The organism is Pseudomonas sp. LPB0260 (assembly GCF_013388395.1).
On sequence record NZ_CP058247.1, the window covers coordinates 6,322,731 to 6,371,334 of the forward strand.

General features: G+C 64.4%; 50 protein-coding genes, 1 tRNA gene and 1 pseudogene (1 of these 52 running past the window's edge). 19 read left to right on the plus strand and 33 right to left on the minus strand.

Annotated features, from left to right (window positions below; translation table 11 throughout):
• The 5 genes from LPB260_RS28595 to LPB260_RS28615 form a co-directional block, all read left to right on the plus strand.
• On the plus strand, positions 1–541 hold the 3' portion of the coding sequence (locus LPB260_RS28595; RefSeq protein ID WP_208709499.1) for an SDR family oxidoreductase. Its footprint begins 221 nt before the window's first position; only the last 541 of its 762 coding nucleotides appear in the window; its start codon lies beyond the left edge, outside the window; its stop codon occupies positions 539–541.
• A 280-nt stretch (positions 542–821) separates the two neighbouring features.
• Complete coding sequence (locus LPB260_RS28600) at positions 822–1,163, plus strand: ribonuclease E inhibitor RraB (RefSeq protein WP_208709501.1); 342 nt, start codon at positions 822–824, stop codon at positions 1,161–1,163.
• A gap of 355 nt (positions 1,164–1,518) precedes the next feature.
• Positions 1,519–2,928, plus strand: coding sequence for a circularly permuted type 2 ATP-grasp protein (locus LPB260_RS28605; protein ID WP_208709503.1), 1,410 nt, complete (start codon positions 1,519–1,521; stop codon positions 2,926–2,928).
• A gap of 2 nt (positions 2,929–2,930) precedes the next feature.
• The gene (locus LPB260_RS28610) at positions 2,931–3,881 is read left to right on the plus strand and encodes an alpha-E domain-containing protein (RefSeq protein ID WP_208709505.1); all 951 of its coding nucleotides are present in this window, start codon (positions 2,931–2,933) and stop codon (positions 3,879–3,881) included.
• Positions 3,878–4,675, plus strand: coding sequence for a transglutaminase family protein (locus tag LPB260_RS28615; RefSeq protein ID WP_208709507.1), 798 nt, complete (start codon positions 3,878–3,880; stop codon positions 4,673–4,675). The genes LPB260_RS28610 and LPB260_RS28615 overlap by 4 nt, the downstream gene beginning before the upstream one ends.
• Positions 4,676–4,769: 94 nt before the next feature.
• On the opposite strand, the gene LPB260_RS28620 is transcribed toward LPB260_RS28615, so the two are convergent.
• Complete coding sequence (locus tag LPB260_RS28620) at positions 4,770–5,570, minus strand: cytochrome c (RefSeq protein WP_208709509.1); 801 nt, start codon at positions 5,568–5,570, stop codon at positions 4,770–4,772.
• Positions 5,571–6,322: 752 nt separating this feature from the next.
• Here LPB260_RS28620 and LPB260_RS28625 point away from each other — a divergent pair.
• The 4 genes from LPB260_RS28625 (at position 6,323) to LPB260_RS28640 (ending at position 11,533) form a co-directional block, all read left to right on the plus strand.
• Positions 6,323–7,528, plus strand: coding sequence for an acetyl-CoA C-acetyltransferase (locus LPB260_RS28625; RefSeq protein WP_208709511.1), 1,206 nt, complete (start codon positions 6,323–6,325; stop codon positions 7,526–7,528).
• Between the two features lie 162 nt (positions 7,529–7,690).
• Positions 7,691–9,835, plus strand: coding sequence for a 3-hydroxyacyl-CoA dehydrogenase NAD-binding domain-containing protein (locus LPB260_RS28630; protein WP_208709513.1), 2,145 nt, complete (start codon positions 7,691–7,693; stop codon positions 9,833–9,835).
• Between the two features lie 200 nt (positions 9,836–10,035).
• Entirely contained in the window at positions 10,036–10,659 is a 624-nt protein-coding gene (locus LPB260_RS28635; RefSeq protein WP_208709515.1) for a hypothetical protein, read from the plus strand.
• Positions 10,660–10,804: 145 nt separating this feature from the next.
• Positions 10,805–11,533, plus strand: coding sequence for an amidotransferase (locus LPB260_RS28640; protein WP_208709517.1), 729 nt, complete (start codon positions 10,805–10,807; stop codon positions 11,531–11,533).
• A gap of 142 nt (positions 11,534–11,675) precedes the next feature.
• Here the strand turns inward: LPB260_RS28640 and LPB260_RS28645 are convergent, their stop codons facing one another.
• From LPB260_RS28645 to LPB260_RS28655, 4 genes and pseudogenes are all read right to left on the minus strand, one after another.
• Entirely contained in the window at positions 11,676–12,398 is a 723-nt protein-coding gene (locus LPB260_RS28645; protein WP_208709519.1) for a 1-acylglycerol-3-phosphate O-acyltransferase, read from the minus strand.
• 164 nt (positions 12,399–12,562) lie between these two features.
• Positions 12,563–13,390 carry a methyl-accepting chemotaxis protein gene (locus LPB260_RS29535; RefSeq protein ID WP_371926172.1) on the minus strand — a complete coding sequence of 276 codons (828 nt, stop codon included), beginning with the start codon at positions 13,388–13,390 and terminating at the stop codon, positions 12,563–12,565.
• Between the two features lie 30 nt (positions 13,391–13,420).
• A pseudogene (locus tag LPB260_RS29540) lies at positions 13,421–14,443 on the minus strand (cache domain-containing protein); the annotation flags it as partial.
• 424 nt (positions 14,444–14,867) lie between these two features.
• Positions 14,868–15,557, minus strand: a complete 690-nt coding sequence (locus LPB260_RS28655) for a crotonase/enoyl-CoA hydratase family protein (RefSeq protein WP_208709523.1) — start codon at positions 15,555–15,557, stop codon at positions 14,868–14,870.
• Positions 15,558–15,924: 367 nt separating this feature from the next.
• On the opposite strand from LPB260_RS28655, the gene LPB260_RS28660 reads away from it, so the two are divergent.
• Positions 15,925–16,014 (plus strand) — tRNA-Ser (locus LPB260_RS28660).
• An 81-nt stretch (positions 16,015–16,095) separates the two neighbouring features.
• Here the strand turns inward: LPB260_RS28660 and LPB260_RS28665 are convergent.
• Positions 16,096–16,542, minus strand: coding sequence for a DUF3592 domain-containing protein (locus tag LPB260_RS28665; RefSeq protein ID WP_208709525.1), 447 nt, complete (start codon positions 16,540–16,542; stop codon positions 16,096–16,098).
• Between the two features lie 355 nt (positions 16,543–16,897).
• On the opposite strand from LPB260_RS28665, the gene earP reads away from it, so the two are divergent.
• Both earP and efp read left to right on the plus strand, forming a co-directional pair.
• A complete protein-coding gene (gene earP / locus LPB260_RS28670) occupies positions 16,898–18,037 on the plus strand; it encodes an elongation factor P maturation arginine rhamnosyltransferase EarP (RefSeq protein ID WP_208709527.1) in 1,140 nt (379 codons plus the stop codon).
• 33 nt (positions 18,038–18,070) lie between these two features.
• Positions 18,071–18,646, plus strand: a complete 576-nt coding sequence (gene efp / locus LPB260_RS28675) for an elongation factor P (protein ID WP_208709529.1) — start codon at positions 18,071–18,073, stop codon at positions 18,644–18,646.
• A gap of 119 nt (positions 18,647–18,765) precedes the next feature.
• Here the strand turns inward: efp and LPB260_RS28680 are convergent, their stop codons facing one another.
• Complete coding sequence (locus LPB260_RS28680; RefSeq protein ID WP_208709531.1) at positions 18,766–19,620, minus strand: LysR family transcriptional regulator; 855 nt, start codon at positions 19,618–19,620, stop codon at positions 18,766–18,768.
• 96 nt (positions 19,621–19,716) lie between these two features.
• On the opposite strand from LPB260_RS28680, the gene LPB260_RS28685 reads away from it, so the two are divergent.
• The 3 genes from LPB260_RS28685 to queF all read left to right on the plus strand — a co-directional run bounded on the left by LPB260_RS28685 (position 19,717) and on the right by queF (position 21,783).
• Positions 19,717–19,980: a DUF1127 domain-containing protein gene (locus LPB260_RS28685; RefSeq protein ID WP_208709533.1), complete on the plus strand. Its 264-nt coding sequence runs from the start codon at positions 19,717–19,719 to the stop codon at positions 19,978–19,980.
• Positions 19,981–20,149: 169 nt separating this feature from the next.
• On the plus strand, positions 20,150–20,848 hold the full coding sequence (pyrF, locus tag LPB260_RS28690) for an orotidine-5'-phosphate decarboxylase (RefSeq protein ID WP_208709535.1): 699 nt from the start codon (positions 20,150–20,152) through the stop codon (positions 20,846–20,848).
• Between the two features lie 104 nt (positions 20,849–20,952).
• Positions 20,953–21,783: an NADPH-dependent 7-cyano-7-deazaguanine reductase QueF gene (gene queF, locus LPB260_RS28695; RefSeq protein ID WP_208709537.1), complete on the plus strand. Its 831-nt coding sequence runs from the start codon at positions 20,953–20,955 to the stop codon at positions 21,781–21,783.
• A 48-nt stretch (positions 21,784–21,831) separates the two neighbouring features.
• Here queF and LPB260_RS28700 read toward each other — a convergent pair whose 3' ends face one another.
• Both LPB260_RS28700 and LPB260_RS28705 read right to left on the minus strand, forming a co-directional pair.
• Complete coding sequence (locus LPB260_RS28700; protein ID WP_208709539.1) at positions 21,832–22,098, minus strand: DUF4404 family protein; 267 nt, start codon at positions 22,096–22,098, stop codon at positions 21,832–21,834.
• A gap of 156 nt (positions 22,099–22,254) precedes the next feature.
• Entirely contained in the window at positions 22,255–22,971 is a 717-nt protein-coding gene (locus LPB260_RS28705; RefSeq protein WP_208709541.1) for an HAD family phosphatase, read from the minus strand.
• Positions 22,972–23,199: 228 nt separating this feature from the next.
• On the opposite strand from LPB260_RS28705, the gene LPB260_RS28710 reads away from it, so the two are divergent.
• Positions 23,200–23,901: a VacJ family lipoprotein gene (locus LPB260_RS28710; protein ID WP_208709543.1), complete on the plus strand. Its 702-nt coding sequence runs from the start codon at positions 23,200–23,202 to the stop codon at positions 23,899–23,901.
• Between the two features lie 79 nt (positions 23,902–23,980).
• Here LPB260_RS28710 and LPB260_RS28715 read toward each other — a convergent pair whose 3' ends face one another.
• Positions 23,981–24,280, minus strand: coding sequence for a PilZ domain-containing protein (locus tag LPB260_RS28715; protein WP_208709546.1), 300 nt, complete (start codon positions 24,278–24,280; stop codon positions 23,981–23,983).
• Between the two features lie 212 nt (positions 24,281–24,492).
• Here LPB260_RS28715 and rssB point away from each other — a divergent pair, with 212 nt between their 5' ends.
• The gene (rssB, locus tag LPB260_RS28720; protein WP_208709547.1) at positions 24,493–25,677 is read left to right on the plus strand and encodes a two-component system response regulator RssB; all 1,185 of its coding nucleotides are present in this window, start codon (positions 24,493–24,495) and stop codon (positions 25,675–25,677) included.
• An 8-nt stretch (positions 25,678–25,685) separates the two neighbouring features.
• The gene (rssC, locus tag LPB260_RS28725) at positions 25,686–26,168 is read left to right on the plus strand and encodes an anti-sigma factor antagonist RssC (protein ID WP_208710219.1); all 483 of its coding nucleotides are present in this window, start codon (positions 25,686–25,688) and stop codon (positions 26,166–26,168) included.
• A 60-nt stretch (positions 26,169–26,228) separates the two neighbouring features.
• Here the strand turns inward: rssC and tal are convergent, their stop codons facing one another.
• Both tal and dusA read right to left on the minus strand, forming a co-directional pair.
• Positions 26,229–27,155: a transaldolase gene (gene tal, locus LPB260_RS28730; protein WP_208709549.1), complete on the minus strand. Its 927-nt coding sequence runs from the start codon at positions 27,153–27,155 to the stop codon at positions 26,229–26,231.
• Between the two features lie 64 nt (positions 27,156–27,219).
• Positions 27,220–28,230, minus strand: coding sequence for a tRNA dihydrouridine(20/20a) synthase DusA (gene dusA, locus LPB260_RS28735; protein WP_208709551.1), 1,011 nt, complete (start codon positions 28,228–28,230; stop codon positions 27,220–27,222).
• A gap of 109 nt (positions 28,231–28,339) precedes the next feature.
• Here dusA and LPB260_RS28740 point away from each other — a divergent pair, with 109 nt between their 5' ends.
• The gene (locus tag LPB260_RS28740) at positions 28,340–29,521 is read left to right on the plus strand and encodes a tyrosine-type recombinase/integrase (RefSeq protein WP_208709553.1); all 1,182 of its coding nucleotides are present in this window, start codon (positions 28,340–28,342) and stop codon (positions 29,519–29,521) included.
• Here LPB260_RS28740 and LPB260_RS28745 read toward each other — a convergent pair.
• From LPB260_RS28745 to LPB260_RS28845, 21 genes are all read right to left on the minus strand, one after another.
• Positions 29,491–29,766, minus strand: a complete 276-nt coding sequence (locus LPB260_RS28745) for a pyocin activator PrtN family protein (protein WP_074915953.1) — start codon at positions 29,764–29,766, stop codon at positions 29,491–29,493. The genes LPB260_RS28740 and LPB260_RS28745 overlap by 31 nt on opposite strands.
• A 157-nt stretch (positions 29,767–29,923) precedes the next feature.
• The gene (locus tag LPB260_RS28750; protein ID WP_208709555.1) at positions 29,924–30,283 is read right to left on the minus strand and encodes a histone-like nucleoid-structuring protein, MvaT/MvaU family; all 360 of its coding nucleotides are present in this window, start codon (positions 30,281–30,283) and stop codon (positions 29,924–29,926) included.
• A 150-nt stretch (positions 30,284–30,433) separates the two neighbouring features.
• Positions 30,434–30,703: a helix-turn-helix domain-containing protein gene (locus tag LPB260_RS28755; RefSeq protein WP_208709557.1), complete on the minus strand. Its 270-nt coding sequence runs from the start codon at positions 30,701–30,703 to the stop codon at positions 30,434–30,436.
• Entirely contained in the window at positions 30,704–32,029 is a 1,326-nt protein-coding gene (locus LPB260_RS28760; protein ID WP_208709559.1) for a type II toxin-antitoxin system HipA family toxin, read from the minus strand.
• A gap of 182 nt (positions 32,030–32,211) precedes the next feature.
• Complete coding sequence (locus LPB260_RS28765; protein WP_208709561.1) at positions 32,212–32,439, minus strand: DUF2274 domain-containing protein; 228 nt, start codon at positions 32,437–32,439, stop codon at positions 32,212–32,214.
• Positions 32,436–33,710, minus strand: a complete 1,275-nt coding sequence (locus LPB260_RS28770; protein ID WP_208709563.1) for a TrbI/VirB10 family protein — start codon at positions 33,708–33,710, stop codon at positions 32,436–32,438. The genes LPB260_RS28765 and LPB260_RS28770 overlap by 4 nt, the downstream gene beginning before the upstream one ends.
• Before the next feature lie 2 nt (positions 33,711–33,712).
• Positions 33,713–34,699 (minus strand): P-type conjugative transfer protein TrbG, encoded by a 987-nt coding sequence (trbG, locus tag LPB260_RS28775; RefSeq protein WP_208709565.1) that lies wholly within the window; start codon positions 34,697–34,699, stop codon positions 33,713–33,715.
• Positions 34,696–35,403, minus strand: coding sequence for a conjugal transfer protein TrbF (trbF, locus tag LPB260_RS28780; protein WP_208709567.1), 708 nt, complete (start codon positions 35,401–35,403; stop codon positions 34,696–34,698). The genes trbG and trbF overlap by 4 nt, the downstream gene beginning before the upstream one ends.
• Positions 35,404–35,415: 12 nt before the next feature.
• A complete protein-coding gene (gene trbL / locus LPB260_RS28785; RefSeq protein ID WP_208709569.1) occupies positions 35,416–36,594 on the minus strand; it encodes a P-type conjugative transfer protein TrbL in 1,179 nt (392 codons plus the stop codon).
• Positions 36,591–36,782, minus strand: a complete 192-nt coding sequence (locus LPB260_RS28790) for a hypothetical protein (protein WP_208709571.1) — start codon at positions 36,780–36,782, stop codon at positions 36,591–36,593. Before LPB260_RS28790 ends, trbL begins: the two co-directional genes overlap by 4 nt.
• 13 nt (positions 36,783–36,795) lie before the next feature.
• On the minus strand, positions 36,796–37,530 hold the full coding sequence (trbJ, locus tag LPB260_RS28795; protein WP_208709573.1) for a P-type conjugative transfer protein TrbJ: 735 nt from the start codon (positions 37,528–37,530) through the stop codon (positions 36,796–36,798).
• On the minus strand, positions 37,527–39,956 hold the full coding sequence (gene trbE / locus LPB260_RS28800; RefSeq protein ID WP_208709575.1) for a conjugal transfer protein TrbE: 2,430 nt from the start codon (positions 39,954–39,956) through the stop codon (positions 37,527–37,529). Before trbE ends, trbJ begins: the two co-directional genes overlap by 4 nt.
• Before the next feature lie 11 nt (positions 39,957–39,967).
• Positions 39,968–40,240, minus strand: a complete 273-nt coding sequence (locus LPB260_RS28805; RefSeq protein ID WP_208709577.1) for a VirB3 family type IV secretion system protein — start codon at positions 40,238–40,240, stop codon at positions 39,968–39,970.
• On the minus strand, positions 40,237–40,578 hold the full coding sequence (locus LPB260_RS28810; protein WP_208709579.1) for a TrbC/VirB2 family protein: 342 nt from the start codon (positions 40,576–40,578) through the stop codon (positions 40,237–40,239). Before LPB260_RS28810 ends, LPB260_RS28805 begins: the two co-directional genes overlap by 4 nt.
• Positions 40,575–41,591: a P-type conjugative transfer ATPase TrbB gene (trbB, locus tag LPB260_RS28815; protein WP_208709581.1), complete on the minus strand. Its 1,017-nt coding sequence runs from the start codon at positions 41,589–41,591 to the stop codon at positions 40,575–40,577. Before trbB ends, LPB260_RS28810 begins: the two co-directional genes overlap by 4 nt.
• Complete coding sequence (locus LPB260_RS28820; protein WP_208709583.1) at positions 41,588–42,022, minus strand: CopG family transcriptional regulator; 435 nt, start codon at positions 42,020–42,022, stop codon at positions 41,588–41,590. Before LPB260_RS28820 ends, trbB begins: the two co-directional genes overlap by 4 nt.
• On the minus strand, positions 42,019–44,010 hold the full coding sequence (locus LPB260_RS28825; protein ID WP_208709585.1) for a conjugal transfer protein TraG: 1,992 nt from the start codon (positions 44,008–44,010) through the stop codon (positions 42,019–42,021). Before LPB260_RS28825 ends, LPB260_RS28820 begins: the two co-directional genes overlap by 4 nt.
• A 420-nt stretch (positions 44,011–44,430) precedes the next feature.
• Positions 44,431–45,669 carry an NADH:flavin oxidoreductase/NADH oxidase family protein gene (locus tag LPB260_RS28830; protein ID WP_218281521.1) on the minus strand — a complete coding sequence of 413 codons (1,239 nt, stop codon included), beginning with the start codon at positions 45,667–45,669 and terminating at the stop codon, positions 44,431–44,433.
• A gap of 82 nt (positions 45,670–45,751) precedes the next feature.
• A complete protein-coding gene (locus LPB260_RS28835; RefSeq protein ID WP_208709587.1) occupies positions 45,752–46,060 on the minus strand; it encodes a helix-turn-helix transcriptional regulator in 309 nt (102 codons plus the stop codon).
• A 324-nt stretch (positions 46,061–46,384) separates the two neighbouring features.
• Positions 46,385–47,671: a dicarboxylate/amino acid:cation symporter gene (locus LPB260_RS28840; protein ID WP_208709589.1), complete on the minus strand. Its 1,287-nt coding sequence runs from the start codon at positions 47,669–47,671 to the stop codon at positions 46,385–46,387.
• Between the two features lie 148 nt (positions 47,672–47,819).
• On the minus strand, positions 47,820–48,604 hold a 785-nt coding region (locus LPB260_RS28845; protein WP_208709979.1), incomplete at its 5' end, for an aminotransferase class I/II-fold pyridoxal phosphate-dependent enzyme.

Here is a 48,604-nt window from a genome sequence, read left to right on the forward strand (position 1 = left end):
ACAGTTGCGTCTGCTGTTCAACTGCGCGGGGCTGATGAGCTGCGGCTACTTCGAGGAAATCCCCCAGGCCGAGCAGATGCGGATGCTCCAGGTCAATGTGCTCGGCGTACTCAACATGAGCCATGCGGCATTCCCCTACCTCAAGGACACCAGCAATGCCCAGGTGATCAACATGGGTTCGGCCTCCGCGGTCTACGGCGTGCCGCACCTGGCCAGCTACTCGGCGTCGAAGTTCGCCGTGCGCGGCCTGACCGAGGCGCTGGAGCTGGAGTGGCTCAGGCATGGCATCCGGGTTGGCGACCTGATGCCGCCCTTCGTCGCCACGCCGATGCTCGCCAATCAGCACTTCGACGCGCCGGTGATGCGTCGCCTGGGCGTCCGGCTGCAGGCCCGGGACGTCGCCGAGGCGGTCTGGCAGCAGGCCCAGGGGGCTGCGGTGCATCGCCCGGTCGGTCTGCGTTTCCGGCTGCTGTACTGGGCCGCGCAGCTCGCGCCCGCCTGGCTCAATCGGCTGATCATGAGCCGGCTGAGCCGCGAGTAGCCTGGACAGCCGCTGGCCGTCGGTCGCCGTCGAAACGTTTCGTGATGGGTTGTCGCAGCAAAGTTGCCCGGCTCGCGCTAACCTGCAATAGACGGCTCTGAATCATTCGATCTGAATGGCGCAACGTCGACCAGCCCTGGCTTCAGGTCTGGCTTATGACACATCAAGCAGCACTTGCTTGATTCTCGGGCGGCACCTTCGGGTGTCGCGACACCGCCGCAGTAAAGACGGTTGCAATGGGAAAGCGGTTAATCCATCCATCGCCTGAGGAGATCACTTCATGAGCACAGCCTTGCACGATGATGTCAGCAGCGGAGTATTACGGCGGATGAAGGAGGGCGGTTTCGACTTTGCCAGCTTCCATCCAATCGAGTTCTACGCCATTTTCCCGGACGAGGAGCGGGCCCGCATGGCGACCAGGAACTTTCGTGGAGAGTCCTTGCATGCCCTGGTGACCGAGCGCGATGACGGCGCCTGGCACCTGCAGGTGAGCAAGGTGATGTATGCGACCCATGCCGGTATCGGCGACTTCGAGCATGACCTGGAGTCGGTGGTGGTACCCCTAGGCGGCACCCTGGATGGCTGGGGGGTGACGCAGGAGGTCAAGGCTTCGCGGCCCTGATCGCCGGCCTGCAGCAGGCCCTCATCGGCTCACGGCCGGTGAGGGCGCGAGCCGCACCCTTCCCTGAATCGACTCCGCGGCACACCCTGTGCACATTCGCGGGGGCTCGCAGTCGACCATCTTCGTCGCACCGGCCGGCGGCAAATCGGCGAGTGCCTATACTCAACGTTAGTGATTTCTGATCGTGGCGCTCAATGCCGCGTCTTGGGGCGCGCTGAGTTCGATTGTTCGCCCTGCTGTGCCGTCTTGGTGCGGGTAACCACCATCAGCTGCCTATCAGATTGAACTTTCAGGGATAAGCCTGATGGCTCGGGCTTTGCAACGCTCTAGTGCATCCGGGGGCAAGGAGTACGGCATGGCGCGAACTTACTACGATGAGATGTACCTGGCGAACGGCGAGTGCCGGGAGCACTACCGCGAATTCACCCGTTGGCTGGCCGAAACGCCTAAGGATTCGCTGGCCCAGCGGCGGCGCGAGGCCGACCTGTTGTTCCACCGAGCCGGCATCACTTTCACCCTCTACGGCGATGACCAGGGCACCGAACGGCTGATTCCCTTCGACATCATTCCGCGCAGCATTCCGGCGAGCGAGTGGCGCATGGTCGAGCGCGGCTGCATCCAGCGGGTGCAGGCGCTGAACATGTTCCTCGCCGACCTCTACCACGACCAGCGCATCCTCAAGGCCGGCATCATCCCGGCCGAGCAGGTGCTGACCAACGAGGGCTATCAGATGGCGATGCAGGGTCTCGACCTGCATCGCGACATCTACGCCCATATCGCCGGGGTCGACCTGGTACGCGACGGCGATGGCAGCTATTACGTGCTGGAAGACAACCTGCGCACGCCCAGCGGTGTCAGCTATATGCTCGAGGACCGCAAGATGATGATGCGGCTGTTCCCCGAGCTGTTCTCCGCGCAACGGGTGGCGCCGATCAATCACTACCCGAGCCTGTTGCTCGATACCCTGAAGAGCTCCAGCGCGCTGGATAATCCCACCGTGGTGGTGCTGACCCCGGGGCGTTTCAACAGCGCCTATTTCGAGCACGCCTTCCTCGCCCGCGAGATGGGCGTCGAGCTGGTCGAGGGCGCCGACCTGCTGGTGCGCGACGACAAGCTGTATATGCGTACCACCTCGGGGGCCAAGCAGGTGGACGTGGTCTACCGGCGCATCGACGATGCCTACCTCGATCCACTGGCCTTCAACCCGGATTCCATGCTCGGCGTGCCGGGGCTGCTGTCGACCTACCGCTCCGGCAACGTGGTGCTGGCCAACGCCATTGGCACCGGGGTGGCGGACGACAAGTCGATCTACCCCTATGTCGACGAGATGATCCGTTTCTACCTGGACGAGGACGCCATTCTCAAGAACGTGCCGACCTGGCAATGCCGCAAGCCCGAGGAGCTGTCCCATGTGCTGGCCAACCTGCCCGAGCTGGTGGTCAAGGAAACCCAGGGCTCGGGTGGCTACGGCATGCTGGTCGGGCCGGCGGCGAGCAAGGCGGAGATCGAGGATTTCCGCGCCCGGCTGATCGCCCGACCGGAGGCCTACATCGCCCAGCCAACCCTGTCGCTGTCGACCTGCCCGACCTTCGTCGAGAACGGCATCGCCCCGCGCCACATCGACCTGCGCCCGTTTGTCCTGTCCGGTCGCGAAACTCGCCTGGTGCCAGGCGGCCTGACGCGCGTGGCATTGCGCGAAGGCTCGCTGGTGGTCAACTCGTCGCAAGGCGGCGGGACCAAGGACACCTGGGTAGTGGAGGATTAATCATGCTGTCGAGAACCGCCTCCGATCTGTACTGGATGTCCCGTTATCTGGAGCGCGCCGAGAACCTCGCGCGCATGCTCGACGTCAGCTATTCGCTGTCGCTGATGCCGCAGGATGGCAGCGGCGATGGCCTGGATGAACTGGCCATGCCATTGCTGATCACCGGCACCCTGGACGAGTACCTGGAGCGCCATGGCCAGATGCATGCCGAGCGCATGCTGAACTTCTTCGCCCTGGATGCCGACAACCCGGCGAGCATCTATTGCTGCCTGCAGGCCGCGCGCACCAATGCCCATGCGGTCCGCGGCCGCATCACCGGCGACATGTGGGAGAACATCAACGCCACCTGGCTGGAGATTCGCGGCATCTCCGAACAGGGCTTGGGGCGTTTCGGCATCAGCCGCTTCTGCGAGTGGGTCAAGGAGCGCTCGCACCTGTTCCGCGGCGCCACCTTCGGCACCATCATGCGGGGCGATCCCTACCGTTTCATTCGCCTGGGCATCTTCATCGAGCGCGCCGACAACACCCTGCGCCTGCTCGATGCCCGCTACGAACTGCTCGGCGAGGACATCGACGAGATCGACGGCCGCCCGGCGCGCAGCTATTACCAGTGGACCGCCTTGCTCAGGGCGTTGTCGTCCTTCGAGGCCTTCGCCGAGATCTACCGCGGCTCGCCAGGGGCGCGCAAGGTGTCCGAACTGCTGCTGCTGCGCCCGGAGGTGCCGCGCTCGCTGCGCGCCTGCCTGGAGGAGCTCAACCTGATGCTCGCCAACCTGCCCGGCGAGAACGGCCGCCCGGCCCAGCGCCTGGCCGCCGAGCTGGAGGCGCGCCTGCGCTATACCGGCATCAACGAAATTCTCGATGAGGGGCTGCATGCCTGGCTCACCGAGTCCATCCAGCAGGTCCGCCTGCTGGGCCAAGCCATCCAAACGTCATACCTGGAGGTAGCATGAGACTGTCGATTAGCCATGACACCACCTACCACTACGAAGACCAGGTGCGTGCGAGCATCCAGTACCTGCGTGTGACCCCCCACGACAGCGAGCGCCAGCACGTGATCAGCTGGCAGCTCAAGCTGCCCCATCCGGTCCGTGCGCAACTCGACCCATTCGGCAATATCCTGCATGTGCTGACCCTGGATGAGCCCCACGACACCGTGGTGATCGGCGCTCACGGCGAGGTAGAGATCGACGAGCACCGCGAAGCGGAGCACGAGGATCATTCCGCCTTGCCGTTCCTGCGCAGCACCAGCCTGACCTCGGCGGACGAGGCGATGCGTGAGTTCGCCGTGCAGCACTGCCAGCAACGTCGCGACCGCGCAGCGCTGATCGACCTGATGCACGCATTGAACGCGCATATCAGCTACCTGCCGGGCAGCACCGAGACGGGGACCAGCGCCGCCGAAGCCTTCGCCGGGCGCCAGGGGGTCTGCCAGGATCAGGCCCACGCCTTTCTCGCCTGTACCCGCAGCCTGGGGATTCCGGCACGTTACGTTTCCGGCTACCTGTTCACCGGCGACGACGAGCAGCTGGCCAGTCACGCCTGGGCCGAAGCCTGGCTGGACGACGCCTGGTACAGCTTCGACGTGACCAACTGCCTGGCCATCGCCGAGCGCCATCTGAAGCTGGCCGTGGGCCTGGATTACCTGGACGCCTGCCCGGTACGCGGCGTGCGTCGCGGTGGCGGCGGCGAGCAGATGAACGCGAAGCTGGCCGCTCCACCGCAGTTGCGCGCCCGGGCCCAGTGACGGCTACATGGCCATGTCTGCGCCGCTATGACCGGGGCGGCGCGCCAGGCGATGACGGGCGTGCAGCGCCTGGTCAGGCCCGCGCAGTCGCGGGCTAAGGGGCCGTCACCTTGCGTTGCGCCATATGCCGCAGGTAGTCGAGCAACTGGGCCAGTTCGCTGTCGCTCAGCTGGGCCTGGGCGAAGCCCGGCATCCGTCCCTGGGGCCAGCGCCGCAGGCTTTGCGGATTGCGGATGTAGCGGGCGAGGAAGTCGCCGGCGAAGTATTCGGTGGGGTTGTGTGGAATGTTCAGGTCGGGGCCGAACCTGGAATCGCCCGCGCCGTTCAGCCGATGACAGGCCATGCAATGCTTCTGGTACTGGGCGAAGCCCGCGTTGATCTGCTTGCCGGCGTTGCGTGCCGGCAGCAGCTGCGGAAAGCGCTGTGCGAGCGGCGCCAGTCTGCGGATCTGGGCGATGCGGAACGGCCATTGCTCCGGGCCGATGCGAGCGGCCGCGGGGTTTGTCCAGACCAGGTAGAAGGGCCCTGCGCTGGGCTTGTTGGGCGCCAGTGGTGGCCAGGGCTGGGCCGGGTCCTCCACCGCCAGCCAGGCCACGGCGCCGCTCGAGCCGAGCAGTAGCGAGGCCGGCAGTTCGGCGGCAAAACCGTCGCTGGCCACCGCCTGCAGATGATCTTCCACTCCTACGCCTTGCAGCAGTGCAGCCAGCGGCACGGCCCGGTAGCTCATGCTGCGTTTGTAGCTGACGTCCTCGCCGATCTCGATGCGTTGTGCCCGCGGATGGGCGAGCAGCTCGGCGCTGCTCCAGTTGCGGCTGCCTGGGCCAATGTCCAGGCGCAGGTCGGCGCCCTGCACGCTGGCGCTCAGTACCATCAGGGCGACTATCAGTCCACGCATGTTCGTTTCTGCCGCTGTTCGAAAGGTCGGAGATGCCGGCCGCTTCGCGCCGCGATGGGCGTGCACGAATACGGAGGCGTGGGCCCAAGGCCCACAGCCGCCGATTCTAGCGTGACAGGGTGGTATCCCGCTTTGCGCTGTGCGTAACGCGCTACGGCGACGCCCGGCGCCAGGGATGGTGGCGGGTCAGCTGACCAGACGGGTCAAGTTGGGAAGGATCAGGATAACGGTGGTGGCAAAGACGATCAGGCTTGCTTGCCGAAACTTGGGTTGTCTGAACATGGCCATCTGCCTTTTATTTATTGTTGGAGTGGCGTCGGGTGCCTGCTCGCCAGGCATCCTGGACTACGGCGTCACACCAGGCGTGGACTGACATCCCGCCCCGGCAATACCCGGCGGCGGTCCTTGGCATGTGTTGATCACTGCATTCCAGCTCCTGTAACTCTAGGGGGCGCATCAGGTTTTTATTAGATGACTTGGTTTCAATAACCACTCTGTTTGGAACATCGGGTTATCGGGAATGACTCACTCCACTGCGCCGCGCCTTGAGCCAGACGCTCCACGCTGGGCCGTGCCGGTAAAGGGCCAGTAGCCGACCGTTTGTCTGAACGGAGTGGTCAATGGCCCTGAGCATTTAGGTCATTGAGCCTGGCGGGGCCAGGGGTATGGTAGAGCGGATCAACGATGGCAGCGCCCGGCGAAGAGCGGCGGAGCCCTGCCGTTATCCAGCCCCAGGGAGGTCCGAGGACGCCATGACCGAAGCATTCATTTTCGATGCACTGCGCACGCCCCGCGGCAAAGGCAAGAAGGACGGGGCGCTGTACAGCGTCAAGCCGGTCAGCCTGGTCGCCGGCCTGCTGACAGCGCTGCAGCGGCGCAATGGCCTGGACACCAGCCAGGTCGATGACGTCGTCCTTGGCTGTGTCACGCCGGTGGGCGATCAGGGGGCCGACATCGCCAAGACCGCGGCCATGCTCGCGGACTGGGACGTCAGCGTCAGCGGCGTGCAACTCAACCGCTTCTGCGCCTCGGGTCTGGAGGCGGTGAATATCGGGGCGATGAAGGTGCGTTCGGGCTTCGAGGACCTAGTGGTGGTCGGTGGCGTGGAGTCCATGTCGCGCGTGCCCATGGGTTCGGACGGCGGTGCCTGGGCGATGGACCCGGAAACCAATCTGCACAGCCAGTTCGTCCCGCAGGGCATAGGCGCCGACCTGATCGCCACCCTGGAGGGCTTCAGCCGCGCAGATGTCGATGCCTTCGCCCTACGTTCGCAGCAGAAGGCCGCGCGCGCCAGCGCCGACGGTTCGTTCAGCAAGTCCCTGGTGCCGGTCTGCGACCAGAATGGCATCGTCCTGCTCGAGCATGACGAGTTCATTCGCGGCGACTCGACCCTGGCGGGGCTGGGCAAGCTCAAGCCGAGCTTCGAGATGATGGGCCAGATGGGCTTCGATGCCACGGCCCTGCGTGTCTACAGCCAGGTCGAGCGCATCGACCATGTGCATACTCCGGGCAACAGCTCGGGCATCGTCGATGGGGCCGCGCTGATGCTCATCGGCTCCGCCGCCAAGGGCCGGGAACTGGGTCTCAAGCCCCGCGCGCGCATCGTCGCCAGCGCGGTGACCGGTACCGATCCGACCATCATGCTCACCGGCCCGGCGCCGGCTACCCGCAAGGCGCTGGCCAAGGCCGGGCTCAAGGTGGAGGACATCGACCTGTTCGAGGTCAACGAGGCCTTCGCCTCGGTGGTGCTGAAATTCATGAAGGACATGGGCGTGAGCGAAGACCGGGTCAACGTCAACGGCGGCTCCATCGCCATGGGGCACCCGCTGGGCGCCACCGGTTGCGCCATCCTCGGCACCCTGCTCGACGAACTGGAAGCGCGGCAGCTGCGCTATGGCCTGGCCACCCTCTGTGTCGGCGGCGGCATGGGCATCGCCACCATCATCGAACGGATCTAAGGAGTCTTCATCGGCCACTGCGCGCGACCCTGCAGCGTGAGAGTCGAGCGGTAATGCGCATCTACAGCCCGTAGCCTGCGCTTGCCCCTCGACTGTCGCCACGTCTGATCCGCGATTCTGACGCCTGTGAAGAGCTCCCCAACTGACTTGGGGTTGAAAGAAATGACTGACGCCATTCGTTACGAAAAGGGCCCGGACAATATCGTTGTCCTGACCATGGACATGCCAGGGCAAAGCGCCAACACCATGAACGCGGCGTATCGCGAGGCCATGGGCCAGGTGATCGAGCGCCTGGAGGCCGAGCGCGACGCCATTGCCGGCGTGATCATCAGCTCGGCGAAGAAGACCTTCTTCGCCGGCGGCGATCTCAATGAGCTGATCAAGGTCGGCAAGGCCGACGCCAAGGACTTCTACCAGATGATCCTGCGGATCAAGGGCCAGCTTCGCCGCCTGGAAACCTTGGGCAAGCCGGTGGTGGCCGCGATCAACGGCGCCGCCCTGGGCGGCGGTTGGGAGATCTGCCTGGCCTGTCACCAGCGTATCGCGCTGGATAGCGCCAGCGTGCAGCTCGGCCTGCCGGAGGTGACCCTGGGCCTGCTGCCGGGCGGTGGTGGAGTGGTGCGCATGGTCCGCCTACTTGGCCTGGAAAAGGCCCTGCCTTATCTCCTCGAGGGCAAGAAGGTACGCCCGCAGGCCGCGCTGAAAGCCGGCTTGATCGACCAGCTCGCCTCGGACCAGGGCGACCTGCTGGCCAAGGCGCGCGCCTGGATAGTGGCCAACCCCGAGGCCAGGCAGCCCTGGGACGAGCCGGGCTACAGGATGCCCGGCGGCACCCCGTCCAGCCCGAACGTGGCGCAGATGCTGGCCATCGCGCCGAGTGTGCTGCGGGAAAAGACCAGGGGCTGCTTGCCGGCACCGGAGAAGATCCTCTGCGCCGCGGTCGAGGGCGCCCAGGTGGACTTCGACACCGCGCAGCTCATCGAGGCGCGCTACTTCACCGAGCTGACCACCGGGCAGGTGGCGAAGAACATGATCGGCACCTTCTGGTTCCAGCTCAACCAGATCAATGCCGGCGGCTCGCGACCGCAAGGCCTGGCCCCCTCTACCACGAAGAAGGTCGGGGTCATTGGCGCCGGCATGATGGGCGCGGGCATCGCCCATGTGACGGCCGCGGCGGGGATCGAGGTGGTGCTCAAGGACGTCTCGCTGGAGAGGGCGGAAAAGGGCAAGGGCTATTCGGCCCGGCTGCTGGAGAAGAAGGTCAGCCGTGGGCAGATGAGCGTCGACAAGCGTGACGCCATCCTGGCGCGGATCACGCCCAGCGACAGGGACGCCGATTTCGCCGGCTGCGACCTGATCGTCGAGGCCGTCTACGAGGATCGCGACCTCAAGGCCAATGTCACCGCGGCGGCCGAGCGGGCCGCGCTGAGCGATGCGCTGATCGCCTCGAATACCTCGACGCTGCCGATCACCGGCCTGGCCACCGCGGTGGACGGGCAGGACAGGTTCATCGGCCTGCACTTCTTCAGCCCGGTGGACAAGATGCCGCTGGTGGAGATCATCCGCGGCGAGCATACCAGTGACGCCACCCTGGCCCGCGCCTTCGACTACGTCATGCATATCAACAAGACGCCGATCGTGGTCAGCGACAGCCGCGGCTTCTTCACCTCGCGGGTCTTCGCCACCTACACCCATGAGGGCATGGCCATGCTCGGCGAGGGCGTGTCGGCGGCGCTGATCGAGAACGAGGCGCGCAACGCCGGTATGCCGGTGGGGCCGCTGGCGATCAGTGACGAGGTGTCGCTGAGCCTGATGCAGCATATCCGCCAGCAGACCCTGAAGGACCTGGCCGAGGAGGGCAAGGAGGCGCCCGAACACCCGGCCTTTGCGGTGATCACGCAGATGCTTGAGCAATACCAGCGAGCGGGGAAGGCGGCCGGAGCTGGCTTCTATGAGTACCCCGAGGGCGGCAGGAAATACCTGTGGCCGGAGCTCAAGCGTCATTTCGAGAAGGCCGACCGGCAGATTCCGGCCGCGGACGTGCGCGATCGCATTCTGTTCATCCAGGCGCTCGAAACCGTCAGGTGCCTGGAGGAGGGCGTGTTGCAGTCGACCGCCGACGCCAATATCGGCTCGATCTTCGGCATCGGTTTCGCCGCGTGGACCGGCGGCGCATTGCAGTTCATCAACCAGTACGGTCTCCAGGACTTCGTCGCGCGCGCCCAGTATCTGGCCGAGCAATACGGCGAACGGTTCCTGCCGCCGGCGTTGCTGCTGGAGAAGGCGGCTGGCAAGCAGACGTTCTGAGCGGCGGCAGGCCTTGGCGCTTGCCAGGTGTGGTCCAGTCGTACCGGTGGTCGGTTCAGGCGAACCAATTGCCGGGGCGTTCACGTTTTGCTCAGCGTGTTGCCTCGGTTCGCCGCCGCCTCCGGCGCTACGGCGCTAGACTCTGCGGAGTTACCTGGCCCGATCAGGGCCGTGCTGGCGCCGTATCTTGGAGAGTTGCCATGTTGAAAATAAAGACACTCATGACCTTGTCATTCTGTGCCCTGATGTTGTCGTCGGTGGCCGTGCCGCAGATGAATCTGCTGGTCGACTCCGCCTACGCTAAAGGCGGTGGCGGTGGCGGTGGCGGTGGCGGTGGCGGTGGCGGTGGCGGTAATGGTGGCGGTGGTGGCGGCAACGGTGGCGGTGCTGGCAATGGCGGCGGAGGCGGTCACGGTGGCGGTCACGGCGGTGCTGAGGGCGGTCATGGCCATGGTCACGGCGGCGGCATAGGTGGCGGTCGTGCTGGGCACGCCGAAGGCGGCTCCAACGGCAACGGCAAGGGCAAGGGCGCAAGCGCCAGCGCTGGTCATGGCGCGGCAACCTCCGAAGCGGCGAAATCCAAGGAGACCACTGGCCTGGCCAAGGCCATGTCGGTGGTGGCCAGCACGCCGGCAGCCTTGGCTGCGGCGCTGGGCCTGGAAAACGCCCTGGCCAACAGCACAAAGCATGATGGCGAGGCCGAAGACGGCACCGATGCATCCGACGACGATGCGACCGATACCGATACCGATACCGATACCGATACCGATACCGATTCGGGAGAGGGCGAGGGGGACGCGAGCGGCAGCGAACTGGCCGACTGACCTCGGGCTATCGTGGCGCGACCCAGGCCCGGCTTATCTGCCGGGCCTTTTCATTCTGGCGCTGTCGTCCACTTGCCTTGCGGTCCGTGCTTAGGCAGGCTTGAGCCTTGTAGTCATCACCTCCCGCGTTTCAGGTACCCGCCCCATGTCGCTGCACATCTGCATTCTGGAAACAGACATTCTTCGTCCCGAGTTGATCGATCAGTACCAGGGCTACGGCCGGATGTTCGAGCGGCTCTTCGCGCACCAGCCGATCGCCGCCGAGTTCAGCGTGTATAACGTGATGGAGGGCAACTACCCGCCGGACAGCGCGCATTTCGACGCCTACCTGGTTACCGGCAGCAAGGCCGACTCCTTCGCCACCGATCCGTGGATCGAAACCCTCAAGACCTACCTGCTGGATCGCTACGCCAAGGGCGACAAGCTGCTGGGCGTGTGCTTCGGCCATCAACTGCTGGCGCTGCTGCTCGGCGGCAAGGCCGAGCGTGCCGAGCAGGGCTGGGGCGTGGGCATCCATCGTTATCGCCTGGCGCACCAGCCGGCCTGGATGACGCCGGTACTGGAGGAGCTGACCTTGCTGATCAGCCACCAGGACCAGGTCACCAAGCTGCCCGATAATGCGACGTTGCTGGCCTCCAGCGACTTCTGTCCGATCGCCGCCTATTGCATCGGCGACCAGGTGCTGTGCTTCCAGGGGCATCCCGAGTTCGTTCACGACTATTCCAAGGAACTGCTGGAGATCCGCCAGCAGCACATCGGCGAGCAGGCCTATCGCCAAGGGGTGGACAGCTTGCAGCATGATCACCAGGGCCATACGGTGGCCGAGTGGATGATGCGCTTCGTCGCCCATGGACGCTCGGGGCTGGAGGCTTAAGCGAGACTGCGCGAAGGCCCGGTCCCGCGCGGGGCATTCTGATCCCCGCGCCCTGCCGCGTTCTTGTGGGCTGAAGACCAAGGCGGCGCGCCGGCACGCGCGCCCGAAGGCTCGCGCTTCGCCGCGGCTGGGTATTCGAGGCTCAGGCGCCGGCCAGTTGCCGATCCATCGCGGCGATGCACTGCTGCATCTGCTGGCGGCATTGCTCCATCAGGCGCGGCAGGTCGTCCAGGCTCAGGCCGGCGGTGGGAATGGCTGGCAGCGAGCGGATCAGAATGTCGCCACTGCGCCAGCGGTTCAGGCGCATCCGCCTGACGTAGCTGCTGGCGCACACCGGGATGATGGGCACGCCCGCGGCGATGGCCATCTGAAAGGCGCCTTTCTTGAACGGCAGCATCTCCCCGCCACCATTGCGCGTGCCCTCGGGAAACACCCAGATCGAGGTGTTGCGCTGCTTGAGGGTGTCGGTGGTCTTGAGCATGGCCCGTTTGGCGCGCTGCGCGTTGCTGCGGTCGAGCAGCACGTTGCCCGCCAGCCAGTAGAGTTGGCCGAAGAATGGCAGCCACTTCAGGCTTTTCTTGCCGATGCTGACGGTACGCTGCGGCACCACGCGACCGAGGACGTAGAGGTCGTAGTTGGACTGGTGATTGGCGATTATCACGCAGGCGGGATGGTGCTCCAGCAGCGGCTTGACGTCGGTCTTCACTTTCAGGCCAAGCAGGCAGAGCGCCGGTAGGGAGTAGAGGCGGGCGCAGATGCGGCTGTTGTCCGGGTTGAACGGCCGACAAAGGCCGAGCAGCAGGCCAAGCAGGCCGGCCAGAACGAAGTGCACGGCCATCGCTAGCATGCGCAGAAGAAACAGCATTGGGAACGCCCGACAGGAGAAAGGGCGCGCAGTGTAGGGGGGCGCTCTGCACTCGGCAAATACTGCTGATCGGTGGCGCTGGCCGGGCTCGGCCACGAGCGAGGCGCCTGCCTGGCGCTCGCTCGATGCCAGCGGGCGGCTCGCCCGCTGGTCCTGTCGTCGACTCAGACCTTGAAGCGGCCCAGCAGGCGATCCTGTTGCCCGACCTGGTCGACCATCACCGCGCACTGGCGAACCTGCTGCTCGGCGCCGTTGGCGACCTCATGGCTGATGTCGCGAATGTTGGTGGTGTTGCGGTTGATCTCCTCGGTGGTGGCGCTCTGCTCTTCGGCTGCGGTGGCGATCTGCAGGTTCATGTCGTTGATGCGGGTGATCGCCTCGCGGATGCGTCCCAGCATGGCGTTGGCAGCGCTGGCGTCCTCGGCGGTCTGGCTGGCGGTGTCGCGGCTCTGCTGCATACGCGCCTCCGCCTGTTTCACCCCGGACTGCAGCTGATCGATCATCTGGCGGATTTCCTGGGTGGATTGCTGGGTGCGCGAGGCGAGCGAGCGCACCTCGTCGGCCACCACGGCGAAGCCGCGTCCGGACTCGCCGGCACGGGCGGCTTCGATGGCGGCGTTGAGGGCGAGCAGGTTGGTCTGATCGGCGATGCTGGTGATCACCGAGAGGATCGACTCGATGTTGTGGCTGAGCTTGGCCAGCTCGTTGATCGACTGGCTGGTGTCGTTCATCTCATCGGCCAGGCGCTTGATCGCCGCGGTGGACTGGGAAACCACGGCCACGCCGTTCTCGGTCTCGTCGTTGGCGGCGATCGCCGCCTGGGCCGCGGCCTGGGCATTGCGTGCCACCTCTTCGGCGGTGGAGGCCATTTCCTGCATGGCGGTGGCCAGCTGGTCCAGCTCCTGCAGCTGCTCCTGCAGGCGGCCGGAGGCCTGGTCGGCCTCGATCGAGGTCAGCGAGGTGCTTTCGCGCACCTGGCGCGAGCTGCCCATCACATCGCCGATCAGGCCCTGCAGGTTCTGCAGGAAGCCGTTGAACTCCCGCTCGACCGCGGCGATTTCATCATTGCCTTCGGCCGGCAGGCGGCGGGTCAGGTCGCCTTCACCGCTGTTGATATCGCGCAGGGAGTTCTGCAGCTGGCTCAGTGGGCGCAGCAGGTGGGTCATCAGCGCGCCCAGCAGCAGCAGGCTCAGGGCCACGCCGATCAGGGTACCGGTGGCGGCGCGCCAGCTGAGCGCATTGGCCTCGGCCAATACCTTGCTTTCATCCAGCACCACGCCGATATACCAGTCCATGCCCTTGAGGTTGCTCAGCGGGGTGAAGGACACCAGCCGGTCCTGGCCGTTGCCTTTGACGGTGGTCAGTTCTTGCTTGAGGGCCGGGGATTGGCCATCGAACAGCTCGCTCAGCGGTTTGCCGTTCAGCTCGGTGTTCGGGTGGGAGATGATGTTGCCGTTACGGGCCAGCAGGAAGGCATAGCCGGCGCCGTTGAAGTTCAAGGTGTTGATGGTGTCGGAGATGGTCTTCAGGCTGATGTCGCCACCGAAGGCGCCCTTGAACTGGCCACGGTCGCTGAGCTTGGCCACCGCCGAAATCAGGATCTCGCCACTGGCGGCGTCGGGGTAGGGCTCGGTGAGCATCGCTTGATTGGCCGACTTGGCCACCGGGTACCAGGGCCGCTGCCGCGCATCCCAACCCGTAGGGTTCCAGGTCGGGTCATTGGTGATGCGCTCGCCATCGGTGTCGAGCCCGCCGAAGATCAGCAGGAACTGCTGCTTGAGAATCGGTTGGTCGAACACGCGCTGGATCTGCTCGGCGCTGAAGTCGCTGTCGATGTTCTGCGCCATCATGTCGATCAGCTGCAGTTTGCCGTTCAACCAGTTCTCGATCTGGCGGGCCAGGGCGCCGCTCGCATCCTTGATGCTGGATTCGGTCTGCTCGTTGAGGCTGTTGCGGACCTGACTGATTTGCACCAGCGACAGCAGGCTGGTGGTGAGAAACAGCACGGTCGCCGCCGCAAGACCAACCTTATGGGCAATTTTCATAGGCAAATTTTCCTTATTGGGTGCGGGCCCGCCGAAGACTGCTGGAGGCCCGGTACAAGCAAGTCGGCAGGCCGGCGGGTTTCTTTATGCCGAAAGGGCGATTACGAGAACTCTGGAGGCCTGCCCTTTACCAGAGCACCGGTCTGCAAAGGGCATGTTTACCGGGGTGGATTCTCCCGGGGAAGGCATTTTCAGCGTACTTCTAGCTCGATGGCGCTGGCGGGGTTGATCGCCTTGCGGACTTAAGGGGGGAAGTCGAAGTGCGGCGTGATCCGAGGCCCTTTGCGCCCTCAGGGCTGGGAGACGGAGGCGTCCTGGGGGGTACGTAAACCGTTCGCCCTGAGGCAGAGGCGCCTGCCCGGGGCGATACGGCCCGAGTAGCCCGGCCGAGGCGCGCCGGGCCTTGGGGATTGTGCGCGGGTGGTCAGAGCAGTTGCTGGCGATCCTGCTCGATGGCCCGGTCGAGGCTCTCCAGCAGCGCCTTGCGCACTTTCAGCTTGGTGTTGCGGTGCGCGGTCATGTTGATCTTCTTCAGCTGTTGCGCGGCGGCCAGGGCGGTGGCCATCAGCTGTTCGGCCGGCACCACCTTGTCGAGGAAACCGGCATCGACGGCGCCTTGCGGGTCGAACATCTCGCCGTTGATCACCGAACGATGAAACGCCGACTTGCGCAGGCGGTCGCGGGCCAGTTCGATGCCCACGTGGTGCATGGTCATGCCGATTTGCACTTCATTCAGGCCGATGCTGAACGGACCTTCGACGCCGATACGGTAATCGGCCGAGAGCAGGATGAAGGCGCCCTTGGCCACCGCATGGCCCGGGCAGGCAACGATGATCGGGAAGGGGTGGGCCAGCATGCGCCGCGCCAGCGTCGAGCCGGCGGCAACCAGATCGATGGCGTTCTGCGGACCGGAGGTCATCACCTTCAGGTCGTACCCGCCCGAGAGGATGCCCGGCTGGCCGGTGATGACGACGATGGCCTTGTCCTGTTCGGCGCGATCCAGCGCAGCATTGAAGGCGGCGATTACGTCCGGGGAAATGGCATTCACCTTGCCATTGTTCAGGGTCAGGGTGGCAATGCCGTCTTCGAGTTGATAGCTGATCAGGTCGCTCATCGCGGGGTTCCTTGTGCTGAGGTGGGGGCAGACGTTACTCACCCGTTTCGTCCAGGTAAAGCGCGGCGGCTGACCGGTTGGTCAGCCCAGAGGCCCGGTTTTCCTGAGGCGGGCGCCGCGCGACGCCAGCGGTTCGGCTAGGGCGCGTGGTCACCGGGCAGTCGATAGAATCCGTTTCGGTTGCTGCGGCTGCGGACTGCGATCGCCAGCCAGCCGTCCCTATGACCGGACCTGGAGCAGGGCGTAGTAGCCCAGTAACCCGTTGTTTGGCATAAGCGCATGAATCTTTTGAAAAAAACTTTTGCCTTTGGCGAACTGTTCGGCTAGATTAGCGCGCCTCGACAGACAGCGATGTCCAGCGAGATCCGGTGAAGTGTCCGAGTGGTTGAAGGAGCACGCCTGGAAAGTGTGTATACGGGAAACCGTATCAAGGGTTCGAATCCCTTCTTCACCGCCAGATAGATACAGCTAAAGCCCCGAGAGCTAACAAGTTCTCGGGGCTTTTTGCGTTATGGGGCCTTGGGGTGATGGAGACTGCTCAGCCCCTTAGCCCATAAGCCATCATGCTCAGGCTGATCACCAGGCTGACGCTGGCCAGGGCGAGCTCGGCGTAGCGTTTGCCTGGCTTGCTACCTGTAATCAGGGTGGCCTCGGCAGGCGCTGCCGGGTCGTAGTGCACGGCAACTTTCAGGCCTGGGGCGAAGCGCTGGGCGAGCCTTTCTGCTTCCTCCTGTTGAAGGATTGGGTACAGCGTCGCGCGGTTGCCCTGGTAGCGCACTCCGCCGACCTGGTACTCATAGTGCAATAGAAAGTCGTGCCGGTCAGCGTCAGCGCTGTGGGCCGCGACTTCGGAGCTGAGTATGCGACCAGGCACTGTCGGCCAGCGCGTGCTCGCCTCGTAGCGAAGGAATGACTTCAGTGCCTGCCACAGCAGGTAGGTGGATAGAACAAGGAGAATGGTGCCTCCCCAAAAGGCTGAATTCATGACTGCTCCTGGGATCGAGGGGGTTTGCAGTTGCCTGGGCTTGATGAAAGGCAGTCCAGTGGTCGCTGCGGTGCGGGGTAGAAACGGGGTTGGCATGGCGGGAGGGGGATTCTACCGTCAGGCCCCTCGCCTTGGTCAACGGCGGATGGCTGCTGCCTCCGTTCACTCCCTCTCTGGGCTTCGCTTCGTCGATTTAGCCGGCAGGCGTGGATGTCTCCGTTCTGTGTCGGCATCATTCGCCGGGAGGCCTTATCAGTCAGCAATAGGTTTAATTCAGTGAGCGCGTCAGGCAGCCGGCTGCCGCTCATTCAGGCCAAGGCGCTAGGCGGGTTGGCCGTACTCTGGGAAGCAAAACGTGAAGTGGGACATTTTCTGCAGGGTCGTCGATAACTACGGCGATATTGGGGTGACCTGGCGCCTGGCCAGGCAGCTGGTTGCCGAGCATGGGCTGGGGGTACGCCTGTGGGTGGATGACATGGCGGCGTTCGCGCGCATCTGCCCCGGCGCGGATGCCAGCGCTACGCGCCAGGTGCGGCAGGGCGTGGAGCTGTGTCTTTGGGCCGGTGACTGGCAGTCGAGCGCCCCGGCGGATGTGGTCATCGAGGCGTTCGCCTGCGAGTTGCCGGCGGCCTATGTGGCGGCCATTGCGGCGCGGCCGGCGAAGGTGCTGTGGCTCAACCTCGAATACCTGAGTGCCGAGGACTGGATCGACGGCTGTCACGGTCTGCCGTCCTTGCAGTCGAGCGGTCTGCAGAAGTTCTTCTTTTTTCCGGGATTCACCGTGGGTAGCGGCGGTCTGCTGCGCGAGCGCGATCTGCTGAGTGAATGCCAGGCGTTTCAGGCCGATGCCGGAGCGCAGGCGGCTTTTCTTGCCGGGCTCGGAGTGACGCGTTTGCCCGGCGCGCGCCTGATCTCGCTTTTCGCCTACGAGAACCCCGGACTGGCCGCTTGGCTGGACGCCTTGGCAGCGGACAGCCGACCCAGCCAGCTGCTGGTGCCGGAAGGGCGCATTCTTGTCGATCTGCAGGAGTGGATTGGTGCGCAGTGCTTGGCGGCCGGCGATATGCGCCAGTGCGGGCAGTTGCAGGTTCAGGTGCTGCCATTCATCGAGCAGGCGCAGTACGACCGGCTGCTCTGGTGTTGTGACTTCAACGCGGTGCGTGGCGAGGATTCCTTCCTGCGGGCGCAGTGGGCCGGGCGGCCGCTGCTCTGGCATATCTATCAGCAGGCGGAGGGCGCGCACTGGGACAAGCTCGAGGCATTCCTGGCGCTCTACTCACAGGGCCTGCCGCCCGAAGCGGCCGGAGCGCTGGCGCGGTTATGGCGCAGTTGGAACGCGGGGGAGGGGGTGGGCGAAGGCTGGCGGGCCTTGCAGCCGCACTGGCAGGTACTGGTCGCGCATGCGCAGCGCTGGAGCCTGGAGCAGGGCGCGCGGACCGATCTTGCCGCGGCGCTGGTACAGTTTTACCGAAATTGGCTATCATACGCGGCCTAGAAATTTGTATCCCCATCCAAACCGGATATTCGTATGAAAACCGCACAAGAAATGAAGCCCAACAGCGTGGCCCTGATCGACGGCCAGCCGTGGCTGGTCCAGAAGGCCGAGTTCACCAAGTCCGGCCGCAACAGCGCCATCGTCAAGATGAAGCTGAAGAACCTGCTGAACGGCTCCAAGACCGAGACCGTTTACAAGGCCGACGACAAGATGGAGCCGGTAATCCTGGAGCGTAAGGAAGTGAATCTTTCTTACATCAGCGGTGACGACTACGTGTTCATGGACCCGGAATACAACTCCTACGAGCTGCGTGCCGAAGACCTGGAAAGCGTACTGCCGTTCATCGAAGAAGGCATGACCGACGTCTGTGAAGCCGTGTTCTTCGAAGGCAAGGTGATCTCCGTCGACCTGCCGACCACCATCGTGCGCCAGGTGGTCTACACCGAGAACGCCGCCCGTGGCGACACCTCCGGCAAGGTGATGAAGCCTGCCAAGCTGCGCAATGGCACCGAGATCAAGGTCGCAGAGTTCGTCGAGATCGACGACTGGATCGAGATCGATACCCGTGACGGTACCTACAAGGGCCGCACCCAGGCGCCGCAGGCCTGAGTACAGGCTTGAAGCGTTGAAAAAACCCGACCCTGGCGTCGGGTTTTTTTATGCCTGGTTTTTTCGACTTCAGGGTTTGCGGCAGGCAGGCCTTAGGCGTCGTGCGCGGGCGCTAGGGCTTAGAGTCTGAAACCCTCGACGATGTGCTCGGCCAGGGTTTCGGTTACCGGCGACTGGGTGTGGGGGTTGCGCAGCAGGACGATGCTGGCCGACGGCATGGCTGGCAGCCCTTCGGCTTCGCCGATGATGCGCTGGTCCGGGGTGATCAGGCTCTGCAATTGTGCGGTGACAGCGAGCCCGGCGCTGACCACGGCCATGATCGCTGACAGGCTCGGGCTGGTATAGGCGATGCGGTACTCGCGCTCTATCGCGTCCAGGGCGTTGCAGGCCCAGGAGCGGCAGAAACACTGGGAGTTGAACATCGCCAGCGGCAGCGGCTCCTGTTCATGGGGGCTGAAACCCTGCGCCTCGGCCCAGACGATGCGCTCCTGGCGCAGCAGTTGGCCGATCTCGTTACCCGGCTCGCGGGTGACGATGGTCAGGTCGAGGTCCTGGCGCTGCAGCAGGCCCGATGAGGGCTCGCAGTGCAGCTCCACCTGCACCAGGGGGTAGGCCTGGGCGAAGCGCGAGAGAATCCCCGGCATGAAGCGCATCAGGTAGTCATCCGGTGTGCCAATGCGCACCGCGCCGACCATGTGCGGCTCGCGCAGGGTGGTCATCACCTCGCCATGCAGCTTGAGAATGCGTCGTGCATAGCCCAGCAGCACCTGGCCCTCGGCGGTCAGGCTGACCTGACGGCCATCGCGCTGGAACAGCGGGCGCTGCAGTACGTCTTCCTCGAGGCGCTTCATCTGCATGCTCACCGCCGACTGGGTGCGATTGACCATCTCGGCGGCGCGGGTGAAGCCCCCGTGGTCGGCAATCGCGACGAAGGTTCGCAGCAATTCGCTGTCGATGCTCGGGTAGTTGGCCATTCATCAATATCCAAGATGCATGACATAAGAAACATTCGTTGGATTGATCATAAGCCGGGCGCGAGACTGTCGCCAACCCCACAGGAGGGCGACGAGATGAAAGGTCAGAAAGGTTATGCAATTGCACACGGCTTGTCTTATCCCGGCGTGAGTCCGAGCGCTCTTGTCAGGGCGCTCTGGCTGCAACTCAAGCGCTGGCGGCAACTGGCGGAGCAGCGGCGGCGATTGGCCGGCCTGAGCGACGAGGCGCTCAGCGACCTCGGCCTGAGTCGCGCCGATGTGCTGCTCGAAAGTGAGCGGCCATTCTGGGACGATCCCCTGGCGAAATCTGCCGGTCACCACGAGCGGAGTCGTCGATAGGTTGAAGTCGATGCCGGTCAGGGTGCTGTTTAGCGGCATCGGCACCCTGGCCGGCGCCTGCTGGGAAAGGTGTCGGCCGTGCTGATAGGGCGGCCGGATCGGTGGGGCGGCAAGCGCCCCTGGCTTCCGTTACAATGCGCGCCGATTTCCCCAGTCAGAGAGCCCGCCCATGTCCGCTTGCCAGACTCCGATCATCGTTGCCCTGGATTTTCCGACCCGCGATGCCGCACTCGCGCTGGCCGATCGGCTCGATCCCCGGCAGTGTCGCGTCAAGGTCGGCAAGGAACTGTTCACCCGCTGCGGGCCGGAAATTGTCGGCGCCCTGGGCGACAAGGGTTTCGAGGTGTTTCTCGACCTGAAATTCCACGACATCCCCAACACCACGGCGATGGCGGTCAAGGCCGCTGCCGAGTTGGGCGTGTGGATGGTCAACGTGCACTGCTCGGGCGGCCTGCGCATGATGGCGGCCTGCCGCGAAACTCTCGACGCGCTGGGCGGGCGGGCGCCGCTGCTGATCGGCGTCACCGTGCTGACCAGTATGGAGCGCGAGGACCTGGCCGGCATTGGCCTGGATATCGAGCCGCAGGAGCAGGTGTTGCGCCTGGCCGGGCTGGCGCAGCAGGCCGGCCTGGACGGCCTGGTCTGCTCGGCCCAGGAGGCCGGCGCGCTGAAGGCCGCCCATCCGTCGCTGCAACTGGTCACCCCGGGTATTCGTCCTGCCGGCAGCGCCCAGGACGACCAGCGGCGCATCCTGACCCCGCGCCAGGCCCTGGATGCCGGCTCCGACTACCTGGTGATCGGCCGACCGGTCAGCCAGGCGACCGATCCGGCCCAGGCGCTGGCGGCGTTGGTGGCGGAGCTGGCCTGAATCCCCCCGGGCGCTGGGCGGGAGCTGCAGGCGCAGCCGCCCGGCGCTGAATTCATCGGGATTGTTGTATACAATCGCCCATCACGCTTAATCAGGTTTCTGCCATGCATCCCGCCGCCGAAGATTCGCCTCTGGGCAAATCCAGCGAATACATCGCCACCTATACGCCGTCGTTGCTGTTTTCCATCCCGCGCGCGCCGAAATGGGCCGAGCTGGGCCTGACGGCGGCGACCTTGCCTTATCAGGGGGTGGACCTCTGGAACTGCTTCGAATTGTCCTGGCTGCTGCCCTCGGGCAAGCCGGTGGTGGCGATCGGTGAGTTCGCCATTCCGGCGGACTCACCCAATATCATCGAGTCGAAGTCGTTCAAGCTGTACCTCAATTCGCTCAACCAGACGGTATTCGCCGATACGTCCGAGCTGTGCGCCGTGTTGCAGAAGGACCTGTCGGCCGCCGCCGGCAAGGCGGTCGGCGTGCGGGTACGCAGTCTGGGTGAGGTGGCCGCCGAGGGTGTCGCGAGTTTGCCGGGCCGCTGCATCGACGAGCTGGACGTGCCCATCAGCAACTATGCCCAGCCACAGGCGCAGCTGTTGCGCTGCGAGCCCGGGCGCATAGTCGAGGAAAGCCTGCACAGCCACCTGCTGAAATCCAACTGCCCGGTCACCGGTCAGCCGGATTGGGGCAGCGTGGTGGTGCAATACCGGGGCCCGGCGCTGGACCCTGCCAGCCTGCTGGCCTACCTGGTGAGCTTTCGCCAGCATGCCGACTTTCATGAGCAGTGCGTCGAGCGCATCTACCTCGATCTGTTGCAGTTGCTCAAGCCGCAGCAGCTGACGGTGTATGCGCGCTATGTGCGCCGCGGCGGTCTGGATATCAATCCGTATCGCAGCAGCGCGGCGATCGAGCCGGACAATCGCCGCCTGGTCCGCCAGTAACGAGAAACCCCAGCCGCAGCTGGGGTTTTCTATTCGCCGGCTGGAGCTTCAGATCCCCATGTTGGCCAGGCTCTGCAGGATATTGCGCAGGGTGCCCGCCAGGGTCGGATGGCTGGCCTCGAAGCGCTCCACCGCCAGGTTGACCCCGTCGATCAGCGTTGCATCGGGCGCGGCAGCGGCTTGGCGGGCCAGCTGCAACTCGATCTCCTGAGTCAGCACGTACAGCGAGGCGCGCTCCTCCTCACTCAGCGGGGGATCCTGTGCCAATTGATTGCGCAGGTCTTCCAGTTGCTGCTGCAGACGGTTTGCAGGCATAGGGTTCTCCCTTTTCGAATAGGCAAAAGCATTGACCCTGCGCATCCGCGAAAGGTCCCTGCCTGCCTTCAGGGTAATCCAAGCGTGGCGCCTTTGCCTGCCCTGGCTCACGCTTTCCCGCCGGCCTTAGAGGTGCGGCGGCGCAGTTGCCCAGCCTCAGGGTTTCTCGCCCTTGTGTCGCCGAGCGCTCAGGTCGTCCAGGCAGGCGGGCAGATCGGTCAAATGGTCGATCACCGAGTGCACGCCGAGACGGTACAGCCTGAGGGTCGCCTGGCTGCGCAGGCGGTCACGCTCGTCGCCGTTCAGTGCGCGCCAGTCGGCGGGTGCCAGGCCGCAGAGCGGCCCGCAGGCAGCCAGGCCGACGGTCCAGAGGCCGGCGTTGAGCCCGGCCTGGAGCAGGCGCGGCTCGCCGCTGATCAGCACGCAGCCCGCCAGTTGCTCCACCTGCAGCTCGACCAGCATCTGCCAGCAGGCGTCAGGGGCCGGCCAGGGGCGACCGTTCGCGTTTGGGCCAGCGCCGTGCAGCCAGTCTGGCAGGTGCTTCGCCAGGCTGGCGCTGGCGTCGCGCGGCAGCTCGTCAAGCCAGGCGCAGGGGATGTCCTGCTGGTGCAGCTGTACTAGCAGCTCCTTTGCCCCGGGCGTGTACTCGGCATGTTCACTGGCCGCCTCGCCAAGGGCTCGATGGTAGGCGAGTAGCTCGTCGCCCTGCGGCGAGCGGCCGAGCAGTTGTTGCAGGTTGTTCGGCACGTCAGAACACGCTGGGTACAGGCGCTGCAGGGCCACCGGGATGGTGCGGGCGCCAAAGTCGACCAGGCAGCCGGACAGCCCGAACAACAGGGCGGAGAAGGGGGCGGGGCGGGCAAGCGGCGGCATGGCGGTCGACTTCGATAAGGGGCTGCGCCAGGCTAACGAGTGGAGATGACGAGGCGATGACTGGCTCGTGACAGGCGCCGCCTTATTGGCCGGTAGCGGCAGGGCTTGGCACTTAGCGGAGAGTCACTCCGCTATGCTGCCTATATCCGGTTGCAGGCTTTATACTTCGCGGCTGCTACCAGGGCCGCCTGCTGACCGGCCTCCGTTTTTTCTCAAGGAGCGATTGCAATGTATGTATTCGGAACGAACTGGATTGAGCGCCTGGGCCGATTGCTGGTCTGCGTCGGCTTGGGGATGCTTCCGCTCGTCACGCAGGCGGCCGAAGAGGATCCTTGGGAAGGCGTCAACCGGGTGATCTTCCGCTTCAACGACACAGTCGATACTTACGCGCTCAAGCCTCTGGCCCAGGGCTACCAGGCGGTTACCCCCGAGTTTCTCGAGGACGGCGTGCACAATGTCTTCGGTAACCTCGGCGATATCGGCAACCTGGCCAACGACCTGCTGCAAGGCAAGTTTCATGATGCCGGCGTAGACACGGGGCGGGTGATCTTCAACACCACGTTCGGCGTGCTCGGTTTCTTCGACGTGGCCACTCGCATGGGCCTGCAGCGCAATGATGAGGACTTCGGCCAGACGCTGGGCGCCTGGGGCTTGGGGAGCGGGCCCTATATCGTGCTGCCGCTCATGGGTCCAAGCACCATTCGCGACGCTGCCGGCAAGTTGCCGGACTCGTTCCTCGAGCCCTATCCCCATATGAGCCATGTGCCCACGCGCAACCTGACCCGTGGCGTCGATGTCATCGATACCCGCGCCAGCCTGCTGTCGGCGGAGAAGCTGATCAGTGGCGACAAGTACCTGTTCATCCGTAATGCCTACCTGCAGAATCGTGAGTTCAGGGTGCAGGACGGACAGGTCGAGGACGACTTCTAGCGTCCACCTTGGCGCGGCGTTGAAAACAATAAAGGCGGCCCGTGGCCGCCTTTATTGTTTGGGCGCAAGCGCCGAGGCTTCAGTTCATTGAGATGATCGCCAGGCCGAGCGCCTGGCGGCCGTCCTCCAGTTGACTGACCCGCACCACTTCGGCTTGCGCATCCAGGCCCTTGAGTTCGTTGTGCTCCGAGGCGATATGCACCCGGACCTGGTCGCCCATGTTCAGCGTCGATCTGGCCTCCAGTTGCATGCCGGTGCTCGACAGGTCGAGGCACAGCGCGGGAATTTCCTGGCCGGCATGGTGCAGTGTGACCGGCGCTTCCAGTCGCATGCGGATGTAGTCGCGTTTTTCACTGTAGGCACGATCACTTTGGCTCATGGGACTATCCTCTTGTTATGGCGCTCTCCTGTCGCCCTTATAACCTTGGCCGATTTGGGGTGTAAAGTCGCGTTGCGATGATCGGCGTGCGCTTGAATCGGGCAAAGGATGGGAGTACCGTCTGCGCCTTAACGCAAACCGAGTATGCGCGGGCAGGCTGCGGCCTGACGTCTACGTCCACTCATCCCCGGCGCAGTTTGCCTGGATATCCCATGCACAGAACCAGTGCCACGCTGCTGATCATCGACGACGACGAAGTAGTGCGAGCGAGCCTCGCGGCCTACCTCGAAGACAGCGGCTTCCACGTCCTGCAAGCGGCCAACGGTCTGCAGGGGCTCGAGGTGTTTCAGCGCGAGCAGCCCGACCTGGTGGTCTGCGATCTACGCATGCCGCAAGTCGATGGGCTGGAGCTGATCCGCCGGATCAACGCGCTGGAAGTGGAAACCCCGGTCATCGTGGTGTCCGGCGCAGGGGTGATGACCGATGCGGTCGAGGCTCTGCGTCTCGGTGCCGCCGACTACCTGATCAAGCCCCTGGAAGATCTCGCGGTGCTCGAGCACTCGGTGCGTCGCGCCCTGGATCGTGCTCACCTGCGCCAGGAGAACCGCCGCTACCGCGAGAAGCTCGAGGCGGCCAACCGCGAGCTGCAGGCCAGTCTGCACCTGCTGCAGGAAGACCAGAATGCCGGGCGCCAGGTGCAGATGAACATGCTGCCGGAGACGCCCTGGAAGGTCGATGGATTGCAGTTCGCCCATCAGATCATCCCGTCGCTCTATCTGTCCGGCGACTTCGTCGATTATTTCCGGGTCGACGAGCGGCGTGTGGCCTTCTACCTGGCCGACGTCTCCGGTCACGGCGCGTCCTCTGCCTTCGTCACCGTGCTGCTCAAGTTCATGACCACGCGACTCTTGTACGAGTCGCGCCGCGGCGGCCGCCTGCGCGAATTCAAGCCCTCGGAAGTACTCACGCATATCAACCGCGGCCTGATCAACTGCAAGCTCGGCAAGCATGTGACCATGCTCGGCGGGGTGATCGATGAGCAGAGCGGCGAACTGAACTACAGCATCGGCGGCCATTTGCCGTTGCCGGTGCTGTTCAGTGAGGGCCAGGCCCAGTACCTGAGCGGTCGTGGTTTGCCGGTTGGCCTGTTCGAGGAGGCCGACTACGCCGATCACAAGCTCAAGCTGCCGGAGTCCTTCAGCCTGACGCTGCTGTCCGACGGGATTCTCGATCTGCTGCCTGGTGAGACGCTGCAGGAGAAGGAGACCGCGCTGCCCGAATTGGTGGCCTCGGCGGGCGGCACCCTGGAGGGGTTGCGTCAGGTGCTCGGGCTGGCCAATCTGGCGGATATGCCGGATGATATCGCCTTGCTGGTGTTAAGCAGGAACCTTGCATGAATCCTGGGATGAACCCCGGTAGAATCCAGTTCGCCGAACAAGACGGTACTTTCGTCCTGAAGTTCGTTGGTGAAGTGCGCCTGACCCTCTGTTCGGCGCTGGATGCCACCATCGAAAAGATCTTCACTGCGCTGAACTTCTCGGCCATCGTCATCGACCTGACCGAGACGCGCAGCATCGACAGCACCACCCTGGGATTATTGGCGAAGTTGTCGATTCTCTCGCGGCAGAAGATCGGCCTGTTGCCCACCGTGGTGACCACCCATGCGGACATCACCCGTCTGCTGCAGTCGATGGGCTTCGATCAGGTCTTCAATATCGTCAACAAGCCAATTCCCTGCCCGGAATGCCTGGCCGACCTGCCATCACAGGATCAGTCCGAAGAGGTGGTTCGGGCCAAGGTCCTGGAGGCGCACCGCATCCTCATGGGTCTCAACGAGTCCAACCGCGAAGCCTTCCACGATCTGGTCAGTGCGCTAGAGCACCACTGAGAGTTCATCGCCTGAGTTCGCTGCGGGGCGCCTGATGCAAGTCGGCGCCCCGCAGTGCATTCAGGCGAGGTTGGCGAGCAGTGCTTCCAGTTTTTCTTGGTCGCGGGCGAACAGGCGAATGCCCTCGGCAAGCTTTTCCGTGGCCATGGCGTCCTCGTTGAGTGCCCAGCGGAACTGGCTTTCGTCGAGCGACTGACGCGCCTCGGCCGGTTTGCCGCCGCTCAGTTTGCGTTCGAGAGGGCTCTGCTCGTCAGCCAGTTGCTGCAGCAGGTCGGGGCTGATGGTCAGTCGATCGCAACCGGCCAGCTGCTCGATCTGGCCGAGGTTGCGGAAACTGGCACCCATCACCACGGTCGAGTAGCCGTTGGCCTTGTAGTAGTCGTAGATGCGCGTGACCGACTGTACGCCGGGGTCTTCCGCGCCGACGAAGTCGCGGCCCTCGGATTTCTTGTACCAGTCGTAGATGCGCCCTACGAATGGCGAGATCAGGAACACACCGGCTTCGGCGCAGGCCTGGGCCTGGGCGAAGGCGAACAGCAGGGTCAGGTTACACTGGATGCCGGCCTTCTCCAGTTGCTCGGCCGCGCGGATGCCTTCCCAGGTCGCGGCGATCTTGATCAGCACCCGCTCGCGGCCAATGCCCGCCTGTTCATAGAGCTCGATAAGCCGCTCGGCGCGACGCAGGGTGGCCTGGGTGTCGAACGACAGGCGGGCGTCCACCTCGGTGGAGATGCGCCCTGGAATCACCTTGAGGATCTCCTGGCCGACCGCCACGGCGAAGCGGTCGCAGGCCAGCCCCAGGTCGCCGTTGCTGGCGGCGACGGCGCCGCGCAGCAGGTCGGCATAGCGCGGCATGGCCGCTGCCTTGAGCAGCAGGGAGGGGTTGGTGGTGGCGTCGACCGGCTTCAGCCGGGCGATGGCGTCGAGGTCACCGGTATCGGCGACCACGGTGGTGAACTGCTTGAGTTGATCCAGCTTGGAGGTCATGACACAGCCTTGTCGTTGCAGATGTCACGACCTTACCCGAGCCGCCGGGGCGGCTCAACGGCGACTAGTGACCTTGCAGCAATTGCGCGGCCTGGTCGAACAGCGCCAGCGGTTCGGCGGTCTTGTGGATGTCCACCGACAACAGCTGGCGGAAGCGCCGCGCGCCCTTGAATCCCTGGGCCAGGCCGAGCATGTGGCGGGTGATGTGGTGCATGCTGCCGCCTTCGGCCAGGTGCGCGGCGATATAACCGCGCATCGACTGCATGGCCTCGAAACGGCTCAGCGACGGCGCCTCGGCGCCGAACAGCTGCTGGTCCACCTGAGCCAGCAGGTAGGGGTTGTGGTAAGCCTCGCGGCCGAGCATCACGCCGTCGAAGGTCTGCAGGTGGTTCCGGCACTCATCCAGCGTCTTGATGCCGCCGTTGAGGATGATCTCCAGGTCCGGGAAGTCGCGCTTGATCTGCGCCGCCACGTCATAGCGAAGCGGCGGTATTTCGCGGTTCTCCTTGGGCGACAGGCCGGAGAGGATGGCAATGCGCGCATGCACGGTGAAGCTCTCGCAGCCGGCTTCGCATACTTGGCCGACGAAGTCGCGCAGCTCGGCGTAACTGTCGCGACCGTCGATGCCGATGCGATGCTTGACCGTCACTGGAATGCTCACCGCATCGCGCATCGCCCTGACGCATTCGGCGACCACCGCCGGATGGGCCATCAGGCAGGCGCCGATCATATTGTTCTGTACCCGGTCACTGGGGCAGCCGACGTTCAGATTGACCTCGTCGTAACCGGCATCCTCGGCGAGCCTGGCGCAGGCGGCCAGATCCGCCGGCACGCTGCCGCCCAGCTGCAAGGCCAGTGGGTATTCCGCTGCGCTGTGGCGCAGGAAACGCGCGCTGTCACCGTGCAGCAGGGCGCCGGTGGTCACCATCTCGGTGTAGAGCAGGGTGTGCCTGGACAGCTGGCGCAGGAAGAACCTGCAGTGCCGGTCAGTCCAATCCATCATCGGTGCCACGGAGAAGCGGCGGGACAGCGCAGGGCGCGTGATTGCTGGTGTTGAGGCTGATTCTAGAGGCATTGGTTCAGGTCAATTGAAGGCCGAAAAGGCTTGTTTTTGCCCATTTTTGCGCATGTGGTGCTAAAATTTAGCACTGGTAAATGCATTTTTAGCACTGGTGATGAGCGATATGGGAACGATCACTCGGCGCATGAACAAAAGCGGGCAGACCAAGTACACGGTTCAGATTCGGCTGCGCCGCAAGGGAGTCATAGTCTACCAAGAAAGCCAGTCCTTCGACCGTAAGCCGGTTGCCCGCGCCTGGATGATGAGGAGGGAGGCCGAGCTTGCGTTGCCCGGTGCTCTCGAAAAGGCTTCGCGGGAAGATGTGCCGCTCAAGAAAATCATTGAGCGCTATCTGGAGGAGTACGAGCTGATCCGCCCGCTCGGAACGACGAAGCGAGCCACCTTGAAGGCGATCAGTGGAACCTGGCTAGGCCAGGTCGCTGATGTCGATCTGACAAGTCAGAAGCTGGTTGAGTACGCGCAATGGCGAATGGGCAAGGAGGGCGGCGGCGTTCAGGCCCAGACCGTTGGGAACGATCTCGCACACCTTGGCGCGGTCCTGTCTGTCGCTAAGCCTGCCTGGGGGTATGAGATCGACGCGAGCGCTATGACTGATGCGCGCAAGGTGCTGCGTAAGCTGGGTATGGTGACTCGGAGTCGAGAGCGTGATCGGAGGCCGAGCGGGGATGAGTTGGACAGATTGCTTGCCTACTTTTTCGATCTCCAGGCACGCAGGCCTAGCGCGATACATATGCCCAAGGTCATAGCTTTTGCGATCTTCTCGACGCGTAGGCAGGAGGAAATTACGCGGATTCGCTGGGCGGATCTGGATGAGCGGCGGCGGGCGGTGCTTGTTCGGGATATGAAAAATCCTGGGCAGAAGATTGGTAATAATGTCTGGTGTCATCTGCCGGAGGAGGCTTGGCAGATTATTCATAGCATGCCTAAGTCTTGCCGAGAGATATTCCCGTACTGCTCGGACTCAATTTCTGCGGCCTTCACTCGCGCCTGCAAGTTTCTGACTATCAAGGATCTGCACTTCCATGATTTACGCCATGATGGTGTGAGCCGGCTGTTCGAGATGGATTGGGATATACCGAGGGTCGCGAGCGTATCAGGGCATCGCGACTGGAACTCCATGCGTCGTTATACGCATTTGAATGGGCGAGGAGATCCCTACAAGAATTGGCCCTGGTTGGAGAAGATCATCGGAGCCCCTGTAGTACTGGGTGCGCGGGTGGCGCCTGACGCTCCTGAAGACCGAGGGGGGGCGCTTCAGGCGAGGCGCCGTCGATCCATCAACTGATCCTGCTCTCTGATTGCAGCCTCTCGCTGTCTATCGATGTAGGCAGCGAGATCCTCCAGGTGCACGCCAAGGTTGGCCTTCTGCGAATTTGCGCCCAGTCGCATCACTGGAAGGTCTATTTCTCCCATCAGGCGCTTGCGTTTGAACTTGTCTACCGAAAGGCCAAGGAAATCTCGGCATACCCATTCGATAGGAATTACGGCCTGTCCGTCGTACTGAGCCATCAGCAAAAACAGTGTCTTCATTGCCCCATGCCATAGCGCCATTCCAATGGATTCAGCGTATTGGCGCTAGGTCTGATGGCAAACAAGCTACTTCGTAGTTGGGCGCGAAGGAGCGAGTGACGCCTTGGGCGGCGTCGGCGCCGTTGGTGAAACGAGGCGCCAACAGCTCGGTAAATCGTTATTGCAACCAGCTTTCGACGACGTCGGCGCCGAATTCTTCTTTCCAAGCTTTCAAAACTTTGTGGTTGCCGCCTTTGGTTTCAACAACCTCGCCGGTCTTAGGATGCTTGTAGCGTTTAACTTGGCGAGGACGGCGCACGCCGGAGTCCTGTTTGCTGAGCTTGCCGATTTTGGTTTGCGGATCGAGGATAGCAATGATGTCGCGCAGGCCTTTGTCGTACTTCGACATCAGGGTGCGGAGTTTTTCCTCGAATTCCATTTCCTTCTTCAGGCCACCGTCTTTCTTGAGAGCGTCCAGCTCTGCCAGTTGAGCGGCCAGTTGCTGTTCAAGGGCGCGAAATTCGGCAAGCTTCGACATTTTATGTGCTTCCTTTTATATGGCTGATTTGAGTATCAACTATAACTCGATTCCACGACTGTTGCAGACGATGGAGGCGAGGGTTGCCGCCGGTTTTCAAGATCGTAGCGGTGGGCAGAAATATCACCCTTGAGGAGGGGCAGGCTGCCTCTATTGCGCTCGCGTCTTCGGCACAATGCCAACTTGCATCCCAAATGGATTGAACACGCTATTCAGGGTCTGCACGGTTGGATTTGACTCGTCATGCTCCAACTGACGAAGGGCACGCAGGGAAAGTTTGCACATCTGCGCGAAACGGGCCTGCTGCAATCCGGTGATTTCCTTCCGCAACTTGCGCACAGCCTGGCCGATGCTCAACTCGCCCGACGCCAGTTGGGTCTGTATTTCGCTCAGAATACGGTTGCGCTCGATGATGTCCATTCAGACAAGCCCCCATCGGCTGAGTCGTTGCTGGAGGTTTCGCAGCGCAATACGTGGATGATTCATGGTGGAGTTTGGCAGCCCCTGATCGTTCAGTAGGTCGGGAAGGGCGAGGAAGTTGTGCGCTGCGTCTCTGAGCCTTTCATATAGAACATCTGCGTCGGTCCATTGCGCCAGTGCGGCACAGGCTTGGCGCCAGTTAACCTCGCCGGCAATCTCTATAGGTTGAGGCCATTTTGTAGTGCGAGTGATGCCTTCATCATCCATCACCATGGGGGCAAGGTCGTAGATGGGGGCGAGCTTCAGGCCAGTGCGGTTTCGCAATATTGAAGTATTGCGGCCATGGTTGTCCGAATTGCCAAGGATCTGGTTGAGTAAGTCGCGCTGCAGATACTCAAAGATCATGTCACCAACTTGCGCGCCTTGCCCCGTCTGCTGCCACAGCCTGACCAGGTGCTTCAGGGCGTCGGTATGCAGTAGGTAACTGCCCGGCACGGTTACTCCTGCCAGTGAGTACAGGGACTCCATGGCGCTGCGCTCTACACCAGCGGCACTAAGACGACGGTCAAAACGACGCATCCACAGGCTAGGCTTGCGGCCTTCCTCTAGAGCCAGACCTTCGGCGGGTACGGTATCCAGGCCAAGCCGCTGGACGGCCCTGTAGAAGCAGAACTCGCTACGCAGTATGTCTTGGTCGGTCTGTCTAGCCTGGTTACGCGCGAACTTCACGAACCAGTGACAGGTCGCATAGGCATCCGGCAGAGCCGCATCCAGATGCAGGGCACCTTCTCTGTCTTCAGTCAGTAACAGTTTGGGCGCTTCGCCACCCGCGCCTGTGGCGCCACCGATAGCCGCACCCTGCTCGTAGGCGTATTCCAGAAAGCGCGAATCGCGGTTGATTACATCTTCGCGAGAGAAACCCAGCAGCGGATTTCCTTGAAGTGCTAATGCCGCCTCCTTGATGCGCAGGTTGCCCACCGGCGCCGGGGCGCACCGACTCAGCAGGAATAGATCCAGTTCCAGATTCTCGGGTTTCTGTTTGCCCAGACGCTGGAGTAGGAAGCGGCGTGCCGCCCCTGCGGGCAATATGTCGTGAAGGAATGCGGGAGCCGGGGTGCCCCGATAGGAGTCCCAGCCCAATGGCACTGTGGCGCTAACTGCATGCTCAAGGCGGCTGCCCATGTGCTCCAGCGTCTCAAGCAGATATGTCTGCTCATAGCCAAAAGAACACGCACCTGCCAGACCCACCTCGGGCTGCTCGAAGTTGAGGTGCATGGCGTCGTTCCAGGCATGACCACTGTACAGTTGCAGGGTGAGAGAGTGCATATGGACTCCGGCACTTTAATGCCGTTAAGGCTACTGGTTGTCGCGAATAAAGGCAATAAAATGCCTTAAATCACTCCATTACCAGGTCTTAAGAGCACTTTAGTGCCGATTCATTTGGGGCTGATCAAGTAGCGATTTCCATGTTTGATCGCAATGGCTGGCTTGCGACAAAGCGTTCAGCTTCAAGAAGTGGACTCCGTGTTGGCTCTCCTGAACACCCGATCCCTCGCCATGAAGGCCTCCAGCATGTGCGGAATCAGCGTCAGGGCATCGACCTCTTCGCCATAGGCTTGCGAGTGCAGCGCCGCGTAGCGCTCGAGGTCGGCCTTCAGGCTGGCGGGGCAGGTGAAGGTCAGCTTCAGGTTCTCGGTTTTCGGCAGTGGGCCGAGACGCAGCTTGGGCGTGCTCATTGCGGATTCCTCTGGTGAGGGGAGAAAGGCTGGTAGGGACGCAGCACCAGATCGCGGCTGACGATCACCCGTAGGGGCAAACCGGGGCGCTGGGTCAGCGTGGGTTGGATATCGAGGTTGCGGCGGGTGACCTCCTGGCCGACCTGGTTCACCGTGTCCTGCAGGCTGTCGCGTCCGGCGATGATGATGCGGTCGCCGTCGGTGCGACTTTCAGGCGCCGCTAACTCGGCACCGATTCCCAGCAGGCTGGTCATGGCTGCGCCGGCGACGATTCGGTCCCAGTGCCAGTCGACGCCATCCTCCAGGCCGGCATAGCCGGCGGTATCGCTGCCGACCAGGTTGTCGAGCTGGAAAGACGAGGTATCTGGCAGGATCACCCGCTGCCACACCACCTGCACGCGACTCTGCCCGTAGCTCACCTGGCTGTTGTAGCGGCCTAGCAGGCGTGCGCCCTGGGGGATCAGCACATGCTGGCCGGTGGCGCTGTCGTAGACCGGCTCGGTCACCGTGGCGATGACATCGCCGGGCAGGTCCGACTTGATGCCGGTGACCAGCGCCGCCGCAATGACGGTGCCGGCCATCACCTGGTAGGGCGACTCGGGCATCTGCAGAGATCCTGAATTACGGATTTGTGCATTTACGGATTTACTGAGAAACGCCTCGTTCTGCTCCTGCCGGTTTTGTGTTCCAGCTGCTCCGGCTGCCGCGGCTGGCGACGCCGCACCCAGGATCTCCGGCTCGAGTGGGGTGAACCCAGCGGATGCGACGTTCGACTTCCGTGCACTGCCGGTCTGGAAGAACACCGAAGACAACGCCGCCTCCTCGGCCTCCTTGAGCCTGGCCAGGCGCTCGGCCTCGGCCGGGTCGGGACCGGCCTGGCGGTAGTCGTAACCCTGCACCTGCTGTTCCGCCCTGAGGATCGGGCCGCCCAGGTCGCCGGGCAGCGGTGGGCCCAGCTGCGGTATTTCCGGCGTGGCCGGTGGTGGCAACTGCGAGTAGTCCGCCGGCAACTGCTCCAGACCCTCGGATCGCGCCACGCGGTCGACGTTGTACAGCTCGGCCTGTTCTGCGCCCTGGCGGCGCGGCTGCGGTTGCAGCGACCACAGCAGGGCGCCGAGCACCGCAGCGGCCAAGCCGCCGGCGAGCAGCGCCAGTATGCGCGGATTGAGACGAGTTACGGGGCGCGGTTGCGCACGCAGTTCCAGCGCCTCCGGTGCCTCCTTGGGCGGCACTGCAGGGGCCGCGCTGTGGATGTCGTCCTTGGCACTCATGCTCAGGGCCTCCGTGCCACGCCGTCGGTGCGCTCGATCCGCACCACATCGCCCTGGTCGGCGCCCAGGCGCAACTCGGCGGCACCGAACAGGCGGTCGACGATGTAGTAGGGCGAGCGGAAGCGGTAGTTGACCAGCTGCCCGTCGCCTTCCGGGCCGAGCACGAACAACGGCGGCAGCTCACCCTGGGCGATGCCGGCGGGGAACTGGATGTACACCTTCCTGCCATCATCGAAGGCGCGCAGCGGTTTCCACGGCGGGTTACTGCCACTGATCCCATAGCGAAAGCGCAGCTGTTCCAGGGCCAGGCCGGCATCCACCGGCGCGGCCGCCTGGGCTGCGCTGGCGCGGCGCTGCAGGGCGAGCATGTGGTCCTTGGGGTAGTCCCAGGACACCGAGGCCATCCAGGTCTGCTCGGTGGAGGTCAGCTCGAGCAGGTAGGTACGGCGCGTGGTGGTGATCACCAGGTTGGTCTTGAGGTCGACCCGGGTCGGCTTGACCAGCACGCTGGTGCGTAACGCCTCGCCGCTGCCGCTGGTGGTGTCGCCCACGATCCAGCGCACCGTGTCGCCGGCGGCCACGGTGACCAGCTCCTCGCCGGCCTGCAGGTTGATCGCGGTGACCCGGCCGGGGCTGGTGTACAGCTGATACAGCGCGCCCTCCGAGTAGGGCCAGACCTGGATGGCGTTGATATAGCCCTCCCGGCTCGGCGCGACCCGGGCATCGCGGTTGGCCCGGGAGACCCGCACACGCTCATCGGCCGGCTCCTTGGCTGGCTTGCCCGCCTGGGTATCCGACAGTGGCTTGAGCTGCGCCGGCAAGGCCAGCGGCTTGGGCATCTCCACCACCTCGATGGGCGTGGGTGGCTCCGGCAGGCGCTGCGCCTCGACCGGGTCGTCCAGGGCAATCACTGGCGGCTCGTGGCTGGCGCAGCCGGCCAGCATGCTCAGCAGTAAAGGGCAGACGCAGAGGTTCAAGGCAGTCTTCATGGTTTCTTGGCTCCTTCCGTAGTGTCCAGCTCACGGCTCCAGGACAGGCCGTTGACGTAGATGCCCAGCGGGTTGCGGCGCAGCTTTTCCTCGGTACGCGGCGGCTGCAGTACCATGGAGATCACCGCCGTCCAGCGCTCCAGTCCAGCGGCCGCGCCGTTGACGAAACGGCGTTCGATCCAGCGCACCTGGAACGAGCTGTCGCTGGCCCGCACCACGCTGGTGATCTCGACCGTCACCGACTCCTTGCCGACCCGGGCGAAAGGATCGTGGGTGCGGGCGTAGTCGTTGAGGGTGGCGGCGCCGCGGTCGGTGGTGAAGTGATAGGCCTCCAGCCAGTTCTGCCGCACCACCACCGGGTCGATGGACAGGCCGCGCACCAGCTCGATGAAGCGCGCCAGGTGGTGGGCGATCTGCGCATCCTGGGGCTGGTAGGGGCTGGCCGCCTCGCCAACGGCGCGCACCTGGCCGAGCTGGTTGACCTCCACCACATAGGGCGTGATCGTCGACTGGGCCGCGCGCCAGAGCAGCCCGCCGGCCATCAGCAGGGCCAGGCCCAGGCAACCGAAGGCCATAAGTCGCCAGTTGCGCGCCTGCGCCAGGCTGCTGCCCAGGCGTCGATCCCAGGCCTGGGCCGCCGCCTGGTAGGGCGTAGTCGGTTGCGGGCTGTCGCCGTAGCGCACCCGTGGACGTTTGAAGCGCATCCTCGTTCTCCTTTACGTGTTCGATGGGTCGCGTACCTGCGGCCCGGGGGATGAGCCACCGCCATCTCCACCGCGCAGGCTGTGGGCGACGGTGGTGGTGGCTTGGTTGAGCTGTTGCCTGCGCTGCAGGCGCCGGGCCCAGTCGGGCGGCTTGGCGGGAGCAGTCGATGGGCCGGCAGACGCCGCCACACTGGCGCCAGTTGCAGCAGGCGTTGCCGCATCTGGCGTCATACCCGCGGCCAGGGGCTTGGCGCCGCCCATGGCCAGACGCGCCGCAGCGGGGGCCATACGGGCGCCGGCCAGCACGGCGCCGCCGACGCCCGCCGCCACCGCGGTGGCGCCCGCGGCCATGCCGGTAGCCGCGAGGGCGGTACCGGCCGCGGCACCGGCTCCTAGTTGCGGGGCACCGGAGACCAGGCCGGTGGCGATGCCCGGGCCGAAGATGCCCAGGCCGAGCAGTGCCAGGGCGGCGAGCATGACCACCTGGGCATGGTCGATGGAGGGCTCGTCGGGCACGGCCTGGAACTCGGCGAACAGCCCGCTGCCGATGCCGACGATCACCGCCAGGACCAACACCTTGATGCCGGAGGCCACCACGTTGCCCAGCACCTTCTCGGCGAGGAAGGCGGTCTTGTTCCACAGGGCGAAGGGCACCAGAACGAAGCCGGCCAGCGTGGTCAGCTTGAACTCGACCAGGGTGACGAACAGCTGAATGGCCAGGAAGAAGAAACTGACGATCACCACCAGCCAGGCTAGAAACAGCACCAGGATGCTGTGCAAGTTTTCGAAGACTTCCGGAAATCCGCTGAGCATGCTGATCTGCTCGAGCAGCGGGGCTCCGGCATCGATACCGATAGCGGCCAGCCGTCCTGGTTTCAGGAATTCGGCGGGGCTTAGCGCGGATCCTGCCGCCAGTAACCCTAATCCGGCGAAGGAGTGGAAGATGATCTTCGCCAGTGCGTTGAAGTTGCCGATGATGAAGGCGAAGGCGCCGACGTAGAGGATCTTGCGGATCAGCTTGGCGCTGACGTCCTCGCCGCCCATGGCCCAGAACAGCCCGGCCAGGGTCATGTCGATGGCCACCAGGGTCAGGCTGAGAAAGGCCACCTCGCCGCCGAGCAGGCCGAAGCCCGTGTCGATGTATTGACCGAACACCGCGAGGAAACGGTCGATCACGCTGACGTCGTTCATGGCACGGCCTCGTCGAAGCTTGGCGGTATGGCTGGCAGATCAGAAGGGCGGAGAAATTCGCCGGGCAGGACGCAGCCGGAATAGAAACGCTCGCTCAACGAAGCCTCTGGCCTGGCGTCATGGGCGCCATCGCGATCGCCGCAGGCGGCCAGCGCGAGCAGCAGTGGCAACAGGACGGGGGCTTTCATCACGCCACCCTCCCTACCGATAGAACTGCACGGGGTAGGGCGTATAGGGGGTGCCGCTGCCCATAAAGCGCCGGCGCAGTTCGCGCGCCTCCTCGGCGGCCGCGGCCTGGCGGGCCAGCTCCAGGGCGATCGCACGGTTCTGGGTGATCTGCAGCTGCTGGACCTGGATCGACTGCTTGGCTTGCAGGGCCAGCAACTGGTTGGTGGCCTGGGCCGCCTGCAGGGCGCCGCCGGCGGCCTGGCTCTGGTTGACCAAGTCGGCCAGTACGCTCTCGTCCTGGGCCAGGTTCTGCGCGACCTGGGCCTGCACGCGCATGGCGGTGTGCAGGCCGTCGAGGCCCTGCCGCCAGCGTTCGCGTGCCTCCTGGGCCATGCGCTGGCCGCTGACGTCACGCGCATACTCGGCGGGATAGAGGCGGGCGAACTCCCGGTCCAGGCGCTGCACCTCGAAGGCCAGGCCCTGGGCTTCGGCCAGCAGGCGTTCGGTGTTGGCCAGGGTCACGCGCAGGCGGTTGACCACGTTGTAGTCCAGGCGCGCCAGGTGGCGGGCCTGGTTGACCAGCATCTGGCTTTCGTTCTGCAGCTGGCAGACCTGGTTGTTGATCAGCTCCAGGGTGCGCACCGCGGTCAGGGTGTTCTGCACCAGATTGGTCGGATCGATCACGGTCACGGCGTTGGCCGGTTGCAACGCCAGCAGACCCAGGGTCAGCAACGTGACGACAGGTGAAAGACGGATAGGCAACTTCATGGCAGGCACTCCTTGCGTGGTGGGATATGGGAAGCAAGCAGCTCAGCGGCCCAGTCCAGGCCGCGGTGACGCAACCAGGCATCAGCAAAATCGGCTGTACCTGACTCCTGCAGAGTCCGGTCGATCTCGCGCTGCTCGGCCGGGCTGGCAGAGGCGGCGAAGGCCAGTGCGACCGGACCCAGGTCGAGGTCGAACAGGCGGTTGCCCAGGCGCGACTGGTAGTAGTAATCGCGCTTGGGCGTGGCCTGGGCGATGATCTCCAGCTGCCGGTCGTTGAGGCCGAAGCCCAGGTAGATGCCGCGGATCTGCGGCTCGCCGGCCTGGGGGTTGGGCAGGAAGAGGCGGCTGGCGCAGGACTCGATGATCGCCGCGGCGATGCTGGAGTCCTGGATGTCGGCCAGGGACTGGGTGGCGAAGATCACGCTGACGTTCTTCTTGCGCAGGGTCTTGAGCCACTGGCGGATGCGCGCGGCGAACAGCGGGTCGTCGAGGAACAGCCAGGCCTCGTCGAGGATCAGCAGGGTCGGGGCGCCGTCGAAGCGCTCCTCGAAACGGGCGAACAGGTAGCTGAGCACGGCGGCTACCGCCGCCTTGCTGTGCATCAGCTCCTCCATCTCGAAGCACTGCACGTCGGCCATGCCCAGGCGGTCCGCATCTGCGTCGAGCAAGCGGCCGTGGGCACCGCCCAGCACATAGGGTTGTAGCGCCTGGCGCAGGGCGTTGTCCTGCAGCAGCACCGACAGGCCGGTCAGCGTGCGCTGTGCCACGGGGGCCCCGGCCAGGCTATCCAGCGCCGTCCACAGCGCGGCCTTCTGCTCCGGGCCGACGGCCACGCCTTCCTGCAACAAGCGCGCCTCCAGCCACTCGGCAGCCCAGGCGCGGTAGCCGTTCTGGTCGATGCGTGCCAGGGGCTGGAAGGCCAGGTCGCCATCGCCGCCCAGGTCGTAGTGCTCGCCGCCCAGACCCAGCACCGTCGCGCGCAGCGAACGGCCCATGTCGAAGAGGAACAGGCGCGAACCCGGGTAGCGGCGAAACTGCAGGGCCAGGGTCGCCAGCAGCACCGACTTGCCCATGCCAGTGGGGCCGGCCACCAGGGTGTGGCCGACGTCGCCGACGTGGGTGACCAGGCGAAACGGTGTCGCCCCGTCGGTGCGGGTCACCACCAGTGGCGGGCCGTCCAGGTGTGCGTTGCGCGCCGGCCCGGCCCAGACTGCCGAGACCGGCAGCAGGTGCGCCAGGTTGAGGGTGGAGATCAGCGGCTGGCGCACATTGGCGTAGGCGTTGCCGGGGATCGACGACAGCCAGGCCTCCACCGCGTTGAGGTTTTCGGCAATGGTGACGAAGCCGCGGCCCTGGATCACTCGCTCGACCCGGCGCAGGTTCTCCTCGGCGACCTGGGCGTCATGGTCGCTCACCGTCACCGTGGCCGTCACATAGCCGAAGGCGACCTGGTCGGCGCCCAGTTCCTGCAGCGCCGCATCGGCGTCGCCGGCCTTGTTCGCCGCATCGCTGTCCAGCAGCGGGCTTTCCTGCTGGAAGATCGCCTCGCGCAGCAGCGCCAGCACGCCCTTGCGCTTGGCGAACCACTGGCGGCGCAGGCGCAGCAGTTCCTTCTCGGCCTCGTCCTTGTCCAGGCAGATGAAACGGGTCGACCAGCGATAGGCGAAGCCCAGGCGGTTGAGGTCGTCCAGCAGGCCCGGCCAGGTCGAGGTGGGAAAGCCGCGTACCGTCAGCACGCGCAGGTGCTGCTCGCCCAGGCGCGGCGCCAGGCCGGTGGTCAGCGGGCAGTCGGCGAGCAGGGCGTCGAGGTGGAAGGGCACCTCGGGCACGGCCAGCCGCTGGCGGTGGGTCGACACCGTGGCGTGCAGGTAGCTCAGCGTCTGGCTGTCGTCGAGCCAGGCGAGCTCCGGCATCACCCCGTCGAGCAGGTCGAAGAAGCGCTCGCTCTCGGCGACGAAGGCGGCCAATCGCTCGCGCCAATCGACGCCACGCTGCTCCCGGTGCTCATAGAGCAGGCCGGCGGCGCGGGCGCGTGACTCCTCCGCTGGCAGGTAGAGCAGCGTCAGGTGATAGCGGCTCTCGAAGTGGCTGCCCTGGGCCGCGAAGGTCGCACGACGTTCCTCGTCCACCAGCCAGGACAGCGGCTCGGGAAAGTCGCTGTCCGGGTAGTCGGCGGCGGCCAGGCGCTCGGCTTCGATAAACAGCGCCCAGCCGGAACCGAGCCGGCGCAGGGCGTTGTTCAGGCGCGCCGTGGTGGCCAGCAACTCGCCCTGGGTGGCGCTGTCCAGGTCCGGCCCGCGAAAGCGCAGGGTGCGCTGGAAGGCGCCGTCCTTGTTCAGCACCACGCCCGGGGCGACCAGGCCGGCCCAGGGCAGCCAGTCGGCGAGCTGGGCGGGGCGCCGTTGGTACTCGTTGAGATTGAGCATGGCGGCGCTCCTCACACGTCCAGCAGCGCGGGCTGCTTGATATGGCGGGCGAACACCTGGAGGAACTGCGGGTCCAGCCGGGCGCCCCAGACCGCCAGGGAGTGGCCGACCAGCCAGAGCAGCAGCCCCGGGAGCCACAGCTGCAGGCCCAGGCCGACCACCGCGGCCAGGGTGCCGTTGAGGATCGCCACGTTGCGTGGGGCGCCGCCGAGCAGGATCGGCTCGGCCAGGGAACGGTGCAGCGGCACCTCGAAACCGGGGATGAGTTCGTGGGCGCCGTTCATGCGACCAGCGCCCCGCCGGCGAAGCTGAAGAAACTGAGGAAGAACGAGGAGGCGGCGAAGGCGATCGACAGGCCGAAGACGATCTGGATCAGCTTGCGGAAGCCGCCGCTGGTGTCGCCGAAGGCCAGGGTCAGGCCGGTGGTAATGATGATGATCACCGCGACGATGCGCGCCACCGGACCCTGCACCGAGTCGAGGATCGACTGCAGCGGCCCTTCCCAGGGCATGCCGGAGCCGGCGGCGAACGCCGGCAGGGCAGTACTCAGCAGCAGGGCGCCCAGCAGCAGGGCGCGGGCGGTGCGTTGGCGTACAGCGACGCGGGAGTGGAGGGGACTCATGGTTGATCTCCTGAGGCAGTGGGTAGGGCAGGGAGGTGGTCGAGGGTGTCGATGGGCTGCAGGCGATAGCCGCGTGGGTCGTGACCGACCACCCGGGCGATCTGCTGGACCCGGCGGGCGCGACCTCGGCCGGCGAGGAACACCACGAGATTGACCGCCTCGGCGATCAGCGCCCGTGGCGCCGCCAGGGCGACCTCGAGGATCAGTTGCTCCAGGCGCAGCAGGGCGCCCTGGGCGGAGCCGGCATGGATGGTGGCGATGCCGCCGGGGTGGCCGGTGCCCCAGGCCTTGACCAGGTCCAGTGCCTCGCCGCCGCGCACCTCGCCGACCACCACCCGGTCGGGGCGCAGGCGCAGGGTGGTGCGCACCAGGTCAGCCATGCTCACCACGCCGGGCTTGGTGCGCAGGGCGACGTGGTCGAGGGCCGGGCACTGCAACTCGACCGTGTCCTCCAGCACCAGCACGCGGTCGCCGCTGCCGGCCACCTCGGCGAGCAGGGCGTTGGCCAAGGTGGTCTTGCCGCTGCTGGTCCCGCCGGCGACCAGGATGTTCTGTCGGTCACGCACGGCGTCGCGCAGGTACTCGGCTTGTCCGTAGGTGAGGATGCCGTCGGCCACGTACTGCGCCAGGGGGATCACCCCGCCGGCGCGCTTGCGCAGGGCGAAAGTCGGCCCGGAGGCCACCGGCGGCAGCACGCCTTCAAAGCGCTCGCCGCTCGAGGGCAGCTCGGCACTGAGCAGCGGCTGGCCGCGATGCACCTCCGCGCCGATGTGGGCGGCGACCAGACGGATGATCCGTTCGCCGTCGGCGGCCGGCAGGTTGCCCAGCCTGGATCGGCCGCTGGAGAGGCGGTCGAGCCAGAGGGCGCCGTCGGGGTTGAGCAGCACCTCGACCACGTCCGGGTCGTCCAGGGCCGCGGCGATCAGCGGGCCCATGGCCGTGCGCAACATGCGCGTGCGGCGATCCAGGGAAGCGGCCGCTGCGCTCAGAACGCTGGAAGAGGCGGCGGTCATGGACGCTCTCCCGTGGCCCGAGCCTCCGGCTGAGCCTCCTCGTGCACCTCCCTGACCAGGCTACGGCCGCGCTGCAGGTGACGGCCCAGCTGCTCGACGAACTGGCCGAAGCGCAGCTTGCCCTGGGCCCTGGCCGCTTCCTGATGGGCCTCGGGCACCGGCGTGCTGACCGTGAGGTAGTAGCGCACGTAGAGGGCGAGGGTCTCGATCAGGATGTGCTGGTCGCGCTCCAGCCGCTCGAACTGCCGCGACAGCCGATCCAGGCGCTTGGCCATGGCCACCTCGCGCCGCTCGCCGGACTCCGGCGACAGCCAGGCCGCCAGCGCCGCGGCGATGATCGAGGACTTCGACACACCCTTGCTGATCGCCAGTTCGTTCAGGCGCTTGGCGTGCTCGGGTTGGATGAACAGATTCAGGCGGGCTCGGCTCATAGGGCTATTCCGTCGTCAGGGTCGAGGGCGGCCAGTCGCGCCGCGCGCTGCAGGCGCGGATCGGGCTGGCTGGGAAAGGGCGGTGGGACGTCGTCCTCGTCGAGCAGCAGCAGGTCGCCGGCCAGCTCGTCGTGCTCCGGCAACGGCACGCTCTGGGCCAACTCGGGCTGGCGGCGGGGGCCGCCTTCCTCGACTGAGTTGGTGTCGGTCCAGCCAACCGGTGAAGCGTCAGCGGCCGCAGGCACAGCCAAGCCGCTCCAGTCGTCCGCCCGTGGCGCCGGGGCATCGGCATAGCGGCCGGGCTGCAACTGCGGTGCCGGCAGCAGCCGGCGGCGGAAGTTGGTGTCGCTGAAGTAGCGCAGCTTCTTCGCGCGGATCGGCGCGTGGCCGGAGAGCATCACCACGGCCTCGTCGCTGGGCAGCTGCATCACCTCGCCCGGGGTCAGCAGCGGCCGCGCCGTCTCCTGGCGCGACACCATCAAATGGCCGAGCCAGGGGGCCAGGCGGTGGCCGGCATAGTTGCGCTGAGCGCGTAGCTCGGTGGCGGTGCCCAGGGTCTCGGAGATGCGCTTGGCGGTACGCTCGTCGTTGGTGGCAAAGGTCACTCGCACATGGCAGTTGTCGAGAATCGAGTGGTTCTGGCCGTAGGCCTTGTCGATCTGGTTGAGCGACTGCGAAATCAGGAAGGCGCGCAGCCCATAGCCGGCCATGAAGGCCAGGGCCGACTCGAAGAAATCCAGGCGCCCCAGCGCCGGGAACTCATCGAGCATCAACAGCAGCTTGTGCTTGCGCGCGATGCCGTCGGCGCCATCCAGGGACTCGGTCAGGCGCCGGCCGATTTGGTTGAGGATCAGGCGGATCAGCGGCTTGGTGCGGCTGATGTCCGAGGGCGGCACCACCAGGTACAGCGACAGCGGATGCTCGGCCGAAATCAGGTCGGCGATGCGCCAGTCGCAGCGTGAGGTGACGGCGGCCACCGTGGGGTCGCGATACAGGCCGAGGAAGGACATGGCCGTGGACAGCACGCCGGAGCGCTCGTTCTCGCTCTTGTTGAGCACCTCCCGCGCGGCCGAGGCCACCACCGGATGGGGACCGTCGCCCAGGTGGGGCGTGCTCATCATCCGCTGCAGCGTCAGCTCGAAGGTGCAGGCCGGATCGGAGAGGAAGTTGGCGACGCCGCGCAGGGTCTTGTCCTGGCCGGCGTAGAGCACATGGAGGATGGCGCCGACGAGGAGCGCATGGCTGGTTTTCTCCCAGTGGTTGCGCCGCTCCAGAGCGCCCTCCGGGTCGACCAGGATGTCGGCGATGTTCTGCACGTCGCGGACCTCGTGGGTGCCGCGGCGCACCTCGAGCAGTGGGTTGTAGGCCGCCGAATTCGCATCGGTGGGGTTGAACAGCAGGCAGTGGGAGAACCGCGCGCGCCAGCCGGCGGTCAGGCTCCAGTTCTCGCCCTTGATGTCGTGGATCACCGCCGAGGCCGGCCAGGCGAGCAGGGTGGGTATCACCAGGCCGACGCCCTTGCCCGAGCGCGTCGGCGCGAAGGCCAGCACATGCTCGGGGCCTTCATGGCGCAGGTACTGCTCCTGGAACAGGCCGAGGAACACGCCGGCCGGCCGGGTCAGACCGGCCTGGCGGACTTCATCCGTCTCGGCCCAGCGCGCCGAACCATAGGTGGTGACCCGCCGCGCCTGGCGGGCGCGCCAGAGGGCCATGCCGATGGCCACTGCCAGCGCCAGCAGGCTGCTGCAGGCGGCGATGGTGCCCCCGACGTTGAACACCTCCGGGGCATAGGCATCGAAGACGAACCACCACTCGAACAGGCGCCAGGGGTGATAGACCGGCGTGCCCAGCAACTCGAACCAAGGTGCACCCAGGCGCGCCTGATAGCCGAGCGCCGCCGCCGTCCACTGCGTGGCACTCCATACCCCGAAAAGGGTGATGGCCAACACCGCCAGCACCTGGCCGTACAGCACCGTCGTTGCTTGCATCCTTGCCCCCAACCTCTCCGACAGAACTCACGGCACGCATGGGTGCCGCGGGCGAGAGGTTCGGCATTGGCGGGGAGGGGGTCAAAGACCGTTTCGTGGCTGATTAGGGCCGAGGTGACAACAATTCCAGCTAGGGCTTGGCTGGGAGGAATTCAGCGAGGCATTGCGCAGAGGGGGATGCTCGTCATTGACTCGCCCGTCGTGCACGATTGGATGGAGTCCTTGTGGTAACAGGCAGAAACCGGCCAGAAGCGGCCCTTCGACAATGGTGCTTCCGCCCCATTTCGGTCGCTCGCAGAAGCCGGTGGACAAGAAAGCGTTGTCCACCCTACATAGCCATCAAGTCCGCGTAGGGTGGAAGGCCACCCCGTGGAAAACCGCGGAGCGTTTTCCACCAGCGGTCAACCAGGCTACCTCGCTCTAAACGCGGTCTCCCACGAGTGCGAAGGCTTCAAGCCAGGCGTCGCAGCGGCCCGCATCGCGCACCTCATAGATACTCATGGCGGACTCGAGGTCCAGACTGAACTCATCCTCGTTGCCTTCTGCCAGCGCGGTCAGGCGCATCGTGTACCAAGCCGTCACACCGCCCGGAGGGGTCGAGTCGAATCGTGGAAACGCCGGGTCGCCACCGGCGGCGCTCAACCAATCACGCGCAAGATGTGGATTGAGCGCCATGGCGCGGCCCACGCTCACCATGTCCACTGCACCGCTGCGGACGGCGTCAACTGCTTGTTGCCGCGTCTTGAAACCGCCGGTTGCCATAACTGGAATGGCGGTCGCCGTTTTCGCCCGGCGGGCAAAATCAAGGAAGTACGGTCCGCTACCGGAGGTGCTATCCGAGCTTGCGGCGGCGCCCGGAAAGTAGGTTCCGCCACTGATATCGATCAGATCAATGCTTGTCTGGTCGATCATGCGGACCACGTCCATAGCCTCGTCTTCCGTCAGTCCACCTTCCAGTTGATCGGTCGAGTTGATCTTGATAGCGATCGCAAACGAAGCACCAACGGCCTGGCGAACCGCCTCTATCACCTCGCGGACGATGCGGAATCTCGCCTCGATGGACCCGCCATACCCGTCTGTCCGGCGATTGAACAACGGAGACAGGAACTGGCTTAAGAGGAACCCGTGTCCGGCATGAATTTGCACCCCGCCGAATCCTGCGCCTTGGGCAATTGTCGCCGCCCTGGCGTAGATGCCCGGCAGCTCGCCAATGTCGTCGAGGGTCATGCCTGCGCATTGCAGCCCTTCGATGTCCAGCGAGGATGGGCCCTTGGCTCGACTGATCGGCAAATGGGAAAGCGCTCCTGCGTGTCCGAGTTGCGGCCAGAGGCGCGCACCATCAGTCGATCCGCGACGCGCCAAGGTCCGCAGCGCCGTTTGATCTGTATCCGGTCCCAACACCAGATTCCCGGGCTTCTCGGGATAGCGCGGATCACCCTGTACCTCGCCGATCAGCGACAATGCTACGCCGCCTTCCGCCCAGCGCTCATAGAGTCGTGCCTGCGCTTCGGTAGCGTTGCCTTTTCCGTCACCAAGGGAATCCGACATTGCCGACTTTGTCAGTCGGTTTTTCAGAACCACACCACAGGGAAGCTCAAGCGGGAGGCCCAACACATTTGCCGGGTTTGAGAGATCATGCTTGGTTACTGGCTTCATCATCGGGCCTCTCCATCGGAATATTTAGATATTTCATTTTTTCTTCCCGCTAAATGCCGCCCGTCGCCAGGTGGCGTAGCAACTGTCACGGCTTCAACAGTTCTTTCTCGACCTCATCGAGAAACGCTTGGATGTTGCCTTCATTGCGCCGGTAGAACGTCCACTGTCCATGACGCTCAGCAACCACCAACCCAGCCTGCTTCAACACGCTCATGTAGTTTGAGATCGTCGACTGCGACAGCCCTGCCTTCTCTTGAATGTACGCAACACACACACCGTCCAGATCGGCATGCTCTGGCAGCGAGGGTGGAAAGTTCGACCTGTCTTTCAGCCACTCAAGAATTCGGCGTCGCACAGGGTTGTTAAGGGCGGAAATCACGTTTTCTATATTCATAAATCAAGATATCTCGATATTTAAGCAAGAGTCAATCGCGGCATTTACTACCGCCCCCCCTCAGAGTCGGGCTTGATAGTGTCACAACCATAAGTGAAGAACCCCCTAGGATCGTTTTCTCACCGGCCTCTTCTGGCCGACTTCTGCCCGTCGCCACCGACTGCAACCGGCCTAAGCTGCCAGTCAAATGCGTCTACGAAAGCAGGGCCGGAGGACAGATCGTACCGCCGCCTTTTTCATGTTCTAGGTGGAAACTGGCCCATGCTCCTGCGGGGCATGGGCCAGTCGTGGCTTCAGGGATTGGCGGACAGGTTCTGTATCCGCCTAGGAAGCCTGTATGGGATCTTCATGGAGTACAACAGGCGCCTGATCGTTCGCTTGCAGGGCAACCGGGATTCCCTGCTTATCGCAACCGAGCAAACCCTCGCTCTTGGCCACTAGCATCGCGCCAAGCACATCGCCGGAGACGTTGAGCGTGGTATGACCCATGTCGATCACCCGGTAGATACCGGCGATGACGCCCACAAGCTCGAATGGCAAACCCATCAGCTGCAGCATCAACGTGCCCATCACAATGCCGCCGCCAGGAATACCGGGAGCCGCCATCGCCAGCAGGGTACCGATCGCCACCACATTGACCATCTGCGCAACGCTCAGATCGACACCGTAGAAGCCCGCCGCAAACACTGCCAGCACCGAGAGATAGACCGCAGCGCCCATCAGGTTAATGGTGGCACCCAGCGGCAGCATGAACGAGGTGATCCAGCCAGGCACCTTAAAGTCCTCACGGGTGACGTGCATGCTCATTGGTAGGGTGGCGGCGCTGCTGGTGGTCGATAGCGTCACCATCCAGACCTTGCTGATCTTCTTGAGCAAGTAGCTGTAGCTGACTTTGGTGTAGGCCACCACCACCATCGAGGTCACCACCCAGACGGCTAGTAAGCCGGCGTAGTCTGCCAGGATGAACTGCCCAACCTGGTCGAAAATCTCAAGACCATAGTTGCCCATGGAGTAGGCCATCAGGGCGAATACTCCATAGGGCGAAACCGCCATGATCATGTCGAGGATCTTCAGGATCACCGCCGATGCCTGATTGCACAGGCCTTTGATGCCCTCGGCCTTTTCGCCCAAAAACACCAGCGCCACCCCAACCAGTACGGCGATCAGGATGACCTGGATAACGCTGCCCTTGGCCATGGCATCGAATATGTTAGACGGGATCATGCCGAGGAAGAACTGACCAAGCGTTGGTACTTCGCTCACCGGTGCCATGGCGGTGGAGGTACTGCCAACGAAACCGACACCGGGCTGCAACAAGTGGGCGGTGGCCAGGCCAGTTATCCCGGCTACCACCGTCATCAGCGTGTACACCGCCAGCGTCTTGCCGCCGACTCGCTTGAGTTTGCCAACATCTCCCATGTTGGCAATGCCTGCCGCCACGCTGAAGAACACAATGGGGATGATCAGCATCTGGATCGCGCGAATGAACGCATCGCCGATGGGTTTGATCGCCACGCCCCACTCTGGGGCCACTAAGCCGAACAGCACGCCGAGGGTGAAACCGAGGAAGATTTTCGTGGAAAGACCGAAAGAGAGTTTGATACCAGTCATTTCGACCACCCTCCGCACTCGGAGTGATTCATGCCGGGAACAAGACGATTGATGCTCATCAGTTGCCTCTTCTGAAAATGAGTATTTTTGTAATGTGAATTAGGCAGTTCAGTCGTAGGCCGTCCCTGGCCGAGTTGTTTGCCGTGTGTTAACGCAATTGCTGGCAGGCCTGCGCGATGCGGCGGCAGCCCTCGTCAATCACCTCGAGCGAGCTGGCAAAGGACAGCCGCAAGTAGGGGGACATGCCATAGGCATCCCCGCTGACGGTGGCTACATTGCCCTCCTGCAGCAGATAGGCCACCAGTTCGGTGTCGCTCTCTATGCGTTGACCATCCGGCGTGACAGTGCCGAGCAGTCCAGAAACATTGGCATAGATGTAGAAAGCGCCTTGCGGCGGCAGGCAGCGCAGTCCCTTGATGTCGCTCAGTTGTTCCAACATGCGCTGGCGGCGCTGGGTATAGACCTCGCGCATTTCGGCAATAGGGGTTTGATCTCCGGCAAAAGCTGCCACTGCAGCTGCCTGGCTGATTGAACTGGGGCAGGTGGTGGTCTGTGAGATCAGCTTGCTAATAGCCGCAATCAGAACGCGCGGCCCCGCGGCAAAGCCAAGACGCCAGCCGGTCATGGCATAGCCCTTGGAAGCACCGTTGACGATCAGCGTACGGGCCTTGAGATCTTCGGCCACATTGACGATGGACAGGTGCCGAGCATCTTCGTAGACGAAGTGTTCGTAGATCTCATCGGACATGACCAGCAACTGCGGATGGCGACGCAGCACAGCGGCCAAGGCTAGCAGTTCGGCGCGGTCATACACCGCGCCACTGGGGTTGTTCGGCGTATTGAGGATGACCCACTTACTACGGGGCGTGATGGCGCGCTCGAGCTCCTCGGCCGTCAGCTTGAAACCGTTGCTCTCGTCCCCTGGGATGATTA

Excerpts from the sequence above, each read along its gene's own strand:
- LPB260_RS28600 (WP_208709501.1), top strand. The coding sequence starts at position 822 with ATGAGCACAGCCTTGCACGATGATGTCAGCAGCGGAGTATTACGGCGG.
- LPB260_RS28605 (WP_208709503.1), top strand. The coding sequence starts at position 1,519 with ATGGCGCGAACTTACTACGATGAGATGTACCTGGCGAACGGCGAGTGC.
- LPB260_RS28610 (WP_208709505.1), top strand. The coding sequence starts at position 2,931 with ATGCTGTCGAGAACCGCCTCCGATCTGTACTGGATGTCCCGTTATCTG.
- LPB260_RS28615 (WP_208709507.1), top strand. The coding sequence starts at position 3,878 with ATGAGACTGTCGATTAGCCATGACACCACCTACCACTACGAAGACCAG.
- LPB260_RS28620 (WP_208709509.1), bottom strand. The coding sequence starts at position 5,570 with ATGCGTGGACTGATAGTCGCCCTGATGGTACTGAGCGCCAGCGTGCAG.
- LPB260_RS28625 (WP_208709511.1), top strand. The coding sequence starts at position 6,323 with ATGACCGAAGCATTCATTTTCGATGCACTGCGCACGCCCCGCGGCAAA.
- LPB260_RS28630 (WP_208709513.1), top strand. The coding sequence starts at position 7,691 with ATGACTGACGCCATTCGTTACGAAAAGGGCCCGGACAATATCGTTGTC.
- LPB260_RS28635 (WP_208709515.1), top strand. The coding sequence starts at position 10,036 with ATGTTGAAAATAAAGACACTCATGACCTTGTCATTCTGTGCCCTGATG.
- LPB260_RS28640 (WP_208709517.1), top strand. The coding sequence starts at position 10,805 with ATGTCGCTGCACATCTGCATTCTGGAAACAGACATTCTTCGTCCCGAG.
- LPB260_RS28645 (WP_208709519.1), bottom strand. The coding sequence starts at position 12,398 with ATGCTGTTTCTTCTGCGCATGCTAGCGATGGCCGTGCACTTCGTTCTG.
- LPB260_RS29535 (WP_371926172.1), bottom strand. The coding sequence starts at position 13,390 with ATGGGCAGCTCGCGCCAGGTGCGCGAAAGCACCTCGCTGACCTCGATC.
- LPB260_RS28655 (WP_208709523.1), bottom strand. The coding sequence starts at position 15,557 with ATGAGCGACCTGATCAGCTATCAACTCGAAGACGGCATTGCCACCCTG.
- LPB260_RS28665 (WP_208709525.1), bottom strand. The coding sequence starts at position 16,542 with ATGAATTCAGCCTTTTGGGGAGGCACCATTCTCCTTGTTCTATCCACC.
- efp (WP_208709529.1), top strand. The coding sequence starts at position 18,071 with ATGAAAACCGCACAAGAAATGAAGCCCAACAGCGTGGCCCTGATCGAC.
- LPB260_RS28680 (WP_208709531.1), bottom strand. The coding sequence starts at position 19,620 with ATGGCCAACTACCCGAGCATCGACAGCGAATTGCTGCGAACCTTCGTC.
- LPB260_RS28685 (WP_208709533.1), top strand. The coding sequence starts at position 19,717 with ATGAAAGGTCAGAAAGGTTATGCAATTGCACACGGCTTGTCTTATCCC.
- pyrF (WP_208709535.1), top strand. The coding sequence starts at position 20,150 with ATGTCCGCTTGCCAGACTCCGATCATCGTTGCCCTGGATTTTCCGACC.
- queF (WP_208709537.1), top strand. The coding sequence starts at position 20,953 with ATGCATCCCGCCGCCGAAGATTCGCCTCTGGGCAAATCCAGCGAATAC.
- LPB260_RS28700 (WP_208709539.1), bottom strand. The coding sequence starts at position 22,098 with ATGCCTGCAAACCGTCTGCAGCAGCAACTGGAAGACCTGCGCAATCAA.
- LPB260_RS28705 (WP_208709541.1), bottom strand. The coding sequence starts at position 22,971 with ATGCCGCCGCTTGCCCGCCCCGCCCCCTTCTCCGCCCTGTTGTTCGGG.
- LPB260_RS28710 (WP_208709543.1), top strand. The coding sequence starts at position 23,200 with ATGTATGTATTCGGAACGAACTGGATTGAGCGCCTGGGCCGATTGCTG.
- LPB260_RS28715 (WP_208709546.1), bottom strand. The coding sequence starts at position 24,280 with ATGAGCCAAAGTGATCGTGCCTACAGTGAAAAACGCGACTACATCCGC.
- rssB (WP_208709547.1), top strand. The coding sequence starts at position 24,493 with ATGCACAGAACCAGTGCCACGCTGCTGATCATCGACGACGACGAAGTA.
- rssC (WP_208710219.1), top strand. The coding sequence starts at position 25,686 with ATGAACCCCGGTAGAATCCAGTTCGCCGAACAAGACGGTACTTTCGTC.
- tal (WP_208709549.1), bottom strand. The coding sequence starts at position 27,155 with ATGACCTCCAAGCTGGATCAACTCAAGCAGTTCACCACCGTGGTCGCC.
- dusA (WP_208709551.1), bottom strand. The coding sequence starts at position 28,230 with ATGCCTCTAGAATCAGCCTCAACACCAGCAATCACGCGCCCTGCGCTG.
- LPB260_RS28740 (WP_208709553.1), top strand. The coding sequence starts at position 28,340 with ATGGGAACGATCACTCGGCGCATGAACAAAAGCGGGCAGACCAAGTAC.
- LPB260_RS28745 (WP_074915953.1), bottom strand. The coding sequence starts at position 29,766 with ATGAAGACACTGTTTTTGCTGATGGCTCAGTACGACGGACAGGCCGTA.
- LPB260_RS28750 (WP_208709555.1), bottom strand. The coding sequence starts at position 30,283 with ATGTCGAAGCTTGCCGAATTTCGCGCCCTTGAACAGCAACTGGCCGCT.
- LPB260_RS28755 (WP_208709557.1), bottom strand. The coding sequence starts at position 30,703 with ATGGACATCATCGAGCGCAACCGTATTCTGAGCGAAATACAGACCCAA.
- LPB260_RS28760 (WP_208709559.1), bottom strand. The coding sequence starts at position 32,029 with ATGCACTCTCTCACCCTGCAACTGTACAGTGGTCATGCCTGGAACGAC.
- LPB260_RS28765 (WP_208709561.1), bottom strand. The coding sequence starts at position 32,439 with ATGAGCACGCCCAAGCTGCGTCTCGGCCCACTGCCGAAAACCGAGAAC.
- LPB260_RS28770 (WP_208709563.1), bottom strand. The coding sequence starts at position 33,710 with ATGAGTGCCAAGGACGACATCCACAGCGCGGCCCCTGCAGTGCCGCCC.
- trbG (WP_208709565.1), bottom strand. The coding sequence starts at position 34,699 with ATGAAGACTGCCTTGAACCTCTGCGTCTGCCCTTTACTGCTGAGCATG.
- trbF (WP_208709567.1), bottom strand. The coding sequence starts at position 35,403 with ATGCGCTTCAAACGTCCACGGGTGCGCTACGGCGACAGCCCGCAACCG.
- trbL (WP_208709569.1), bottom strand. The coding sequence starts at position 36,594 with ATGAACGACGTCAGCGTGATCGACCGTTTCCTCGCGGTGTTCGGTCAA.
- LPB260_RS28790 (WP_208709571.1), bottom strand. The coding sequence starts at position 36,782 with ATGAAAGCCCCCGTCCTGTTGCCACTGCTGCTCGCGCTGGCCGCCTGC.
- trbJ (WP_208709573.1), bottom strand. The coding sequence starts at position 37,530 with ATGAAGTTGCCTATCCGTCTTTCACCTGTCGTCACGTTGCTGACCCTG.
- trbE (WP_208709575.1), bottom strand. The coding sequence starts at position 39,956 with ATGCTCAATCTCAACGAGTACCAACGGCGCCCCGCCCAGCTCGCCGAC.
- LPB260_RS28805 (WP_208709577.1), bottom strand. The coding sequence starts at position 40,240 with ATGAACGGCGCCCACGAACTCATCCCCGGTTTCGAGGTGCCGCTGCAC.
- LPB260_RS28810 (WP_208709579.1), bottom strand. The coding sequence starts at position 40,578 with ATGAGTCCCCTCCACTCCCGCGTCGCTGTACGCCAACGCACCGCCCGC.
- trbB (WP_208709581.1), bottom strand. The coding sequence starts at position 41,591 with ATGACCGCCGCCTCTTCCAGCGTTCTGAGCGCAGCGGCCGCTTCCCTG.
- LPB260_RS28820 (WP_208709583.1), bottom strand. The coding sequence starts at position 42,022 with ATGAGCCGAGCCCGCCTGAATCTGTTCATCCAACCCGAGCACGCCAAG.
- LPB260_RS28825 (WP_208709585.1), bottom strand. The coding sequence starts at position 44,010 with ATGCAAGCAACGACGGTGCTGTACGGCCAGGTGCTGGCGGTGTTGGCC.
- LPB260_RS28830 (WP_218281521.1), bottom strand. The coding sequence starts at position 45,669 with ATGATGAAGCCAGTAACCAAGCATGATCTCTCAAACCCGGCAAATGTG.
- LPB260_RS28835 (WP_208709587.1), bottom strand. The coding sequence starts at position 46,060 with ATGAATATAGAAAACGTGATTTCCGCCCTTAACAACCCTGTGCGACGC.
- LPB260_RS28840 (WP_208709589.1), bottom strand. The coding sequence starts at position 47,671 with ATGACTGGTATCAAACTCTCTTTCGGTCTTTCCACGAAAATCTTCCTC.